The organism is Mycobacterium sp. NGS57 (genome assembly GCF_059812405.1).
On the sequence record NZ_JCALCP010000017.1, the window covers coordinates 1 to 57,671 of the forward strand.

43 protein-coding genes (1 of these 43 running past the window's edge) are annotated in these 57,671 nt (G+C 71.8%); 18 read left to right on the forward strand and 25 right to left on the reverse strand.

The features are described from left to right. The coding region (locus AC5Y43_RS23520; protein ID WP_499976714.1) for a hypothetical protein at positions 1-7,143 on the forward strand (7,143 nt) is incomplete at its 5' end. Positions 7,144-7,149: 6 nt separating this feature from the next. On the opposite strand, the gene AC5Y43_RS23525 is transcribed toward AC5Y43_RS23520, so the two are convergent. Genes AC5Y43_RS23525 through AC5Y43_RS23540 form a run of 4 tightly spaced genes read right to left on the reverse strand, consistent with a single transcriptional unit; the run spans position 7,150 to position 10,176 of the window. Next, the gene (locus tag AC5Y43_RS23525; protein WP_499976590.1) at positions 7,150-7,413 is read right to left on the reverse strand and encodes a hypothetical protein; all 264 of its coding nucleotides are present in this window, start codon (positions 7,411-7,413) and stop codon (positions 7,150-7,152) included. Continuing rightward, on the reverse strand, positions 7,386-8,531 hold the full coding sequence (locus tag AC5Y43_RS23530) for a phenylacetate--CoA ligase family protein (RefSeq protein ID WP_499976592.1): 1,146 nt from the start codon (positions 8,529-8,531) through the stop codon (positions 7,386-7,388). Before AC5Y43_RS23530 ends, AC5Y43_RS23525 begins: the two co-directional genes overlap by 28 nt. Beyond that, complete coding sequence (locus AC5Y43_RS23535) at positions 8,528-9,127, reverse strand: TetR/AcrR family transcriptional regulator (RefSeq protein ID WP_499976594.1); 600 nt, start codon at positions 9,125-9,127, stop codon at positions 8,528-8,530. The genes AC5Y43_RS23530 and AC5Y43_RS23535 overlap by 4 nt, the downstream gene beginning before the upstream one ends. 41 nt (positions 9,128-9,168) lie before the next feature. After that, positions 9,169-10,176 (reverse strand): MaoC family dehydratase, encoded by a 1,008-nt coding sequence (locus tag AC5Y43_RS23540; RefSeq protein ID WP_499976596.1) that lies wholly within the window; start codon positions 10,174-10,176, stop codon positions 9,169-9,171. Between the two features lie 9 nt (positions 10,177-10,185). On the opposite strand from AC5Y43_RS23540, the gene AC5Y43_RS23545 reads away from it, so the two are divergent. After that, the gene (locus AC5Y43_RS23545; RefSeq protein ID WP_499976598.1) at positions 10,186-11,352 is read left to right on the forward strand and encodes an acyl-CoA dehydrogenase family protein; all 1,167 of its coding nucleotides are present in this window, start codon (positions 10,186-10,188) and stop codon (positions 11,350-11,352) included. Between the two features lie 78 nt (positions 11,353-11,430). Then, entirely contained in the window at positions 11,431-11,844 is a 414-nt protein-coding gene (locus tag AC5Y43_RS23550; protein WP_499976601.1) for a CD225/dispanin family protein, read from the forward strand. Here the strand turns inward: AC5Y43_RS23550 and AC5Y43_RS23555 are convergent. Further along, positions 11,838-12,797 carry an enoyl-CoA hydratase/isomerase family protein gene (locus AC5Y43_RS23555; RefSeq protein WP_499976703.1) on the reverse strand — a complete coding sequence of 320 codons (960 nt, stop codon included), beginning with the start codon at positions 12,795-12,797 and terminating at the stop codon, positions 11,838-11,840. The genes AC5Y43_RS23550 and AC5Y43_RS23555 overlap by 7 nt on opposite strands. 2 nt (positions 12,798-12,799) lie before the next feature. Beyond that, a complete protein-coding gene (gene fadD4, locus AC5Y43_RS23560; RefSeq protein WP_499976603.1) occupies positions 12,800-14,323 on the reverse strand; it encodes a fatty-acid--CoA ligase FadD4 in 1,524 nt (507 codons plus the stop codon). Between the two features lie 94 nt (positions 14,324-14,417). Between fadD4 and AC5Y43_RS23565 the strand changes: the two genes are divergently transcribed. From AC5Y43_RS23565 to AC5Y43_RS23575, 3 genes are all read left to right on the forward strand, one after another. Beyond that, the gene (locus AC5Y43_RS23565; RefSeq protein ID WP_499976605.1) at positions 14,418-17,135 is read left to right on the forward strand and encodes an ATP-binding protein; all 2,718 of its coding nucleotides are present in this window, start codon (positions 14,418-14,420) and stop codon (positions 17,133-17,135) included. Between the two features lie 13 nt (positions 17,136-17,148). After that, on the forward strand, positions 17,149-19,740 hold the full coding sequence (locus AC5Y43_RS23570; protein WP_499976607.1) for a helix-turn-helix transcriptional regulator: 2,592 nt from the start codon (positions 17,149-17,151) through the stop codon (positions 19,738-19,740). 148 nt (positions 19,741-19,888) lie between these two features. Further along, entirely contained in the window at positions 19,889-20,086 is a 198-nt protein-coding gene (locus tag AC5Y43_RS23575; RefSeq protein ID WP_499976609.1) for a hypothetical protein, read from the forward strand. 119 nt (positions 20,087-20,205) lie between these two features. Here AC5Y43_RS23575 and AC5Y43_RS23580 read toward each other — a convergent pair whose 3' ends face one another. The 3 genes from AC5Y43_RS23580 to AC5Y43_RS23590 all read right to left on the reverse strand — a co-directional run bounded on the left by AC5Y43_RS23580 (position 20,206) and on the right by AC5Y43_RS23590 (position 24,839). Further along, the gene (locus AC5Y43_RS23580) at positions 20,206-22,035 is read right to left on the reverse strand and encodes a phosphoenolpyruvate carboxykinase (GTP) (protein ID WP_499976611.1); all 1,830 of its coding nucleotides are present in this window, start codon (positions 22,033-22,035) and stop codon (positions 20,206-20,208) included. A 225-nt stretch (positions 22,036-22,260) separates the two neighbouring features. Beyond that, a complete protein-coding gene (locus AC5Y43_RS23585; protein ID WP_499976613.1) occupies positions 22,261-23,796 on the reverse strand; it encodes a hypothetical protein in 1,536 nt (511 codons plus the stop codon). Beyond that, positions 23,793-24,839, reverse strand: a complete 1,047-nt coding sequence (locus AC5Y43_RS23590) for a hypothetical protein (protein WP_499976616.1) — start codon at positions 24,837-24,839, stop codon at positions 23,793-23,795. Before AC5Y43_RS23590 ends, AC5Y43_RS23585 begins: the two co-directional genes overlap by 4 nt. Before the next feature lie 185 nt (positions 24,840-25,024). Here AC5Y43_RS23590 and trmB point away from each other — a divergent pair, with 185 nt between their 5' ends. The 3 genes from trmB (at position 25,025) to mmpL3 (ending at position 29,414) form a co-directional block, all read left to right on the forward strand. Next, positions 25,025-25,738, forward strand: a complete 714-nt coding sequence (trmB, locus tag AC5Y43_RS23595; protein ID WP_499976706.1) for a tRNA (guanosine(46)-N7)-methyltransferase TrmB — start codon at positions 25,025-25,027, stop codon at positions 25,736-25,738. Then, positions 25,735-26,439 carry an NYN domain-containing protein gene (locus AC5Y43_RS23600; RefSeq protein WP_499976621.1) on the forward strand — a complete coding sequence of 235 codons (705 nt, stop codon included), beginning with the start codon at positions 25,735-25,737 and terminating at the stop codon, positions 26,437-26,439. Before trmB ends, AC5Y43_RS23600 begins: the two co-directional genes overlap by 4 nt. Before the next feature lie 65 nt (positions 26,440-26,504). Then, positions 26,505-29,414: a trehalose monomycolate exporter MmpL3 gene (mmpL3, locus tag AC5Y43_RS23605; RefSeq protein ID WP_499976626.1), complete on the forward strand. Its 2,910-nt coding sequence runs from the start codon at positions 26,505-26,507 to the stop codon at positions 29,412-29,414. Between the two features lie 11 nt (positions 29,415-29,425). On the opposite strand, the gene AC5Y43_RS23610 is transcribed toward mmpL3, so the two are convergent. After that, the gene (locus tag AC5Y43_RS23610) at positions 29,426-30,601 is read right to left on the reverse strand and encodes an AI-2E family transporter (RefSeq protein WP_499976629.1); all 1,176 of its coding nucleotides are present in this window, start codon (positions 30,599-30,601) and stop codon (positions 29,426-29,428) included. 179 nt (positions 30,602-30,780) lie between these two features. Here AC5Y43_RS23610 and AC5Y43_RS23615 point away from each other — a divergent pair, with 179 nt between their 5' ends. Then, positions 30,781-31,938 carry a lysylphosphatidylglycerol synthase transmembrane domain-containing protein gene (locus AC5Y43_RS23615; protein WP_499976632.1) on the forward strand — a complete coding sequence of 386 codons (1,158 nt, stop codon included), beginning with the start codon at positions 30,781-30,783 and terminating at the stop codon, positions 31,936-31,938. Positions 31,939-32,086: 148 nt separating this feature from the next. Here the strand turns inward: AC5Y43_RS23615 and AC5Y43_RS23620 are convergent, their stop codons facing one another. Continuing rightward, entirely contained in the window at positions 32,087-32,632 is a 546-nt protein-coding gene (locus AC5Y43_RS23620; protein WP_499976635.1) for a hemophore, read from the reverse strand. 275 nt (positions 32,633-32,907) lie between these two features. On the opposite strand from AC5Y43_RS23620, the gene AC5Y43_RS23625 reads away from it, so the two are divergent. Together AC5Y43_RS23625 and AC5Y43_RS23630 are read left to right on the forward strand one after the other, a co-directional pair. Further along, positions 32,908-35,937, forward strand: coding sequence for an MMPL family transporter (locus tag AC5Y43_RS23625; protein ID WP_499976637.1), 3,030 nt, complete (start codon positions 32,908-32,910; stop codon positions 35,935-35,937). Beyond that, positions 35,934-36,467, forward strand: a complete 534-nt coding sequence (locus AC5Y43_RS23630; RefSeq protein WP_499976639.1) for an XRE family transcriptional regulator — start codon at positions 35,934-35,936, stop codon at positions 36,465-36,467. The genes AC5Y43_RS23625 and AC5Y43_RS23630 overlap by 4 nt, the downstream gene beginning before the upstream one ends. On the opposite strand, the gene AC5Y43_RS23635 is transcribed toward AC5Y43_RS23630, so the two are convergent. After that, positions 36,464-37,153 (reverse strand): hypothetical protein, encoded by a 690-nt coding sequence (locus AC5Y43_RS23635; RefSeq protein ID WP_499976641.1) that lies wholly within the window; start codon positions 37,151-37,153, stop codon positions 36,464-36,466. The two genes, AC5Y43_RS23630 and AC5Y43_RS23635, sit on opposite strands and share 4 nt — an antisense overlap. Further along, on the reverse strand, positions 37,150-37,752 hold the full coding sequence (locus tag AC5Y43_RS23640; RefSeq protein WP_499976643.1) for a hypothetical protein: 603 nt from the start codon (positions 37,750-37,752) through the stop codon (positions 37,150-37,152). The genes AC5Y43_RS23635 and AC5Y43_RS23640 overlap by 4 nt, the downstream gene beginning before the upstream one ends. A 42-nt stretch (positions 37,753-37,794) precedes the next feature. On the opposite strand from AC5Y43_RS23640, the gene AC5Y43_RS23645 reads away from it, so the two are divergent. Next, the gene (locus AC5Y43_RS23645; RefSeq protein WP_499976645.1) at positions 37,795-39,780 is read left to right on the forward strand and encodes a M13 family metallopeptidase; all 1,986 of its coding nucleotides are present in this window, start codon (positions 37,795-37,797) and stop codon (positions 39,778-39,780) included. Positions 39,781-39,826: 46 nt separating this feature from the next. Here AC5Y43_RS23645 and AC5Y43_RS23650 read toward each other — a convergent pair whose 3' ends face one another. From AC5Y43_RS23650 to ricR, 5 genes are all read right to left on the reverse strand, one after another. Next, on the reverse strand, positions 39,827-42,094 hold the full coding sequence (locus tag AC5Y43_RS23650) for a molybdopterin-dependent oxidoreductase (RefSeq protein ID WP_499976647.1): 2,268 nt from the start codon (positions 42,092-42,094) through the stop codon (positions 39,827-39,829). Beyond that, the gene (locus tag AC5Y43_RS23655) at positions 42,091-42,669 is read right to left on the reverse strand and encodes a TetR/AcrR family transcriptional regulator (RefSeq protein ID WP_499976652.1); all 579 of its coding nucleotides are present in this window, start codon (positions 42,667-42,669) and stop codon (positions 42,091-42,093) included. The genes AC5Y43_RS23650 and AC5Y43_RS23655 overlap by 4 nt, the downstream gene beginning before the upstream one ends. A 66-nt stretch (positions 42,670-42,735) precedes the next feature. Further along, on the reverse strand, positions 42,736-43,746 hold the full coding sequence (locus AC5Y43_RS23660; protein WP_499976656.1) for a L,D-transpeptidase: 1,011 nt from the start codon (positions 43,744-43,746) through the stop codon (positions 42,736-42,738). Positions 43,747-43,862: 116 nt separating this feature from the next. Further along, positions 43,863-45,122 (reverse strand): MFS transporter, encoded by a 1,260-nt coding sequence (locus AC5Y43_RS23665; protein ID WP_499976659.1) that lies wholly within the window; start codon positions 45,120-45,122, stop codon positions 43,863-43,865. Between the two features lie 119 nt (positions 45,123-45,241). Beyond that, positions 45,242-45,541 (reverse strand): copper-sensing transcriptional repressor RicR, encoded by a 300-nt coding sequence (ricR, locus tag AC5Y43_RS23670; protein WP_499976661.1) that lies wholly within the window; start codon positions 45,539-45,541, stop codon positions 45,242-45,244. A gap of 75 nt (positions 45,542-45,616) precedes the next feature. Here ricR and ilvD point away from each other — a divergent pair, with 75 nt between their 5' ends. Then, on the forward strand, positions 45,617-47,308 hold the full coding sequence (gene ilvD / locus AC5Y43_RS23675; RefSeq protein ID WP_499976664.1) for a dihydroxy-acid dehydratase: 1,692 nt from the start codon (positions 45,617-45,619) through the stop codon (positions 47,306-47,308). A 3-nt stretch (positions 47,309-47,311) separates the two neighbouring features. Here ilvD and AC5Y43_RS23680 read toward each other — a convergent pair whose 3' ends face one another. Next, the gene (locus AC5Y43_RS23680; RefSeq protein WP_499976666.1) at positions 47,312-47,752 is read right to left on the reverse strand and encodes an SPW repeat protein; all 441 of its coding nucleotides are present in this window, start codon (positions 47,750-47,752) and stop codon (positions 47,312-47,314) included. Between the two features lie 228 nt (positions 47,753-47,980). Here AC5Y43_RS23680 and AC5Y43_RS23685 point away from each other — a divergent pair, with 228 nt between their 5' ends. Next, positions 47,981-48,964, forward strand: coding sequence for a nitronate monooxygenase (locus tag AC5Y43_RS23685; RefSeq protein WP_499976668.1), 984 nt, complete (start codon positions 47,981-47,983; stop codon positions 48,962-48,964). 5 nt (positions 48,965-48,969) lie between these two features. On the opposite strand, the gene AC5Y43_RS23690 is transcribed toward AC5Y43_RS23685, so the two are convergent. After that, the gene (locus AC5Y43_RS23690; RefSeq protein WP_499976671.1) at positions 48,970-49,629 is read right to left on the reverse strand and encodes an O-methyltransferase; all 660 of its coding nucleotides are present in this window, start codon (positions 49,627-49,629) and stop codon (positions 48,970-48,972) included. An 89-nt stretch (positions 49,630-49,718) separates the two neighbouring features. On the opposite strand from AC5Y43_RS23690, the gene mymT reads away from it, so the two are divergent. Beyond that, complete coding sequence (gene mymT / locus AC5Y43_RS23695) at positions 49,719-49,865, forward strand: copper-binding metallothionein MymT (RefSeq protein ID WP_499976673.1); 147 nt, start codon at positions 49,719-49,721, stop codon at positions 49,863-49,865. A 32-nt stretch (positions 49,866-49,897) separates the two neighbouring features. Here mymT and AC5Y43_RS23700 read toward each other — a convergent pair whose 3' ends face one another. From AC5Y43_RS23700 to AC5Y43_RS23715, 4 genes are read right to left on the reverse strand one after another with little or no spacing between them, the layout of a single operon-like run. Next, on the reverse strand, positions 49,898-52,024 hold the full coding sequence (locus AC5Y43_RS23700) for a beta-glucosidase (RefSeq protein WP_499976675.1): 2,127 nt from the start codon (positions 52,022-52,024) through the stop codon (positions 49,898-49,900). Next, a complete protein-coding gene (locus tag AC5Y43_RS23705; RefSeq protein ID WP_499976677.1) occupies positions 52,021-52,521 on the reverse strand; it encodes a TIGR04338 family metallohydrolase in 501 nt (166 codons plus the stop codon). The genes AC5Y43_RS23700 and AC5Y43_RS23705 overlap by 4 nt, the downstream gene beginning before the upstream one ends. Further along, on the reverse strand, positions 52,518-53,267 hold the full coding sequence (locus AC5Y43_RS23710; protein ID WP_499976679.1) for a DUF2786 domain-containing protein: 750 nt from the start codon (positions 53,265-53,267) through the stop codon (positions 52,518-52,520). The genes AC5Y43_RS23705 and AC5Y43_RS23710 overlap by 4 nt, the downstream gene beginning before the upstream one ends. A 30-nt stretch (positions 53,268-53,297) precedes the next feature. Further along, positions 53,298-54,137 (reverse strand): alpha/beta hydrolase, encoded by an 840-nt coding sequence (locus tag AC5Y43_RS23715; protein ID WP_499976681.1) that lies wholly within the window; start codon positions 54,135-54,137, stop codon positions 53,298-53,300. On the opposite strand from AC5Y43_RS23715, the gene AC5Y43_RS23720 reads away from it, so the two are divergent. Then, positions 54,085-55,179 carry a sigma-70 family RNA polymerase sigma factor gene (locus tag AC5Y43_RS23720; protein WP_499976683.1) on the forward strand — a complete coding sequence of 365 codons (1,095 nt, stop codon included), beginning with the start codon at positions 54,085-54,087 and terminating at the stop codon, positions 55,177-55,179. The two genes, AC5Y43_RS23715 and AC5Y43_RS23720, sit on opposite strands and share 53 nt — an antisense overlap. Next, complete coding sequence (locus AC5Y43_RS23725; protein WP_499976685.1) at positions 55,176-56,576, forward strand: alpha/beta hydrolase domain-containing protein; 1,401 nt, start codon at positions 55,176-55,178, stop codon at positions 56,574-56,576. The genes AC5Y43_RS23720 and AC5Y43_RS23725 overlap by 4 nt, the downstream gene beginning before the upstream one ends. 70 nt (positions 56,577-56,646) lie before the next feature. Here AC5Y43_RS23725 and AC5Y43_RS23730 read toward each other — a convergent pair whose 3' ends face one another. Next, positions 56,647-57,671: the 3' portion of an NAD(P)H-dependent amine dehydrogenase family protein gene (locus AC5Y43_RS23730; RefSeq protein WP_499976687.1), read on the reverse strand. The gene runs 121 nt beyond the window's last position; the window shows 1,025 of its 1,146 coding nt (coding positions 122-1,146); its start codon lies beyond the right edge, outside the window; the stop codon is at positions 56,647-56,649.

The following is a 57,671-nucleotide window of genomic DNA, read 5'->3' on the forward strand; positions in this document are numbered from 1 at the left end:
GTCGGCGGCGCCGGTGGGGCCGGCGCCAACGGCGGCAACGGCGGCACCGGCGTCAACGGCAACACCGGCACCGCGGGCTCCACCGCCTACGGCACCGCCGGGCAGGGCCAGGCCGGTGGCAACGGCGGCGGCGGCGGGGCCGGCGGCTCCGGCGGCAACGGCGGCGTCGGCGGCAAGACCCTCGGCGGCACCGGCACCCAGGCCGCCAGCGGGGCCGGCGGCGCCGGTGGCAGCGGCGGCAACGCCGGAACACCCGGCAGCGGCGGCAACGGCGCGGCCGGCACCAGCACCAACCCGAACGGCGGCGCCGGCGGCAACGGCGGCAACCCCGGCCTCCGCGGCGCGGCCGGCAGCGGCGGCACCGGATCGACCACGGGCGCCAACGGCAGCATCGGCGCCGGCGTCACCGGCCCGGCCGGCAACGGCGGCAACGGCGGCGCCGGGTTCAACCCGACGGCGGCCGGCGCCAGCGGCGGCAACGGCGGCGCGGGCGGCAACGGCGGCCTGGTCGGCAACGGCGGTAGCGGCGGTAACGGCGGCAACGGCGTGGCCGGCAACAACGGCACCGACGGCGTCAACCCCGGCGACAACGGCGGCAACGCGCAGGCCGGCGGGTCCGGCGGCAGCGGTGGCGCCGGCGGCCGCGGCGGGGCGGTCTCGGGCAACGGCGGCGCCGGCGGTAGCGGGGGCACGGGCGGCGCCGGCGGCCACGGCGGCGCCGGCGTGACGGGCTCCAACGGCGTGGCGGGCGTGGACGACTACGGCACCGGCATCGGTGGCGGCCAGAATGGCGGCAGCGGCGGCAACGGCGCCACGGGCGGCAACGGCGGCAACGGCGGGGCCGGCGGCGCCTCGGCGCACGGCACCCGCGGCACCACCGGCGCCGGCGGCCAGGCCGGCAACGGCGGGAACGCCGGCACGCCGGGCGACGGCGGCAACGGCGCGACCGGCACCGCCGCGGACCCGACCGGCGGCGTCGGCGGCAACGGCGGCAACCCCGGCACCGCGGGCGGCGGCGGCACCGGCGGCCTCGGCTCCACCAACGGCGCCAACGGCGTCGACGGTGCGCTGCCCACCACCCCGGCCGGCAACGGCGGCAAGGGCGGCGCCGGGTTCACCTCGACGACCCCCGGCGCCAGCGGCGGCGATGGCGGCGCGGGCGGTTCCGGCGGCACCTACGGCAGCGGCGGCGACGGCGGCGCGGGCGGCAACGGCGTCGCCGGCGCGGCCGGTGCCCCCGGCCTCAACCCGGGCGACAGCGGCGCCACCGGCCAGAACGGCGGGTCGGGCGGCAACGGCGGCGCGGGCGGCAACGCCGGCGCCGACCTGGGCAACGGCGGCAACGGCGGCGCGGCCGGTAACGGCGCCGACGGCGGCACCGGCGGCACCGGCCAGGACGGCGCCAACGGAATCTCGGGCGTCAACGCCTACGGCAACGGCGTCAGCGCCGGCCAGAACGGCGGCGGCGGCGGAAACGGCGGGACCGGCGGCAACGGCGGCACCGGCGGTGTCGCCGGCACCTCCGGCCTGCACGGCAACCCCGGCATCGCGGGCGCCGGCGGCAACGCCGGCAACGGCGGCGCGGCCGGCACACCGGGCGACGGCGGCAACGGCGCGGACGGCATCGCCATCAGCAAGGCGGGCGGCTCCGGCGGCACCGGCGGCAACCCGGGCACCGGTGGCGCCGGCGGCACGGGCGGCGCCAGCGGCGACAACGTGAGCACCGGCAGCAACGGCACGGCCGGAGCGGACTTCACCGGCGTGGCCGGAAACGGCGGCAACGGCGGTGTCGGCTACACCCCGGTCCTGCCGGGCGCAAGCGGTGGCGCCGGCGGCGCCGGCGGTGACGGCGGCAGCCACGGCGACGGTGGCGCCGGCGGGGCCGGCGGGAACGGCGTCGACGGCAGGGACGGCGCGTTGTCCGGCGCCGGCGCCAACGGCGCCAACGGTCAGGCCGGCGGCGCCGGCGGGGCCGGTGGCGGCGGCGGCAAGGGCGGCTCGGTCGCCGGAAACGGCGGGGCCGGCGGCGCCGGCGGCGACGGCGGCAACGGCGGCAGCGGCGCGGCCGGCGGCGACGGCGCCGACGGCATCGCGAACCAGAACGCCTACGGCACCGGCATCGGCGGCGGCCAGAACGGCGGCAACGGCGGCAGCGGCGCGGTCGGTGGCAACGGCGGCGCCGGCGGGGCCGGCGGCACCGCGGCCAACGGCAGCACGGGCGCCGGCGGAGCGGGCGGCAACGCGGGCAACGGCGGCAGCGGCGGCACCGTCGGCAACGGCGGCAACGGCGCCGAGGGCACCACCCAGCATCCCGACGGCGGGGCCGGCGGCAACGGCGGCACCATCGCAGGCGCCGGCGCCAACGGCGGCAACGGCGGCACCGGCGGCAGCGGCTCGACCAAGGGCGCCGACGGCGCCGACGGCACCGCGGGCACCACCCCCACCGGCCTCGCCGGCAACGGCGGCAACGGCGGTGACGGCGCCAACGGCACCCCGCAGAACCCCGACGGCGGCAACGGCGGCGCGGGCGGCAACGGCGGACCGTACGGCAGCGGCGGCGCCGGCGGCGACGGCGGCAACGGCCTGCCCGGCACCAACGGCACCGACGGCACCAACGGCAGCCCCAACGGCACCGCGGGGACGCGCGGCGGCAACGGCGGCAACGGCGGCGCCGGCGGCAACAGCGGCCAGTACAACGGCTACGGCGGTGTGGGCGGCGACGCCGGCAACGGCGCCAACGGCGGCAGCGGCGGTAACGGATTCGCCGGCGGCACGGGTAACGGCGGCAGCGGCGGCCCGGGCGGCACCGGCGGCGCCGGCGGCAACGGCGGCAACGGCTTCCTCGGCGGCGGCGACGGCGGCGCCGGCGGGCTGGTCGGCAGCGGCGGCGCCGGCGGCACCGGAACCGGTGGCGGAACCAACGGCACTCCGGGCGCCACGCCCACCACGATGACCGGCAACGGCGGCAACGGCGGCAACGCCTTCGGCGTCCCGGGCGCGAGCCAGACCGGCTACGCCGGTGGCGACGGCGGCAACGCCGGGTCCTACGGCAACGGCGGCAACGGCGGCAACGGCTACACCGGCGGCATCGGCAGCACCGGCAGCACCGGGACCAACCCCGCCGGCACCGGCGGCGTCGGCAACACCGGCGGCCAGGGCGGCGCCGCGGGTAACGGCGGCAACGGCGGCACGATCCAGGGCAACAGCGGCAGCGGCGGCAATGGCGGCAACGGCGGCCAGGGCGGCACCGGCGGCACCGGCGGCACCGGCGACTTCAGCGTCAACGGCGGCACCGGCGGCACCGGCGGCCTCGGCGGTGCCGGTGGTGCCGGCGCGGCGGGCGGCAACGCCGGCAGCGTCACCAACGGCACCGTCGGCAACGGCGGCAACGGCGGCAACGGCGGCAACACCGGGCTCGGCGGGGTGGGCGGCACCGGCGCCTCGGGCACCGCCGCCCACCCCACGGGCGGGACCGGCGGCAACGGCGGCGACCCCGGCACCACCGTCGGTATCGGCGGCGCCGCGGGCACCGGCCTGAACCCCGGCACCCAGGGCCAGAACGGCGTCGTCAACACCACCTCCAACGTCGTCAACGGGGGCACCGGCGGGGCCGGCTGGAACTCCAACGACCCGACCCGGCCCGGTGGCAACGGCGGGACCGGCGGCAACGCCGGGCAGTACGGCATCGGCGGCACCGGCGGCCACGGCGGCAACGGTGCGGCGGGTCAGGCCGGCACCAACGCCGCCAGCCCGGGCGCCGACGGCGGTGCCGGCGGCAACGGCAGCGCCGGCGGCAACGGCGGCCAGGGCGGTTTGGGCGGCACGGTCGGCGGCGACGGCGGCGCGGGCGGCGCGGCCGGCAACGGCGGCAGCGGTGGCACCGGGGGCAACGGCGCCAACGGCGCGGCCGGCATCAACAGCGGCAACGGCGGCAACGGGGGCGCCGGCGGCAACGGCGCCGGCGGCGGCACCGGCGGCAACGGTGGCGCGCACTTCGGCGCGGGCTACCACGACGGCAACGGCGGCGCCGGCGGCAACGGCGGCAACTCCGGGCTCGGCGGCAACGGCGGCAACGGCGCCGCGGGCACCGCCGGCAACCCCAACGGCGGCAGCGGCGGCACTGGCGGCGACGCCGGTACCGCCGGCGGCGCCGGCGGCGGCGGCATCGGCAACACCAACGGCGGCGGCGGCACCGCCGGCAACGTGCCCACCACCCCGTCGGGCAACGGCGGCAACGGCGGCAACGGCTTCAGCCCCGTCGCCTCGGGCACCAGCGGCGGCGCCGGCGGCGCCGGCGGTAACGGCGGCAACTACGGCAGCGGTGGCAACGGCGGCAGCGGCGGCAACGGCACCGCGGGCCCGTCCGGCAGCAACGGCATCACACCGGGCGCCAGCGGCACCTCCGGCATCGCCGGCGGGGCGGGCGGCAACGGCGGGGCCGGCGGCAACGGCGGCAGCCAGCTCGGCAACGCCGGCAGCGGCGGCGCCGGCGGCGACGGCGCCAACGGCGGCAACGGCGGCAACGGCCGGATCGGCCAGTTCGGCGTCGCCGGGGTCAACAACGGCGCCGGCGGCAACGGCGGCAACGGCGGCGACGGCGGCGCGGGCGGTGTCGGCGGCAACGGCGGGGTCGCCGGCACGGCCACCAACGGCAGCGCGGGCAGCACCGGCACCGCCGGCAACGGGGGCAACGGCGGCAACGCCGGCAAGCCGGCCAACGGTGGGTCCGGGGCGGCCGGCACCGTCGCCAACCCCAACGGCGGCAACGGCGGCAACGGCGGCAACCCCGGCGCGGCGGGCAGCGGCGGCGCCGTCGGCACCGGCACCGGCACGCCGACCGGCGGCACCAACGGCGCTTCGGTCACCGGGCCGGCCGGCAACGGCGGCCAGGGCGGCACCGGCTACACCCCCACCACCCCGGACACCAGCGGCGGCAACGGCGGGGCCGGCGGCAACGGCGGCGCGATCGGCAACGGCGGCAACGGCGGCGCCGGCGGCAACGGTGTGTCGGCGGTCGTGTCCGGCACCAACGGGATCAACGCCGGCGACAGCGGCACCGCCGGTCATTCCGGCGGCAGCGGCGGCAACGGCGGCGCCGGCGGTCTGGGCGGGTCGACCTCCGGCGACGGCGGCAACGGCGGGGCCGGCGGCAACGGCGGCAACGGTACCAACGGCGGCAACGGCGTGAACGGCGCCAACGGCGTCGCCGACAGCGACGCCTTCGGCAACGGCGTCAACGGCGGCGAGAACGGCGGCAACGGCGGTGCCGGCGGCAACGGCGGCGCCGGCGGCAACGGCGGGGCCGCGGGCACGGCGCAGGGTGTCGGCGCCAATGGCACGGTCGGCGCCGGCGGCAACGGCGGCAACGCCGGCAACGCCGGCACGGCAGGCAACGGCGGCAACGGCGTCAACGGCACCGCCAACAACCCCAACGGCGGCAACGGCGGCAACGGCGGCACCGAAACGCCCGGGATCGGCGGCACCGCCGGCACCGGCTCCGGCACCCCCACCAACGGCACCAACGGCACCGCGGCCCAGGCCGGCAACGGCGGCACCGGCGGCACCGGCTACACCCCCACCGTCGCGGGCGCCAGCGGCGGCACGGGTGGCGCCGGCGGTGATGGCGGCAGCTACGGCAACGGCGGCGCCGGCGGCGCCGGCGGCAACGGCGTCGCGGGCACGGCGGGCGTCAACGGGTCCGGCAGCGGCGCAAGTGGCACCTCCGGTACCGCCGGCGGGGCCGGCGGCGCCGGCGGCGCCGGCGGCGCGGGTGGCACGGTCTCGGGCAATGGCGGCACCGGCGGGGCCGGCGGCAACGGTGCGGCCGGCGGGGTCGGCGGCAACGGTGTGACCGGCGCGGCCGGCACGGCCGGCTCGAGCGCGTTCGGCAACGGGCCCGGCGGCGGTCAGAACGGCGGCAGCGGCGGCAACGGCGGGGCCGGCGGGGCCGGCGGCAACGGCGGCGCCGGCGGTACGGTCACGTCCGGGATTGCGGGCGCTGCCGGCTCCGGTGGCAACGCCGGCAACGGCGGCAACGCCGGAACGGCCGGCGACGGCGGCGCGGGCGCGGCGGGCACCGCCGGCAACCCCAACGGCGGCAAGGGCGGCAACGGCGGCAACGCCGGGTCGGCGGGCCTGGCCGGCACCACCAGCACCGGTTCGCCGGCCGGCGCCCCCGGCACCAACGGCGCCGCCGCGAACGGCGGCAAGGGCGGGGCCGGCGGCAGCACCACCTTCGCCGGCGGCAACGGCGGCAACGGCGGCACCGGCGGTAGCGGCGGCAACCTGGGCAACGGCGGTGACGGCGGGGCCGGCGGCAACGGCGCCACCGGCACGACCGGCGCCAGCGGCAGCACCCCCGGCGCCAGCGGCGTCACCGGCGGTACCGGCGGGGCGGGCGGCTCCGGCGGCACCGGCGGTGCCGGCGGCACGATCTCCGGCAACGGCGGCAATGGCGGCGGCGGTGGCCAGGGCGGCACCGGCGGGACCGGCGGCAACGGCGCCGCCGGTGACTTCTCCGTGAACTCCGGCACCGGTGGAACCGGCGCCAACGGCGGCACCGGCGGGGCCGGCGGCGCAGCCGGTAGCGGCGGCAACGCGCTGGGTGCGGGCAACGGCGGGGCGGGCGGCACCGGTGGTGCCGCCGGCAACGGCGGGGCACCGGGCACCGGTGGCAACGGCGCGGCCGGCACCGCCACCAACCCCAACGGCGGCAACGGCGGCAACAGCGGCACCGGCGGCAACGGCGGTCTCGGCGGCGCGGGCGGGTCCGGCGGGGCCGGCGGCGCGACATCCGGTAATGGCGGCCTGGCCGGCAACGGCGGCAAGGGCGGCAACGGCGGCAACACCGGCGCCACCCAAACCGGCGGCGCGGGCGGTAGCGGCTTCAGTGGCGGCGGCAACGGCGGCAACGGCGGTACCGGCCCCAGTGGCGGCAACGGCGGCAACGGCGGCGCGGCCGGATCGGGCGGCGCGGCCGGCACCGGCGGCACCACGGGCGGCAGCGGCACCGGCGGCCTCGGCGGCGCCGGCGGCACCGTCGTGCTGCCCAACGGCGGGTCGGCCGGAAGCGGACAGGGCGGCGGCGCCAACGGCAACACCGGCGCGGACGGCACCGCCGGCACGCCCGGCAACCCCGGCTGAGCCGGCTCAGGCGTCCGGGAGCGGGACGAACCGGCGGAATTTGCCGCTGGCGGCGTTGCGGTCGAGGTGGTCGACCGCGCACGCGGTGACGCCGGCGCCTTCGAGCCCGGCTTCGGCCAGCGCGCTCGTCAGCCGGGAGAGGAAGGCGTGGGCGGCGAAATCGCCCGTCGCAACGACGGATACGTCGATCCCGTGCGACGTCTGGGTTACCTGGTAGTCGATGACCTCAGGGGTGGCCACCATCACCGAGCGAATCGCGATGGGGTGCACGGCCGTTCCGTCTGGTAATGGAAGACGTCGTCGGTGCGGCCCCGCACGCGGGCGCGCAGGTGTCCGTGGCCAGGGGCGTCGGCCACCCGGGTAAACGTGTCGGTGAGCTCGTAGCGGATCAACGGCTGGGTCAGGTTGTACAGGTTGGTGATCAACACCTTTGCCGCGGGCGCACCGGTCGGCACGGGACGGTTGTCGGCGTCGACGAGCTCGACCACGCACATGTCGGTGTTGAAGGCGAAGACGTCGTCGTCGGGGCCCGTCCTGCCGAACAGGCCCTCGGTGGACCCGAAGCCGTCGTAGACGGGTGCGCCGAAGGCCGCCCGGATCGCCGAACGCAGCTCCGGGAGCAGCGTTTCGCTGGTCGAGGACACCTGCTCCGGGCGGATCTGCAGGCGCCCGAGGCGCGCCTCGGCGGCCAGCCGGCCCAGCATCGAGGCATATCCGCCGAGAATGGTGGGCCGAATCCCGTTGAGCTGCGCCACGATCGCGGGCAACGGGCGGGTCGCAGGGATGAGGTGGAAGCGACCGAACGACCAGTCGCCGACCGTCAGCGACGTCACCAAACCGGTGGCGTGCACGGCCGACGGCGCCGCCACCAACACCCCGACATCGTCGGCCTGCGGCGGGCGCGAGAGCGTTCCGGGTGCGGCGGGCCGCAGCACCGCAACAGCGAAGGCGGCCAGGGCCTCTCGGTCCATCACGACGACGCCCCGCGCCCCCGAGCACCCGCCGGAGGCCAGCGCGACGTACCCGTCCAGCAGCGGGACGGGCTCGGCGCGGGTGTGGCTCAGCGCGGACTCGACGTCCGCGCGGCGCAGCCGGCGGTCGGTGAACACGTCGTCGAGGTCGGCCATCATGTCGGCCTTGGTCATCACCGGCAGCGCAGACATGTCGCGGGGATCGACCGCGTCCAGGTCGATCCCGCGTAGCCGTCGCGCGTGGAACGGGGAGTGCTCGGCCGCGTGGGCCAGCAGCCTGGCCAGGCCGCGACGCTGCTCGGAGTGGATCTGGTCGGCTTCCCACGACAGCCGCGCGAAATGCGCTGCGGCGCCGTCCAATAGGTCGGCCTGCACGGTGCGGCGCAGCTCGTCCCAGGTGGGCACGGTCGTCGTCATCGCGTGAATCCCAAAGCGGGCAACATGAACTCGACGATTTGCCGCTCGGGAACCGCGGCGGGATTGGCGCTGCGCTCCAAGGCGGCGCCGGTCGAGGTCGCGAAGATGAACTCGGCCAGCGACCGGGCCGGAATCGCCGGGACCAGATCGGCGCTGTCGAAGACGTGCGTGAGCACCGAGGCGAACTGGTCGACCGCGCGCGAATGCAGCGTCGCGTAGCGGCGGTTGAGGTCCGGGTTGCGCACGGCCTGCGCCCGGAACTCGGTCAGCACGAACTGCCAGCCGGGCGCGGATTGGTCGTCTTCGGCGCCCGCGCGAAGGAGCGCATTCAAAGCGTCCAGCCCGCTGAGGCCGGTCACCGCGCGCCGATGATTGGCCGCGCGCTGCTCGATGCGCTGCTCGAGCAGCGCGAAGAACAGGTCGGGCTTGCTGCCGAACTGGGAGTAGACGACGCCCTTGGAAAAGCCGGCCTCCTCGGCGATGGCCTCGAGGGTCGCCCCCGCGTAACCGCGCTCGATGAAGACCCGCTGAGCCGCGGCCAGCACGCGCCCGCGATTCTGTTCGACCTGCTCTGCACGCCGCAGCCGGGTGGGCATGCCGAAATTAAATACCGTCGGTATTCGGATGTCAACGGTATCTAGAAGTGCAGCGCGCGGAACCGCCAGTCCAGCACGGGGCGATCCGGCGCCTCCGGTGTGTCCGAGACGGCGTGGACCAGCGAGCGCAGCCCCAGCACTCCCCCGTGTGCGACCGGCTGCGCGGTTTCGACGTGCAGCTCGCTGTAGAGGGTGTCGCCCTCGTGCACCGGGCCGGTGTGGTCGCAGGACTGCCACCCCAGGACCGTCACCAGGTTGGGCAGCAGCCTGCTGGCCTGCGCGAGCGCCAGCCCGATGGTGTGCCCGCCGTAGACGAGGCGGCGCCCACCGGCCCGCGAATCATGGTGCACCGCAGCGATGTTCAGCGTGAGCCGGGCGAGCTCGGGCGCGCCGGTGACCACGTCCCCGGTGCTGCGCAGCACCGCACCCGCGAGGCCGGGGTCGAAATGCGGGCCCGGCACCTTGTTCCGGAACGCGTCGGCGTCCCACTGCTCGGTTGGGTCGTGGGCCGGGGCGGGCACGTCGGCGCCGATTACCGACAGGTCGTCGCCGGGCGCATCGCGGGGCCGCCAGTCCGGGCCGGCCGGCAGCATGGCACAGCGGTAGAAGTCGAGCACCAACCGGTCGGCCTGGTCGATCGTGATCATCCGCAGCGCCGCCAGCCCCGTCGGCGCCCGGCCGGACTTCACCGAATTCGCCCGCAGCCCAACCACTTCGGTGCGGGTGTACAGCGAGTCGCCGATGACCGGGAAGCGGTGAAACGTCAGGCCGCGATAGAACAGGTTGGCCTTGACCCGCTGGGTGGCCAGCGTCGACTGCCCGATCGCCACGTCGCACACCAGCGCCGGATGCGCCAGCGGCCCCGGCGATCCGGTCACCGCGGTGCACAGATCGGTGTCCAGGGACAGCCGCAGCCGGTCGCCCACGATGGCCTGATGCGCGGCGGCCATCCCCGCCGACAGCGTCATCGCCGGCGCCCAGTCGAAGACCTGTCCCGTCGACAGGTCGTCGAAGTAAGGACCGCCCTCGCGTACGCGCGCAAAAGTCACCGGGCCAATATGGCACACGTGAGCAGTGAGCTGAACGACGAAGAACACATGCTGGTCGCCACGGTGCGGGCGTTCATCGACCGCGACGTCAAACCCACCGTCCGCGAGGCCGAGCACGCCAACACCTACCCCGAGGCGTGGATCGACCAGATGAAGCGGATCGGCATCTACGGGCTGGCCATTCCCGAGGAGTACGGCGGGTCGCCGGTGTCGATGCCGTGTTATGTGCGCGTCACCGAGGAGCTGGCCCGCGGCTGGATGAGCCTGGCCGGCGCGATGGGCGGACACACCGTGGTGGCCAAGCTGCTGACGCTGTTCGGCACCGAGGAACAGAAGCGCGCCTACCTGCCGTCGATGGCGACGGGCGAGCTGCGCGCCACCATGGCGCTGACGGAGCCGGGCGGCGGATCGGACCTGCAGAACATGACGACCACTGCTTTGCCGGACGGCCCGGATGCGTTGCTGATCAATGGATCGAAGACCTGGATTTCCAACGCGCGCCGCTCGGGATTGATTGCGCTGCTGTGCAAAACGGACCCCGACGCCACACCGCGCCACCAGGGCATCTCGATCGTGCTCGTCGAACACGGGCCGGGGCTGACGGTGTCGCGGGACCTGCCCAAGCTGGGTTACAAGGGCGTCGAGGCGTGCGAGCTGTCGTTCGACAACTTGCGCGCCCCCGCGTCGGCCGTGCTGGGCGGGCGCACGGGCGAGGGCTTCGCGCAGATGATGAAGGGCCTCGAGACGGGCCGCATCCAGGTGGCGGCCCGCGCCCTGGGGGTGGCGACGGCCGCGCTCGAGGACGCGCTGGCCTACGCCCAGCAGCGGGAGAGCTTTGGAAAGCCCATCTGGAAACACCAATCCGTCGGCAACTACCTGGCCGACATGGCGACCAAGCTCACCGCCGCCCGCCAGCTCACCCGGTATGCCGCCGAGCGCTTCGACAGCGGCGAGCGCTGCGACATGGAGGCCGGGATGGCAAAGCTGTTCGCCTCCGAGACCGCGATGGAGATCGCGCTGAACGCCGTGCGCGTCCACGGCGGCTACGGCTACTCCACCGAATACGACGTCGAGCGCTACCTCCGTGACGCGCCGCTGATGATCGTCGGCGAGGGCACCAACGAAATTCAGCGCAACGTGATCGCCGGACAGCTGGTCGCGCGCGGCGGCATCTAGCGGCGAATCTGCCCGCCCGGCACGGTGCCCTACGCTATATTTGCCGGACCCAAGGGAACCGAAGAAGGGCAAACTGCCATGAGTTATCCCCCAGGGCCGTACGAAGGTTCCCCCGAATGGCAGCCCCAGCAGCCGCCATGGCAGCAGCCGCCGCCACCGCCCGGCTACCCGCCGCCGCAGCCGGGTTGGCCCGCACAGCGCGAGCCGGACAACTACCTCGTGTGGGCGATCCTGTGCACGGTCCTGTGCTGCCTGCCGTTCGGGATCGTCTCGATTGTCTACTCCACGAAGGTCTCCGGGCTGTGGGTCCAGGGGCGCTACGGCGAGGCACAGGCCGCGGCCAACAACGCCAAGAAGTGGGCCATCATCGGCGCGGTGGTGGGCGGTGTCTTGTGGGTGATCGTCGCGATGGTGTATCTCTTCCTCTTCATCCTGGGCATGGCCGCCTCGACCCTTCCGTCCACCACCACCACGACCTACTCGGGCTACTGAGCGTCCCGTTGGGCGCCAACGTAAGTCGCGTCCACCAGGCCCCAGGACCGCGCGGTGTCGGCGCCGACCGTGCGCCCGGACAGCACCAGGTACGCCGTGCGCCAGCGGCCGATCCGGCGGGTGACGCTGACGGTGCCGCCGGCGCCGGGGATCAGGCCCAGGCCCAATTCGGGTAGGCCGAACACCGAATCATCTTGCGCCACAACCCATCCGCAGAACGCCGCCATCTCCAGCCCGCTGCCCAGCACCCTGCCGTGCACCTCGGCGCGACACGACCGGCCCAGCCGGGAGGTAAGCGTGTCGAGCGCCAGCGCGGGGCTGTGTCGGGTGCGGGCCAGGTGCGCGCTCGCCGGGTCGGCGAAGGTGCCGAACTCCGCGAGGTCGCCGCCGCTGCAGAACGACGGGCCGTTGCCGCCCAACACGATCCCGGTCACCGACGGGTCCAGCTGCGCGACGGCCAGGGCCTCGAGCAGCGCGGCCCGCGCGTCGGTGGAGAACGCGTTGTGCCGTTGCGGCCGGTTGAATGCGATGCGCAACGTGTCGCCGTCGCGGCGGGCCAGCACCGGGTCGGCGATCTCGGGCATGCGCGCCGGGCCGCGTTCGTCGAGCCAGCGCGCGAACTCCGGGCCGCTCTGCAGCGTCGAGTAGGCCAGCGACTCGGTCACCACCCCGGACAGCGTCGGACCGTCGGGATCGATGGATCGCAGCACGTCGTCGCACACGGCGCTGGCGTGCGGCCAGCGCTCGAAGCGCCGCTGGAGCTCGGTCAGGGCCGCGGGAACCGAGTCGACCGTGATCGCCCGCCGGTCGTCAGCGGCGTCCTCGGTGAGCGTGAAAGTCGCTCGCTCCAGCCAGTATTCGGGTGCGTCGGCAACCGGACCCACCGCGATCACCACGCCGGGCGGCGTCGCACCGCCGGCCTCGGGCGGTTCTGTCAGGTCAACGACGCGCAGCGTCACACGGAGTACTTCTTCACCAGCTCGCCCTTGTAGAGCTTGCCGGTGTCGGTGCGCGGCAGTTGCGCCTCGAAGGAGATCGACCGCGGACACTTGTAGTGCGACAAGCGATCCCGCAGCCACGCCAGGAGTTCGTCGGCGAACTCGCCGGTCGCGTCGGCGGGGTCGACGGTCTGCACCACGGCCTTGACGCTCTGGCCCATCTCGTCGTCGGGGATGCCGAACACGGCCGCGTCCAACAGCTTCGGGTGGGTCACCAGCAGATTCTCGGCCTCCTGCGGGTAGATGTTCACCCCGCCGGAGATGATCATGTGGTGGCGCCGGTCGGTCAGGTAGAGGTAGCCCTCCTCGTCGAGGTAGCCGACGTCGCCGACGGTCGACCACCCGTGCGTGTCGCGTGAGGAGGCCGTCTTGTCCGGGTCGTTGAGGTACTCGAAGGCGTTGCCGCCCTCGAAGTAGATTTCCCCGGGCTGGCCGGGCGGCAGTTCGTTGCCGTTTTCGTCGAGGATGTGCACGACGCACGCCATCGGCTTGCCGACCGATCCCGGGTGGGCCAGCCATTCCTCGGCGCTGATCAGCGTCGAGCCGTGCGCCTCCGAGGAGGCGTAGTACTCGTCGACGATCGGCCCCCACCACTGGATCATCTGCTGCTTGATCTCCACCGGGCACGGCGCCGCCGCGTGCATCACGCGCTGCAGCGACGAGACGTCATACGAATCCCGCACGGCCGCAGGAAGTTTCAGCATACGAGTGAAGTGGGCCGGGACGAACTGGGCGTGGGTGACCCGGTAGCGTTGGATGGCGTCGAGGCAACCCTCGGCGTCGAACTTCTCCAGCACGACCGTGGTGATGCCGCCGGCCTGCGCGGTCATCGACCACACCGACGGCGCGGTGTGATACAGCGGGGCCGGGCTCAGGTAGATCGTCTCGGGGTTCATCCAGAACTGGACCAGCGCCGACATCATGCCCGGTGCCTCGGCGGGCGGGACGTGCGGCAGTTCGCGCTTGATGCCCTTGGGCCGGCCGGTGGTGCCCGACGAGTACTGCAACAGGTCGCCCTCGATCTCGTCGGCGATCGGCGTATCGGGTTGGTCCGCAACGCATTCCGGGTAGCGCGCCCAGCCGTCCAGATCGTCGTCCGCGATCAGCAGTAGCTCGGGCAGGCCGCCCGGGAGGTGCTCGCCGAGGTTCTCGCACGTCTTGCGCAGCGCCGCCGAGCCGATGATCGCCCTGGCGGCGCTGTTGTCGACGATGTAGGCGGCCTCGGCCGCGGTCAGGTGGGTGTTGATGGGCACGAAGTACAGGCCGCTGCGGCGCGCCGCCCACATCGCCGCGTGGATGTGCTCGTTGTTCTCCATCAGGATCGCGACGGCATCGCCCTCGACGAGGCCGGCCCGCCGGAAGTGGTGCGCCAGCCGGTTGGCGCGGGCCTCCATGTCGCCGAACGTCACCACCGTGCCCGACGGGTGCAGGATGACGACGGGCTTGTCGGGGTGCGCTTCGGCGTGCTCGCGAATCTGCATGGCTGAACTCTACGATGCGCGAAGTTGACGGGTGTCAAGGTGTCGGGTTCGCGCTTCTCTTTCGGTTGCCACGCACCTGCCTTACAGTGCGTCAATGCGCGTCGACGCAGGCCAAGGGACACCGGAGGCCCCGTCGGGTGTGGTGACCTTTCTCTTCACCGACGTCGAGGGGTCGACGCGCCGGTGGGAGACCGACCCCGACGCGATGCGGGAGGCCCTGGCCACCCATGACGACCTGCTGGCCCAAACGGTAGCGGCGCATCGGGGCTGGCTGTTCAAGCACACCGGGGACGGGGTTTGTGCGGCGTTCCGCTCTCCGACGGCCGCGGTGGACGCGGCGATCACCGCGCAGCGGGGGTTGGAGCTGCCGGCGCGGATGGGCATCGCCACCGGCGAGGCGGAACTGCGCGACGGCGATTATTTCGGCGCCGTGCTGAATCGCACCGCGCGGGTCATGTCGGCCGGACACGGTGGGCAGATCCTGCTCGATGGCGCGACAGCGGAACTGCTCGCCGGTGTCGACCTGGTCGACCTGGGTGCGCGCCGGCTGCGAGACATCGCCAAACCCGTTGCCATCCACCAGGTGCGGGCCTCCGGACTGGCAACAGACTTCCCGCCGCTTCGGGCGGTCGACGCGGTGCCGGGGAACCTGAGGGCGCCGGCAACCTCGATCGTCGGCCGGGAGTCGGACATCGACGAGGTGCAAAGGGCACTCAAAGCCCATCGCCTCGTCACGCTGACCGGCGTGGGGGGCGTCGGCAAGACCCGGCTGGCACTCGAGGTCGCCACGCGCCTCGCGAACGACTTCCCCGACGGCGTCTTCCTGATCGAGCTGGCAACCGTCGGCGATCCGGCCGCGGTGCCCGACGCCGCCGCCGCCGTGCTGGGGATCATCCAGCAGCCGGAACTGAGCCTGGCGGACAGCATCGCGATGGCCTTGGCGGGCCGGTCGCGGCTGTTGGTGTTCGACAACTGCGAACACGTCCTGGACGCGGCGGCCGAGCTGATCGACAACATCCTCGAGCACTCCGCGACCGTGACGATCCTCGCCACCAGCCGCGAGGGCCTGTCGCTGGGCGACGAACAGCTGTGGACGGTGCCCTCACTGGACCGCGGTCGCGGCGTCGAATCGCCCGCGGTGACGTTGTTCATCGAACGCGCACAGGGTTTCGCGCGCGGCGTGTCCTTCGCCCACCGCGACGACGCGGACGCCGTCGTCGAGATCTGTCGCCGCCTGGACGGGATACCCCTGGCCATCGAACTGGCCGCCTCGCGGATGGTGTCCATGACCCCGACCGAGCTGCGCGACCGGCTCGACGACCGGTTCCGGCTGCTGGTCGGATCCCGGCGCGGGCTGGAACGGCACCAGACGCTACGGCACATGGTGCAGTGGTCCTACGATTTGCTCGACGAATCGGAAAGGGCGCTGCTGCAACGCTGCTCGGTGTTCGCGGGTGGGTTCGACCTTCCGGCCGCCTGCGCGGTCACCGGATCCGGCGACGACCTGACCACACTGGACCTGCTCCACGCCCTGGTCCGCAAGTCGCTGCTGGTGGCCAACCGATCGGCGTCGCGAACGCGCTTCTCGATGCTGGAGACCGTCCGCCAGTTCGCCGAGGAACAGCTCGTGGCCGCGGGCGAAGCGGACGCCACCCGCACCGCGCACGCGCGCTACTTCGCAAGCCGGGAATCCGAAGTCATGGAGTTGTGGGACAGCGCCCGACAGGGCGAGTCCTACACCTGGTTCACCGACGAATTGCCGAACCTGCGCAGCGCGTTCCGGTGGGCCGCCGACGCCGACGATCTCGACACCGCCATCCCGATCGCCTGGTACGCAACGGTTCTGGGGTTGTGTGTCGAACAGTACGAGCCGGTCCCCTGGGCCGAGGAACTCATCGAACCGGCGGCGGCGGTCGACCACGGGCGGCTGGTGCACCTCTACCTGGCGGCGGTGCAGTGCTACGCGCAGGGCCGCATCGAGGACTACCTCCGCTATAGCGAGGCCGGCCAGGCGGCAATCCTGAGCGGGCGCTACCCCGACGCGCCGGAAGCACTCGAGCCGATGATCGGGGTCGGCCACATCGTCACCGGCCAGCCGCAGCGCTGGGTTGACTGGTGCCACAACATCATTGCGCGGCGCCCGAATCCGCACACCCTGGTGCACGCCTGCCTGGTCTACGCGCTGATCATCAGCGGGGACAGCGCCGCGGCGATCGCCGCCTCGCAAAGCCTGCCGGCCGCCGCGGAGACCGCGGACAACCCGAACGTGCGGTCGCAGGCGCTGCTGGCATACGGATTCGCCAACTCCGCGGCCGAACCGGCCAAGGCCTATCACGCCCTGTCCCGCGGTCTCGCTATCGCCCGCGAAAGCGGCAACAGACAACAGGAATCGCACCAGACGCTCATCCTGTCCCGGCTCGCGGTTTCGCAGGGCAACCGGAGCGAGGCCCTCGACCTGCTGACGGTGGCGATGCGAAACTTCTTCGATTCGGGCAGTTTTGCGCTGGTGCGCAGTCCGATGGCGATCCTTGCCGCGTTCCTGGTCCGGCTCGGCCAGCACGCGCCGGCGGCCATCATCAGCGGGTTCGGCGCAACGCCGCTGACGTCGAACGCGTTTCCGGAAATCAACTACGCGATCGCGGACCTGCGCGCCGCCCTCGGTGACCAGGAGTACCAGTCGTTGGCCCGAAAAGGGGCGGCCATGACCATCGCCGAAATTGTCAGCTATGCGCTCGACCAGATCGACCGGGTGCGGGCGGAGCTTGCCGGAGAGCCTCCGGAACATCTGCGAACACGAAAGCCGGATCGGTAGAGTTCTGCCTCTGGTGGATGCCGTCGATTGGCCGCTGGTGCGCCGCGAGCCGGAGTTCGCGGCGGTTCGCGCTGCCCTCACCGAGCAAACCGGTGTCGTGGTGGTCGGGGAGGCCGGCGTGGGAAAGACCACGCTGGCCCGCGACGTCACGGGGTCGCTGCCCAATAGCGTGCGGTGGGTGGCGGGCACGGTGTCGTCGCGCAGCATCCCGCTGGGTTCGTTCACCTATCTGGTCGGCGCGGCGACCCCCCGTGACCCGGCGGCGTATCTGGCGGCCGCCCGGGAGGCGCTGACCGCCGATCGCGACGCGGTACTCGGGGTGGACGACGCCCACCTGCTCGACGACCTGTCGGCCACGCTGGTGCACCAGCTGGCGCTGGAGCGATCGGTGCCGATGGTGGCCAACGTCAGGGCCGACCAGCCGGTGCCCGACGCGATCACGTCGCTGTGGAAGGACCGCTATCTGCGGCGCATCGAGTTGCGGCCGTTCAACCGGGAGCAGTGCCTGGGGCTGGTCGAACGGGTCCTGGGTGGGCCAGTCGAAGCGCTCAGCGCCGACGCGATGTGGCGAGACTCCGGCGGCAACGCGCTGTTTCTGCGCGAACTCGTCGAGGGAGCGGTGGAGGCCGGCACGTTGCGGCAGGTCCGCGGCATCTGGCAACTACGGGGACGTGCCATGGTGCGCGAGGAACTGGCCTCGCTGGTCGACGAGCGTATCGAGCAGCTGCCCGACGACGTCGCCCATGCGCTGGGACTACTGGCGTTTTGCGAACCGCTCGACCTGGGCATACTGATCGGCCTGGCCGGCGCCGACGCGGTAGAACGGGCGGAAAGGCAGGGCCTGATCCGGGTCACCGATGACCGCGAGGTCAGCGAGGCGAGGTTCAGTCAGCTGCTCCTGGGCGATGTGATGCGCCGGCGCCTCGGGCTGGCGGCCGCGCGCCGATTGCGCGGTGAACTTGTCCGGGCCTTGTCCGCCAAGCCGGTCCGGGGGCCGGGCGAGCGACTGCGGCTGGCCGAGCTGACGCTGGACAGCGACACGAACCCCGCCGTCGACATGCTGGTTGCCGCCGCCGACGACGCGATCGCGCTGACCAACGTGGCCTTGGGCGAGCGGCTGGCCCGTGCGGCCGTCGAGCGGGGGGCCGGCCCGGTCGCCGGCGAGCTGCTGGCCAGATCGTTGCTGTGGCAGGGCAGATCGGTGGAAGCCGACCTCGCCCTGGGCGTCTACGACCCGGACGCGATGGACGAAGCCGAACTGCTGGGCTGGGGCGTCGTACGCAGCGTCAACCTGCAGCTGTCGGCGGGCGATGTCGACGCCGCCCACGATGTGCTCGAGTTGCTGCGCCGGCGGGTCAAAGATCCCGGGCTCACGTTGGTGGTGGACGGACTGACGGCGGCCTCGTTGGCATTCGCGAACCGGTTGGCGGAGTCCGCCGAACTGTCGACGGGTGTGCTGGCCGATCCGGCGGCGTCACCGTCCGCGGTCGGGTGGGCGGTGTTCGGCGGCAGCCTCGCGCTGGCGTTGGCGGGGCGCGGCGATCAGGTCGCGGCCCTGGCCCGGCGCGGCCGCGAGATCGAGCACCAGGTCGACGGGGTGTTGCGACACCTGATGGCCCACACCGAGGTCCGGGCGCTGGTCCTGGTCGGGGAGTTCGACCAGGCCGAAGAGCGCCTGGCCGACAGCGGCCGGGTCCTCTCGACGCACCAGTACCTCGACTGGGGGCTGGGCAACATGTCGGCCGCGACCGTCGACATCGCCCGCGGGCATTTCGCCGCGGCGGCGTCGCGCATGGAACAGACCGTCGCGGCCCTGACCACCGAGTCGGCCGCCTGGTGGAGTGTGCCGAGAATGCTGCTGGCCCAGGCTTATTGCGGGCTCGGCCGGGTCGAGGCTGCCGCCTCGACCATCGCCGAACTGCACACCCGCGCCGGTGCACACAACGGGGCGTTTCGCCCGCAACTGCGCGTCGTCGACGCCTGGCTCGCCGCGGCGCAGGGCGACGTCAGCGGCGCCGTCGCGGCGGCGATCGACGCCGCCGAACTGGCCCGGCAATCCGGGCAACGCGCGACCGAAATGCTGGCGCTCCACGATGCGGCCCGGTTCGGGGACCGGACCTCACTGCCGCGTCTGGTCGACGTCGCCGGCACCGTCGATGGCCGGCTGGCCCAGGCGTACGCCGGCTACGCCGCGGCGCTACGCGACCGCGATCCGGTGGCCCTGTCCACGGCGAGCGAGCGGTTCGAGCGGATCGGGGCGCTGTTGTCGGCCGCCGACGCGGCCGCCCAGGCCGCGGAGATGTTTCGCGCCCGCGACCATCGCCGGGAGGCCACCGAGGCGGCCGTCAACGCCGACCGCATCGCCCGGGCGTGCGGCGGCATGCAGACCCCGGCGCTGATCGGGGCCGCCCGGCCGCTGCCGCTCAGCGCCCGGGAACGCGAAATCGCCAACCTGGTGGCGACGGGACTGAGCACCCGCGAGATCGCCGAACGGCTAATGGTCTCCACCCGAACCGTCGAGGGTCACATCCTGCACGCCTGCACCAAACTCGGCGTCGAGAACCGCAAAGCCCTGGCCGACTTCATGCGGCGCGCCACCACGTAGGACATCACCGGGACCACGTAGGTTTGCGCCCCGCCCGCGGCCCGGCCGGGGAGAAATCGAGTAGCCCACTACGGGTGCGGACCCGCCGGCCCTCGCCATAGCGTGGCAATTGCGCCGCAGCACAGCGGCCGAACCCCGAGGAGGTCCGGTGCCAAGACACAACCACAGTCGGCCGGACGACGCCGCGCCCGCGGTGGTGATCGACCTGTTCGCCGAAAAGCGCTGGCTGCTGCGCCAGCAATTCGACAGCATGCATCCCGCGCTTCGGCCCGAGGAAGCCCAGACCACGCTCGCGACGGTCACGCCGATCAGAGGCGGCCGACGGGGCGTCTCGCGCGGGGATTGACCCGGGTCCAGGTTTGATTGTGAATGGCTATGGGTGTGAACGCTGGGCGGTGAAAACGGCCAAAACGCCGTCACCAGCTCACATTCAAAGCCGTGAGCTCACAGCCGAAAGCCTGAGCGCTACTGCGCCTCGGACAGCCGCTGCTTGAGCGCCTCGAACTCGTCGCGCACGCCGGTGGGCAGCTTCTCGCCGACGAACTCGAACCACTCCTCGATCAACGGCAGCTCTTCGCGCCACTCGGCGGGGTTGACCGCCAGCGCCTTGTTGACGTCCTCGGCTTCGACGTCGAGCCCGTTCAAATCGAGGTCCGCGGCGGTGGGCACCACACCGATCGGGGTGTCCTGGCCGCCGGCCTGGTGCTCGATGCGGTCCACGATCCACTTGAGCACCCGGCTGTTCTCGCCGAAGCCCGGCCACAGGAACTCGCCCTTGTCGCCGCGGCGGAACCAGTTGACGAAGAACACCTTCGGCATCTTGGACTCGTCGGAGTTCTTGCCCAGGTCGAGCCAGTGCTGGAAGTAGTCACCGACGTGGTAGCCCAGGAACGGCAACATGGCCATCGGGTCGCGGCGCACGGTGCCGACCTTGCCCTCGGCGGCGGCGGTCTGCTCGCTGCCCATGGTGGCGCCCATGAACACGCCGTGCTGCCAGTCGCGGGCCTCGGTCACCAGCGGCACGGTCGTCTTGCGCCGCGCCCCGAACAGGATCCCCGAGATCGGCACGCCCTGCGGGTCGTCCCACTCCGGCGCCAGGATCGGGCATTGCGACATCGGGGTGCAGTACCGCGAGTTCGGGTGCGCCGCTTTGGTATCCGTCTCGCGCAGGATCCAGTCGTTGCCCTTCCAGTCGATCAAGTGGTCGGGCTCGCCCTCCAGGCCTTCCCACCACACGTCGTTGTCGTCGGTCAGCGCCACGTTGGTGAACACGGTGTTGCCGGCCTCGATGGTGCGCATCGCGTTGGGGTTGGACTTCCAGTTGGTGCCCGGCGCGACCCCGAAGAAACCGAACTCGGGGTTGACCGCGTACAGCCGGCCGTCCTTGCCGAACCGCATCCAGGCGATGTCGTCGCCGAGGGTCTCGGCGCGCCAGCCCGGGATGGTCGGCTGCAGCATCGCCAGGTTGGTCTTGCCGCAGGCCGACGGGAACGCGGCGGCGAAGTAGTACGCCTTGTTCTCCGGGGAGATCAGTTTGAGGATCAGCATGTGCTCGGCCAGCCAGCCCTCGTCGTGGGCCATCGCGGAGGCGATCCGCAGCGAGTAGCACTTCTTGCCGAGCAGCGCGTTGCCGCCGTAGCCGGAGCCGTAGCTCATGATCTCGCGGGTCTCGGGGAAGTGGGTGATGTATTTGGTGTCGTTGCACGGCCACGGCACGTCAGTTTGGCCGTCCCCGAGCGGCGCCCCCACCGAGTGCAGCGCCTTGACGAAGAACCCGTCGTCGCCCATCTTGTCCAGCGCGGCCTTGCCCATCCGGGTCATGGTGCGCATGGAGACGACGACGTAGGCGGAGTCGGTGATCTCCACACCCAGCTTCGGGTCCTCGGCGCCCAGCGGGCCCATGCAGAACGGCACCACGTACATCGTGCGGCCGCGCATGCAGCCGCGGTAGAGGTCGTTCAGGGTGGACCGCATCTCGGCGGGGTCCATCCAGTTGTTGGTGGGGCCGGCGTCGATCTCGCGCTCCGAGCAGATGAAGGTCCGCGACTCCACCCGCGCGACGTCGGACGGGTCGGACAGCGCCAGGTAGGAATTGGGGTGCTTCTTCTCGTTCAGCTTCGTGAACGTGCCCGCCTCGACCAGTTGCGTGCACAGCCGCTCGAATTCCTCGTCGGAACCGTCAGCGAAGACAACCCGGTCCGGCTGGGTGAGTTCGGCGACCTCCTCCACCCATGACAACAGCCCCTGGTGTTTCGTCGGCGCGGTGTCCAGACCCGGAACGGTCGCTGAAGTCATCGAACTCTCCTGGTTTCTTCTGCCTGCTAACTCGGCTCGTGGTTGCGGTGTATGGCTTGCGGTGTCTGCCTCGGGTACATCTCGGGTTTGCCTTGGTTATGGCTGCGCCCACACAACTGTTTACATGGTGGCGTTAACTACAGGTTATCGTGATCCCCTTGTCGGGGAGGTCTCGGGCGGGTATAAGCCTTCTCACAACAACGATTCAGAAGCCCCCGCCGAAACTCACTCGGCATCCCCATTCGCGCTCCTTGAAACCGGTTTCTCGGTCTCGTCCCCGCCGGCGTCGCCGACGGAGTCGTCGGGAGGGGGTATACCCGGTTCCCCCAGTTCTGCACGCACGGCGTCCAGCGCCGCCCGCACCGTCGGCATCTCCCGGTCGCGGGCGGCCGCGGCCCGCGCCGCGGCGATGGCGTGCTCGCGGAGTTCGCTGTCGATCGCGGACACCTGATCGGACACCCGGGTGTTCTCGGCCTCGTCGCGGGCGAGCAGCGCGGTGCTCAGCACCGACTCGGCGACCAGCACGCGGGTGGCGACCAGCTCCTCCACCGCCGAGCGCAGCGACGACGTCACCTCGCCCGCCCAGCGGTCCAGCAGCGCGCGGTCGTGCAGCAGGCCGCGGATGTGCACGACCACGAACGTGACCGCCAGCCCGATCGCGACGCATCCCACGGCCCCGGCGATCGCCAGCGCGGGGCTCAGCCTGGAGGTCAGCCCGCCGACCAGCCGGCTGAGCGTCAGGGCCACGCCGAGCCCGAACCCGGTGCCCAGCAGCAGCATCAGCCAGGTTTCGTGCCGCCGGGACTTCAGCGGCGGCGGGGGGACCTCCACCGTCGGCAACTTCTCGATATCGGGCAGCGTCACCGGCACGCCCAGCACCTGCGCGACGTCGGCGAGGTGGTCGGCGGTGCCCTCGCTGACCTCGGCCACCACCTCGTCGACGCGGCCGCGGGTGTGCTCGACGAAGCCGGCCATCTTCCGCCGCGACGACCCGCCGGCGTCCTCTTGCAGCTCGGTGCGCACCGAGGAGCACCGGTTGCGCGCGAAGTAGGACAGCTGGACCCTGGCCTGCTGGATCTGGCCGCGCAGCGTGATGGTGCGCTCGGTTTTCGATTGGCGCCGCTGCCGCAGGGCCGCGCTGCGCTCCTCGCGCAACGCGTCGACCCGCGCCCGCCGGCCGGCGCCCTCGGCGTCCCGGTCGAACCGGCGCGCGACGTTCTGCAATCGGGATTCCCACGCGCGCAATCGATTTCGCCGCGTAATGGCCGAGTCGGCGAGTTGCTCCGCGACGGTCTGCGCCAGGTCGTCGACGGCCGCCTCGCCGAGATCGGGCCGGGCCGCCGCGCCGACCCAGGGCACCCGGCCGTAGCGCGGCGCGTGCGCGGCCAGCGTGTCGCGGTTGGCGGCGAGGACGTCGCGCCAGTTAAGGTGCACGTCGATCTTGGACACCACGCCGACCACGACGTCGGTGCGGTCGGCGGCGGCGTCCAGCAGCGCGCAGTCGGATCCGGTCAGCGGCGACGCCGCGGACACCACGAACACCACCGCGCTCGGCGCGTCGCCCGGTCCCAGGTCGGGGGCCTCGACGAACTTGTGCTGCGGCAGCCGTTCGCGCAGCGCCGTGGCGACCGCGGTGACGCCGGCCAGCCACGGGCCGGTCACCAGCACCACGTCGCGGCGGTTGATGGCGGGCGCGTCCAGTCGGGGCCCGATCGCGGCGACCAGCGCGTCCACCTCGGCGACCGGATCCGCGCCGCTCATCGCGCCTCTCCCGGCACGCGCGCCCGCGACCACAGCCGCAGCGAGCCCCGGGTGATGTCCGCGGCGCAGGCCCGGTGCAGGTCGCTCAGCGGGCCCCGGCCGTAGCGCTGCCAGCGCCGCGCGCGGGGCAGGTGCGCGGCCGGATCGTCATCGCCGATCGGTTCGAGCCCCGCGGCCTCGGCGAGGTCGACGGCGGCCGCCATGCGGGCGACGACGGTGTCGTCGCGGGACAGGAAGCCGGAGATGCCCGGGTCGTGCGAGACGGCCAGAGCCTCCAGTTCCGCGACGGCCCGCAGCACCCGCCGGTAGCGCGCCTCCGCGCCGGCCGCCGCGATTCCCGCGACGACGGCATCGACGCCGCTCGTCCGGCGCAGCAGCGCCCGGACCTGCGCTTGTGTCGCCCCGCGCCGCAGCGCGGCCACGCACAGGGCGGTGCCGAACACGCCGAGGTGCTCCAGCAGACGCAGCCGCGCGTCGGCGGTGACCGGAAGGTCGGCCGCCAGGAACCCGGCGAAGGAACCGTCGAGGCAGGTGGCCCCGCCAGGGTCGGCGGCGACGGCCCGCAGCGCCGCCCACCGCCCGGCACCCAGGCCCCGCTGCGCGGCGGCCGCGAGCAGCCCGCTCATCGGCTCGACGGGCACGCCCACGCGCGCGGCGAACTCCGCGCACCGCGGCCGCGCCCCGGCCAGCGCGGCCAGGTCGGCCTTGTTCAGCACGGCCAGGACCGGGCGCACGGAGGCCCGGATGGCCGCGGCGTCCTCGGGCTTGACGACCTCGGTGAGGACGTAAACGACGACGTCGACGTCGGCGTCCTCCGACACCGTGATCCCGGCGGCGCGGCCCAAAGCGCGCGCCACCGTGGCGCGACCCACCCCGCGCCGCCCGCGCACGGCCACCCGCAACGGGGCGGCCGCGCGCTCGGCGACCGCCGTCACGCGCGGGTCGGCGCGGTCGGCGGCAAAGCGCGCCAGCTCGTCGGCGAAAATTCGGTGCCCTCCTGCAGTCGCTGTTGTCCGGACGCGAAACCTATCGAATGGTGGCATCTGCGCCACCGAGATGCGAGCCACCGGTGTCCGTTATCAGCCGAAGGCAACTGTTGGGTATCAATCTGGACCTGGGGCGGCTACATCGGCGATCCATGCGCCACGATGGACAAATGCATGCGCAGCCGGGGGTCGGGACGCGTCCCGACGCGCCGGCGGACGTCGCCCTGGACACTGGAGGGGCCATGGTCCCCACCCCCGAACCGCGCCACCTGCCGGCCTCGAGCTTCCGGTCGCGGCGTTCGGCGCTCTCCGGCACCCAGCGCGACACCTGGGAGCGGCTGTGGCCGGAGCTGGGCCTGACGGTGGCGACCGACCAGCGTCCGGAGCGCCTGGACACCGCCGCGTGGTTCGGTCGCCAGGCGCCGCTGGTTCTCGAAATCGGTTGCGGCAGTGGTACATCCACGCGCGCGATGGCGAAGGACGAGCCCGGCGTCGACGTCATCGCGGTGGAAATCTACCGGCGTGGCCTGGCGCAGCTGCTGAGCGCGATCGAGCGCGAACACGTCTCCAACATCCGCTTGATCCGGGGCAACGCGATCGACGTGCTGGACCTGATCGCGCCGGGCTCGCTGACCGGCGTCCGCGTCTTTTTTCCCGACCCCTGGCCCAAGGCCCGCCACCACAAGCGCCGCTTCCTGCAGCCGACCACGGTTGGTCTGCTCGCCGACCGGTTACTCCCGGGTGGTGTCCTGCACGCGGCGACGGACCATCCCGGTTACGCCGAGCACATCGGCGAGGTCGGCATGGGTGAGCCGCGGCTGCGCCGCGTCGGCCCCGGCGACCGGCTGCCGATCTCCGTCGCGCGCCCCGCCACCAAGTACGAGTCCAAGGCTCGCGACGCGGGCAGCGTGGTGCACGAATTCATCTGGCAAAAGCTGGAAAAGGCGACGGGATGAGCCTGACGGAAGAAACAGCAGCCCCCTCGGATTCTCCGGCGGTGCTCTCTGCCGAGGGCCTGGGTAGTTTTCAACCGCCGGGCGGGCGCGTCCTGCTGGTCTGGGACGCCCCCAACCTCGACATGGGGCTGGGATCCATCCTGGGCCGCCGTCCCACGGCCCTGGAACGCCCGCGGTTCGACGCGCTGGGCCGCTGGCTGCTGGCGCGCACGGCCGAGGTCAGCTCCGCCCGCCCGGGCGTGGTGATCGAACCGGAGGCCACCGTCTTCACCAACATCGCGCCGGGCAGCGCCGACGTCGTCCGCCCGTGGGTGGACGCCCTGCGCAACGTGGGCTTCGCGGTCTTTGCCAAGCCGAAGATCGACGAGGACAGCGACGTCGACCGCGACATGCTCGCCCACATCGCGCAGCGGCACTCCGAGGGGTTGGCGGCGCTGGTGGTGGCGTCGGCCGACGGTCAGGCCTTCCGCCAGCCGCTGGAAGAAATCGCACGCACCGGCGTGTCCGTTCAGGTGATCGGATTTCGCGAACATGCGAGTTGGGCGCTAGCGTCGGATACCTTGGATTTCGTCGACCTGGAAGACATCGCGGGTGTGTTCCGGGAGCCGTTGCCGCGGATCGGCCTAGATTCGCTGCCTGACCAGGGGGCATGGCTGCAGCCGTTCCGGCCGCTGTCCGCCCTGTTGACCACGCGTGTGTGAGATTGGCGCGCTGACAACCAAAAAGGCACTGCGCGGGTCGCTAGTGATCCAGTAAAGGAGCTTAGGTGTTCGCCTGGTGGGGTCGAACCGTGTACCGGTACCGGTACATCGTGATCGGGGTCATGGTGGCCCTGAGCCTCGGCGGCGGCGTCTTCGGAATGAGCCTGGGCAAGCACGTTACGCAGAGCGGCTTCTACGACGACGGCAGCCAGTCCGTGAAGGCCTCGATCCTCGGCGACAAGACCTACGGGCGGGACCGGACCGGCCACATCGTCGCCACCTTCACCGCGCCCGACGGCAAGACCGTCGACGATCCGGCGTGGCGGCAGAAGATCACCGGCGAGCTGAACAAGTTCAAGAACGACCACTCCGACAAGGTCCTCGGCTGGGCCGGCTACCTGGCCCTGGCCAACCCCGCCGACGCGCCCCCGCTGATCAAGGGGATGGCGACCGAGGACAAGAAGCACACCTTCGTCAGCATCCCGCTGAAGGGCAACGACGACGACACCATCCTGAACAACTACAAGGACATCGCGCCGGACCTGCAGAAGCTCGACGGCGGCACCGTCGAACTCGCCGGCCTCGAGCCGATCATGAGCTCGCTGACCGGGACCATCGCCACCGACCAGCGCCGCATGGAGGTGCTGGCGCTGCCCGCGGTGACGGTGGTGCTGTTCCTGGTGTTCGGCGGCGCGATCGCCGCCGGGCTGCCGGTCATGGTGGGCGGTCTGAGCATCGCGGGCGCGCTGGGGATCCTGCGGTTCGTCGCGCTCTTCGCGCCGGTGCACTTCTTCGCCCAGCCCGTGGTGTCACTGGTCGGCCTGGGCCTGGCCATCGACTACGGGCTTTTCGTGGTGAGCCGGTTCCGGGAGGAGATCGCCGAGGGCTACGACACCGAGGCCGCGGTGCGGCGGACGGTGATGACGGCCGGTCGCACCGTGACGTTCTCGGCGGTGCTGATCATCGCCTCCGGCTCGGCGCTGCTGTTGTTGCCGCAGGGCTTCGTGAAGTCGCTGACGTATGCGCTGATCGCGGCGGTGGGCCTGGCGGCGCTGCTGTCGATCACGCTGCTGCCCGCCTGCCTGGGCATCCTCGGTCGCCACGTCGACGCGCTGGGCGTGCGGACCGCGTTCCGCGTTCCCTTCCTGCGGAACTGGAAGTACTCGCGGGCCTTCCTCAATTGGCTCGCCGACCGGCTGCAGAAGACCAAGACCCGCGAAGAGGTCGAGGCCGGGTTCTGGGGCAAGCTCACCAACTTCGTGATGAAGCGCCCGCTGGCCTTCGCCATCCCGATCGTGGTCGGGATGATCCTGCTGGTCATCCCGCTGGGCAACCTGTCGCTCGGCGGGATCAGCGAAAAGTACCTGCCGCCGGGCAACCAGGCCCGCGAGGCGCAGGAGCACTTCGACAAGCTCTTCCCCGGCTACCGCACCGAGCAGCTGACGCTGGTGATCCAGAGCGACAACCACAGCCCGGTCACCGACCAGCAGGTCGCCGACATCCGCAGCAGGGTGGCGAACGTGAGCGGGTTCACCAGCAAGCAGTGGGACGAACGGCCCTGCCCGGTGATCGCCGGCAATCCGTGCGTCGCCGGGCCCAACGGGACGACTCGCCCCGAAGACGGCTCGATCCGGGTGATCGAGAACGGCTTGGTCAACCGCAACGATGCCGCCAAGAAGATCGACGAGCTACGGGCGATCAGCCCGCCCAAGGGCCTGACCGTCTCGGTGGGCGGCACGCCGGCGCTCGAACAGGACAGCATCCATGCCCTGTTCGACAAGGCCCCGCTGATGCTGGTGGTTCTCATCTCGACCACCATGCTGTTGATGTTCCTGGCCTTCGGGTCGATGGTGTTGCCGATCAAGGCCGCGGTGATGAGCGCGCTGACGCTGGGATCCACCATGGGCATCTTGACGTGGATCTTCGTCGACGGGCACTTCGCGACGTGGCTGAATTTCACCCCGACACCGCTGATGGTGATCATCATCGCGCTGGTCGTCGCGGTCGGCTACGGGCTGGCCACCGACTACGAGGTGTTCCTGGTGTCCCGCATGGTCGAGGCCCGCGAGCGTGGCATGTCCACGGCCGAGGCGATCCGCATCGGCACCGCGACCACCGGGCGCCTGATCACCGCCGCCGCATGCGTGCTGGCCGTGGTGGCCGCGTCGTTCGTGTTCTCCGACCTCGTGATGATGAAGTACCTCGCGTTCGGGTTGATGGCGGCGCTGCTGCTGGACGCGACCGTGGTCCGGATGTTCCTGGTTCCCGCCGTGATGAAGTTGCTCGGCGACGACTGCTGGTGGGCCCCGCGCTGGGCCAGGCGCCTGCAGAACAAGATCGGCCTGGGCGAGATCGATCTGCCCGACGAGCGCAAACGGCCCAACCTCAACGGCCGCCCCGCCAGGCCCGCCGTCTCCGCCGCCAGCCTGGTCGCCGCGCCGCCGCGCGCGGCGCACGACCCCACCCACCCGGGCGCGCTGGAACCGCCGCGGCCGGTGCGGGCGAGTCCGGCCGGCCCGCCGGAGCCCCGGCCCGCCCGCGAGCCGGCCAAGGGTGCGCCGTCGGGCGCCAACACCGCACGACTGCAGGCCCCCCCGCCGCCCCAGCCGACGGAAGCCGCGACGGCGCGCCTGTCGACACCGGGTCGCGAGCGGCCCGCCGACGCGCGCGGCCCGGGCAAGGCGGCGCCGCCGCCGGCGCCGCGGCCACCGGCGCCGTCCAGCGGCCAGACCCGGGCCATCCCGGTGCCCACCGAGCAGGCCGACCCGACCGCGGCCCTGCCGGTGATGCGATCCGACGCCAAGGATTCCGAGGCGGCCTCCCAGCAGCTCAACGCCCGCGGGCAGGGCGACAACGGCGACGAGGGCGACGGCAGCGACGACAACCCGCGTCAGCGCCGCCGCGGCGGCGGGGGCGGCGGGGCCGGCGCGACCGTCAGTGCGCAGGACCTGCTGCGCCGCGAGGGACGGATATAAGCGCCCAGCGCTCAGTCCCCCTGGGTTTCCGGACGGTCCGGTTTGGCCTCGACGACCACTCCGACGTCGTCGTCCTCATCCTCTTCGGCCTGCTTTTCGGCCTCCGCGGACGGATCCCGGGCGAGCAGCACCTGGATCGCGTTGTTGAGGAACGCGACCGTCGGGACGGCCAGCAGGGCGCCGACGATGCCGGCCAGCACGCCGCCGGTGGAGATGGCCAGCACCACCGCGAGCGGGTGGATCGACACCGCGCGGCCCATCACCAGCGGCTGCAGCAGATGCGCCTCGAGCTGGTTGACCGCGATCAGCAGGCCAAACGTGATCAGCGCGTAGACGACGCCCTTCGCCAGCAGGGCCACCACCACGGCCAGCAGGCCCGAGATCAGCGCACCGATCAGCGGGATGAACGCGCCCAGGAACACCAGCGAGGCCAGCGGCAGCGCCAGCGGCACGCCCATGATCGCCAGGCCCGTCCCGACGCCCGCGGCGTCGGTCAGGGCGACCAGGAAGGTGGCCCGCACATAGCCGATCAGCGACGCGTACCCCGCGGAGCCGGCCTCGCGCACCCGGTCCCGGGCGGCGGTGGGGAAGATCTTGGTGACGTATTGCCAGATGTTGCGCCCGCCGTAGAGGAAGAAGATCAGGGTGAACAGCGCCAGCACCGCGGCGGTGACCACCTCGGTGATGGTGGCCGCCGTGGACAGCGCGCCGCTGGTCAGCTTGGACTGGTTGTTGTGCAGCGCCTGGATCGCGGCGTTGCCCGCGTTGGAGATCTGTTCGCCGCGCAGGTGCAGCGGCCCCTCGATCAGCCATCGGCGGGTGGAGTCGATGCTGTGGGTCACCTGGTCGGTCAGGTCGGGCAGGCCGTAGACGAACTGGATGATGACGAACGCCAGGATGCCGCCCAGGATCGCGAACCCGCTCAGCAGCACCAGGGTCACCGCGGCGCCGCGCGGCAGGCCGCGTTTGTCTATCCAGTCGACCGCCGGGACCAGCAAAGCGCTGATCATCAGGGCCAGTAATACCGGAACGACGATGACCTCAAGCTTCTTGACGACCCACAGCAGGGCAACCGCCGCCCCCAAAATAACCAGCAAACGCCATGACCACGCGGCGGCCTTCCGGACCAGGGGTTCGACTGATGCGGCCTCGGAGGCCGCAGAGGTGGGGCCAAGGTTTGCCGGCATCTGGTCAGCCTATCCGGCGGCGGTGCGCCGGGACGGCCGCGGCGAAGCCGTTTCAGGGCTGTTTCAGGCCGTTTCAGGCTCGTCGGGCGGCACGATCCGGTTACGACCCCAGAACGTCCCAGACACGGTCGGCGCAGCGCCCCACTGACCGCGCCACCTGCGCGGTTACCCTGATGCACGTGTCGCACGCCGCACCCGTCCGCAAGCTGGACCTGACGCACGGGCAAACCCCGCGCGGCAAGTACTGGTGGGTGCGCTGGGTGATTCTCGGCTTTGTCGCGATCGTGCTTGCTGTCGAGATCGCGCTCGGCTGGGACCAGCTGGCCAAGGCCTGGATGAGTCTGAACTCGGCCAACTGGTGGTGGCTGATCGCATCGGTGCTGGCGGCGGCCGCGTCGATGCACAGCTTCGCCCAGATCCAGCGCACCCTGCTGAAGTCCGCCGGTGTGCACGTCAAGCAGCTGCGGTCGGAGGCCGCGTTCTACGCCGCCAACTCGCTGAGCACCACGCTGCCAGGCGGGCCGGTGCTGTCGGCGACGTTCCTGTTCCGCCAGCAGCGGCTGTGGGGCGCCTCCGCGGTGGTGGCGTCGTGGCAGTTGGTGATGTCGGGTGTGCTGCAGGCGGTCGGGCTGGCGCTGCTCGGCCTGGGCGGCGCCTTCTTCCTGGGCGCCAAGAACAACCCGTTCTCCTTGCTGTTCACGCTCGGCGGCTTCGTCGCGTTGCTGCTGCTGGCCCAGGCGGTGGCGTCGCGGCCGGAGCTGATCGAAGGCATCGGCAGCCGAGTTCTGGCCTGGGCCAACTCAATTCGCGGCAAGCCGACCGACACCGGCCTGGACAAGTGGCGCGAGACGCTCATGCAGCTCGAATCGGTGAGCCTGGGCCGCCGCGACCTGGGGGTGGCGTTCAGCTGGTCGATGTTCAACTGGATCGCCGACGTGGCCTGTCTCGGGTTCGCCGCCTACGCCGCCGGCGACCACGCCTCGGTCGCCGGGCTGACCGTCGCGTATGCCGCAGCCCGCGCGGTCGGCACGATACCGCTGATGCCGGGCGGCCTGCTGGTCGTCGAGGCGGTGCTGGTGCCCGGCCTCGTCTCGAGCGGGATGTCGTTGCCCAGCGCCATCTCGGCCATGCTCATCTACCGGCTGATCAGCTGGCTGTTCATCGCCGCGGTCGGCTGGGTGGTGTTCTTCTTCGTGTTTCGCACCGAGAAGATCGATGACTCCGACGACGACCCCATCACCGGGCCGCTGCCCGTCGTGCGTGAGACCGGCCCGCCCGCCGACCCCGCGGAATCCGCCCTGCAGGGCCCGTTACCCCCGCCCGAGCCGAACCCGTAGCGCTGAGCCCGCCTCGGCCCCCGCCGTCGATTGTGAATGTACGGCTTCGACTGTGAGCCCAGGGCGGCCTCCCGCCCGTTTGACCGCCCACGCTTCACTCTGAACGCCCAGGCTTCACACTCGACGAGGAGAACGCCCGGGTGCCGGCTCAGCCGGCGTTGTTCGGCTTCGGCGCGCCACCCACGGTGACGCCCGGCAGCAGCGCGCCCCCGGTCGCCAGGCCACCCGCGGCCGGCGAAGTGCCCGCGGCCGGCGGGGTGCCCGCCGGTGACGCCGGGCCGCCCATCGGCAGCGCGCCCGCCGCGCCCTGCGCCTGCTGCATCATGCCCATCGCCTGCGGAATCGTGATCGGCAGCTTGCACTGCATCGACAGGTTGGTCAGCGGCTGCGCGATCGACGTCATGTCCCCGGCCACCTTGGGGTTGGCCTCGAAATAGGACTTCAAGCCGGTGAACGACTGCGGGCCCGCCTGCTGCTGCAGCATCGTCGTCATCGTCTGGTTGGTCTCCGGGTGCGAGTCCAGGTAGTCGCCCATCGACTTGGAGACCGACCCGATCGTGCGCGCGACCTCGCTGGCCGCGCACGGGTCGTTGGCGCCCGTCGCCGCCGGCCCGGCCAGAACCGCCAGGGCGGCCGGTGCCGCGGCGGCGATCAATCCCGCCATGAGTCGTCGGCGCATGGTGCCTGTCGTCATGGATCACTCCTTTGGTTCGCGAAAATGCACGGACGCCCGCAAACGGTTGCCATAGACGGCTCTTCGCGGCGAAATTCCCCCGCCCCGCGCCCGGCCATCCGCCATCCTGCCATAGATCCGCTTGATCACCGGTTCACAACGACTGCGCAGCTTCTTGGCAACATCGGTGTCTGTGCAGCTCAGGAACCAGATAAGCCGACATAATCCACAGGCTCCTGCGGTATTCTCGCCTGACCGCACTGCGCGAACCGGGGAGCGAAGAAATCCAGCAGTTCATGATGCGCCTCAGCCGCAGCCTGCGTAAGCACCGCTGGTTGGTCTGCACAGGCTGGCTGCTGGCATTGGTGCCCGCGGTCTATCTGGCGATGACGCAGTCGGGAAACCTCACCGGAGGCGGCTTCGAAGTGGCCGGCTCGCAGTCGCTGGCCGTCCACGACCAGCTCGAAAACCTCTACCACGACCAGAGCGCGTCGTCGCTGGCGCTGGTCGCCGCCCCCCGCCCCGACGCCAGCTACGCCGACATCACCGACGCCGTCGCGCTGCTGCGACACATCGCCGGCGAGTTCCCCAACGTGACCGAGGTCCCCAACCCCACCCAGCGGCCGCCGCAACCCGACCGGCCCTATGTGATATCGCTGCGGATGGACGCCCGCAACGCCGGCACCAGCGACCTCGCCAAGCAACTGCGCCACAAGGTCGGCGTCAAGGGTGACCAGCCCGGCCAGACCGCCAACGGCCGGGTGCGGTTCTACGTCATCGGGCAGGGCGCGCTGAGCGCCGCCGCGGCGGCCAACACCAAGCGCGATATCGCCGCCGCCGAAGAGTGGAACCTGCCGATCATCCTGATCGTGCTGCTGGCGGTGTTCGGCTCCCTGGCCGCCGCGACGATCCCACTGGCCCTGGGCATCTGCACCGTCGTCGTGACCATGGGCCTGGTCTACCTGTTGTCGGCGTACACCACCATGTCGGTGTTCGTGACGTCGACGGTCTCGATGTTCGGCATCGCGCTGGCCGTGGACTATTCGCTGTTCATCCTGATGCGCTTCCGGGAGGAACTGCGCACGGGCCGCCAGCCCACCGAGGCCGTCGACGCGGCGATGGCCACCTCCGGGCTGGCGGTGGTGCTGTCCGGGATGACCGTCATCGCATCGCTGACCGGCATCTACATCATCAACACGCCGGCGCTGAAGTCGATGGCCACCGGGGCGATCCTGGCCGTCGCGGTGGCGATGCTGACGTCGGCCACGCTGACCCCGGCGGCGTTGGCGACCTTCGGCAGGGCGGCGGCCAAGCGGTCGGCACTGCTGCACTGGTCCCGGCAACCCGAGAACACGCAGTCGCGGTTCTGGATCCGCTGGATCGGCTTCGTGATGCGCCGGCCGTGGGTGTCGGCGCTGGCGGCGACGCTGGTGCTGCTCGTCATGGCCGCGCCGGCGGCGTCGATGGTGCTCGGCAACAGCCTGCTGCGCCAGTTCGACTCGTCCCACGAGATCCGCGCCGGGGTCGGCGCGGCCGCCCAGACGCTCGGTCCCGGCGCGCTGGGCCCGATCCGGGTGCTGGTCAGCTTTCCCGACGGCGGGGCCGCCTCACCCGAGCACAGCCAGACCGTCGATGCCATCCGGCAGCGGATGACGCAGGCCCCCAACATCGTGTCGGTGTCACCGCCGCAATTCGCCGAGGACAACGGCGGCGCCCTGCTGTCCGCGGTCCTGACGGTCGACCCCGAGGACATGAAGGCCCGCGACACCGTTGCCTGGATGCGTGCGCAACTGCCCAAGGTTCCCGGCGCGGGGACCGCGCGCGTGGACGTCGGCGGCCCGACCGCGCTGATCAAGGACTTCGACGACCGGGTCTCGCAGACCGAGCCGCTGGTGCTGCTGTTCGTGGCGCTGATCGCGTTCGTGATGCTGCTGATCTCGGTGCACTCGGTGTTCCTGGCGTTCAAGGGCGTGCTGATGACGTTGCTGTCCGTCGCCGCCGCCTACGGGAGCCTCGTGATGGTCTTCCAGTGGGGCTGGTTGCAGGATCTCGGTTTCGCGCACATCACCTCGATCGACAGCACCGTTCCGCCGCTGGTCCTGGCGATGACCTTCGGGCTGTCGATGGACTACGAGATCTTTCTGCTCGCCCGCATCAGGGAGCGCTTCCTGCACTCCGGGAACACCCGCGACGCGGTCGCCTACGGCGTGAGCACCAGCGCCCGCACGATCACCAGCGCGGCGCTGATCATGATCGCGGTGTTCATCGGCTTCGCGTTCGCCGGCATGCCGCTGGTCGCCGAGATCGGGGTGGCCTGTGCCGTCGCGATCGCGGTCGACGCCACGGTGGTGCGGCTGGTGCTGGTCCCCGCGCTGATGGCGATGTTCGCGCAGTGGAACTGGTGGCTGCCGGGCTGGCTGCGCCGCGTGCTGCCGTCGGTCGACTTCGACCGGCCGCTGCCGGAGGTCGACCTCGGCGACGTCGTGGTGATCCCCGACGACATCTCGGCGCTGACGGCCCCCAGCGCCGACCTGCGGATGGTGCTCAAGTCGGCGGCCAAGCTCAAGCAGCTGGCGCCCGACGCCATCTGCGTGGCCGACCCGCTCGCCTTCACCGGTTGCGGGCGCAACGGCAAAGCGCCGCAAGGCATTTCGGAGAGTGTCGCCGAAACCCGCGGCCTCGGCCCGGGCCAGATCCCCCACCAGGTCAACATCGACGACGACACCGCGGGCATCCCCGTGGGCGTCAGGACCGCCACCAACGGCCACTCGGCCGCCAAGAAGCTGGTCGGCAACCTGGCGGCCCGCAACGGCATCGCCCGCGCGATCGCCGGGGACCGGCCGGTGCACCCGGTCACGCTGTGGCGGGGGCGGCTGTCGGTGGCCCTCGACGCCCTGCAGGCGGGTGCGTCGAACACCGGGACGGGGCCCGCCTACGAACGGCGCAGCCCGGTGGAGACGACCCACGTGCAGCTGCCGACGGGCGATCGGCTGCTCGTCCCCACGGGCGCCGAGGCGCTGCGCCTGAAGGGCTACCTGATCATGTGCCGTAACAGCAGCCGCGATTACGCCGACTTTGCAGACATGGTGGAAACGGTGGAGCCGGAGACCGCCGCGGTGGTGCTGGCCGGCATGGACAGGTATTACTGTTGTCAAACACCCAGGCGGGAATGGATGACCACCCAGTTGGTCCGGCAGCTCGCGGACCCGCATCCTTCCGATTTCGGTGACGACCCGTCGTCGGAGGCCGACGACACGGCGGACTGGGATGAGGTCAGACAGCGCTGCCTGTCGGTGGCCGTGGCAATGCTGGAGGAGGCGAGGTGACGTTGGCATCCGACCGGCGCCCCGCACCGCCGCCCCAGCGCCCCGCCGGCGAACAGCGCGGGCCCGGCGGGGGATCCCCCGGTCCGTTCCCGGACCCCGACCAGCCGGTGGAGTTCTGGCCGACGGCCGCGATCCGCTCGGCTCTGCAGGGGGGCGACATCGCCACCTGGAAGCGCATCGCCGCCGCGCTGAAACGCGACCCCTACGGGCGGACGGCCCGCCAGGTCGAAGAGGTGCTCGACGGCACCCGGCCCTACGGCATCTCCAAGGCCCTGTGGGAGGTGCTCGAGCGCGCCCGCACCCACCTGGAGGCGAACGAACGCGCCGAGGTGGCCCGCCACATCCGGCTGCTGATCGACCGCTCGGGGCTGGGCGAAGCCGAATTCGCGTCGCGCATCGGGGTCTCGCCCGAGGACCTGGGCACCTACCTCGACGGCAGCGTCAGCCCCACGTCGGCGCTGATGATCCGGATGCGCCGCCTGTCGGACCGGTTCGTCAAGGTGAAGTCCGTGCGTCCCGACTCCAACTAGCGGGAGTTGATCGGCGCCACGTCGGCCACCAGCCAGGTGTCGCCGCGCTTGTTCAGCGCCACCCGCAGCGCGGGCGCGGCGTGGCTGGGCGGCTGGCCGGGCTCGTTCTGGGTCACCCGCAGGATGACGGCCACGCTGGCAGCGGCCGGCCCGATGGCCTCGACCCCGGCCGACAGCGTGGCGGCCTGCGCGGTCACGTTGTGCTGGGCCAGCTCGGCGCTGGACTTCGCGTATTGCTCCTTGAACGCGCCCACCTGCTCGGGCACCATCAGCGCCGCGGCCCGGTCGATGGAGCTGGCCGGGGCGCTCGGGGTGAACGACGCCATCGCCTCGGCCATCCCCGTCGCGACCCGCACCGCCTCCCGCGAGTCGTCGGTGAAGTCGCGGTCCGGCCTCGTCCAGTGGGTGTATCCGGTCAGCACCGCCGCGCACAGGGCCGCGGCGCACAGGAACGCCACGGCCAGGCGCAGCCCCGGGGCGTCGTCGTCGGTGCCGACGCTGACCGAATCGCGGCGCAGCAAAAAGAAGTCCACCGCCATGCCCTCGGCGATGAGCAGCACCAAGACCGAACACGCCGACACCCACCACAGCGGCCAGCCCAGCACCACCCCGATCGCCAGCAGCGCGGCGACGGCGGCCAGCGGCGCCGCGATGTCGAAGGCCAGCAGCCGCCAGATGTTTCTCATCGGATCGATCCCAGCCCGGAGATCATCAGCTTGCCGTCCACGTCGGCGACGTCGAGCCGCAGGTTCCAGTGCACCGTCTGCGGCTTGGCACCGGCGTTCTCGCTGATCGAGGTCGCCACCACCATCACCGAGTCCGACCGGCTGGCGAACGGCGGCAGCTTGGTGGTGACCACCGGACGGGACGCCCCGGGCTGCGTGTCCAGGTCGCGGCGCACCGTCTCGATCGCCACCGCCTCGATGCGCCCGGCGCTCTTGGACTGCAGCTTTTGCACCACCTGCCGGTAGGGGTCGATGGCCGCGTCGAAGTCGGTGTTGAGCTCCCCCACCGTCCCGTCGTGCAGCTTTTGCAGGCTGGCGTCGACGTTGGCGCTGTTCATGTTGATCAACACGCCCGTCCACTCGGCGGCGGTCTGCATGACGCGGGTCAGGTAGGCGCGTTCGCCCACCTCGTCGCGGTGCCCGGACCAGATCAGGTAGCCGAGCACGACGGCGGCGACGCCGAGCAGGCCCAGCGCGGTCGAGGCGGCGCCGTAGGGGGAAAAGATCCGGCCGCCCGCCGGTTCGGCCTCGGGCTCGGGGTCGTCGGCACCGTCTGACATGGCCCGATCGTCGCATCCAAACGCGGATGGAAGGATGGCGGGGTGACTGTAGAGGCCATCCGATCGGGCGTCGACCTGAGCTTCGTCGACGCGAATTCCCGCCCCCAAGACGACCTTTTCGGCCATGTCAACGGCCGTTGGCTCACCGAGTACGAGATTCCGCCGGACCGGGCGACCGACGGCGCCTTCCGCGACCTCTACGACCGTGCCGAGGAGCAGGTGCGCGACTTGATCACCGAGGCCAGCGAGCAGGGCGCCGCCGCGGGCACCGACCAGCAACGCATCGGTGACCTCTACGCCAGCTTCCTCGACGAGGACGCCGTCGAGCGCCGGGGCCTGCAGCCGCTGCTCGACGAGCTGGCGCTGATAGACAACTGTGCCGGCGCCTCCGATTTGGCCGCCGCAATGGGCGCCCTGCAGCGCACCGGGGTGGGCGGGGGCGTCGCGATGTACGTGGACACCGACGCCAAGAACTCGGCCCGCTACCTGGTGCACTTCACCCAGTCGGGCATCGGCCTGCCCGACGAATCGTATTTCCGCGAGGAGCGCCACGCCGCGGTGCTGGCCGCCTACCCCGGACACATCGCGACGATGTTCGGCCTCGTCTATGGCGGCGGTGCCGAAGACCATGCCGACACCGCGGCCCGCATCGTGGCACTGGAGACCAAGCTGGCCGCCGCGCACTGGGATGTGGTCAAACGCCGCGACGCCGACCTCACCTACAATCTGCGCACCTTCGCCGGGCTGCGCGACGACGCGGCGGGCTTCGACTGGTCGGGCTGGGCGACGGCGCTGGGCAGCACGCCCGCAGCTCTCGCGGAAGTGGTTGTGCGGCAACCGGATTACCTGACCGCGTTCGCCGCGCTGTGGCAGAGCGAGGACTTCGAGGACTGGAAGCGCTGGGCGCGTTGGCGATTGATCCGCGCCCGCGCCCCCTGGCTGACCGAGGAGCTGGTCGCCGCGGACTTCGAGTTCTACGGCCGCCTGCTGACCGGCGCCGAGCAGATCCGGGAACGCTGGAAGCGCGCGGTGTCGGCGGTGGAGACCCTGATGGGCGACGCCGTCGGAAAGCTTTATGTGGCACAGCATTTCCCGCCGGGCGCCAAGGCGCGCATCGACACCCTGGTGGACAACCTGAGGGCGGCCTACCGGCAGTCGATCAGCGAGCTGGACTGGATGACGCCGCAGACCCGCGAGCGCGCGCTGAGGAAGCTGGAGAAGTTCACCGCCAAGGTGGGCTACCCGGCGAAGTGGCGCGACTACTCCGCGCTGGTGATCGACCGCGCCGACCTCTACGGCAACTACCGGCGCGGGTACGCCGTCAACCACGACCGCGAGCTGGCCAAGCTCGGCGGCCCGGTGGACCGCGACGAGTGGTTCATGACGCCGCAGACCGTCAACGCCTACTACAACCCGGGGATGAACGAAATCGTCTTCCCCGCAGCCATTCTGCAGCCCCCCTTCTTCGACGCCGCGGCCGACGACGCCGCCAACTACGGCGGCATCGGGGCGGTCATCGGTCACGAGATCGGCCACGGCTTCGACGACCAGGGCGCAAAATACGACGGCGACGGCAACCTGGTCGACTGGTGGACCGACGACGACCGCAGCGAGTTCGGCGCCCGCACCAGGGCGCTGATCGAGCAGTACGAGGCCTACACGCCGCGCGGGCTCGACGCGGGCCACCACGTGAACGGCGCGTTCACCGTCGGCGAGAACATCGGCGACCTGGGCGGGTTGTCCATCGCGCTGCTGGCCTATCAGCTGTCGCTCAACGGCGAGCCCGCGCCCATGATCGACGGCCTCACCGGCGTGCAGCGCGTGTTCTACGGCTGGGCCCAGGTGTGGCGCACCAAATCACGCGACGCGGAGGCGATCCGGCGGCTGGCGGTGGATCCGCATTCGCCGCCGGAGTTCCGGTGCAACGGCGTCATCCGCAACGTCGACGCCTTCTACGACGCCTTCGGCGTGGCCGAGGGCGACGAACTGTACCTCAAGCCGGACAGCCGCGTCAGGATCTGGAACTAGGGTCACCCTCCCCCGCGAGCAGACGCAAAAGCACCGCGACACGCCGTCAGACAGGTGCTTTTACGTCTGCTCGCGAGAGAGGAGTGCCCCCCGCCACCGCTTCGATGCGGGCCGGCACGTGCTTGTGCCAGGGCGTGCCGGCGTAGGGGTCGCGCCATTCGGTGGACGTCAGCGCGTTGGGGGCCACGCCCGGCACGACGGTGACCCCGTCGTCGCCGACGTAGTCGAGGCCAAAACCGTTGGGCAGCGCGGCATGTCCGGCGAGCATCGTCTCGGTGATCTCGACGCTCGCCTCCGCGGTGCCGGCCGCGGTGCTGACTCGGGCCCGTCCCCCGTCGACCAGGCCGAGTACCTGGGCGTCTTCGAGGCTGACGCGCAGCGCCCCGTCGGCGTCGCGCCTGCGCCAGGACGGGTCGCGGAAGATGTCGTTGGCGGTGTAGGCGCGCCGCTCGCCCACCGACAGCACGATGGGAAACTCCGGGGTGGTCAGCCGCGGTGGCGCGACGGCCAATGCCCTTAGGTCGTCGAGCATTTCGGGGATCTCCAGCGCGATTTTGTGGTCGGCGTGGCCGATCAGCGCGAAGTCGTCCTCGTAGCTGTGCCGGGTGAACGTGACCCCGGACGGGGTGTCGAGGATCGCGTCGAACAGGGCGTTGCCGTCGGCGTGGCCGGCGCGGCGGACCGCCTCGGGGTAGGTCATGGCGGTCTTCTGGGCCAGCGCCCACGCGGCGGCGGCGCCGGCCAGCCCGTCGGGCAGCGTCGGCCCCAGCGTTTCGTAGAGGACGTACGGAACCAGCCGCGCCACAGTCGGATTGGCGGCCACGGCACCCAGGAACGCCTCGGCGTAGGCCTGCCGGCCCCGCCGCGCGGCCTCGCGCAGCGGGCGCAGGTCGGCGTCGCCGAGCACGCCGAGCGCGCGCACCAGCCGCGCCCAGATCTCGGGTTCGGGCAGCGTGCCGGGAAGCGGCGGCAGCAGCGGGCGGCGCAATTGAAAAGCGTTGCCGGGGAACTCGAAGTTGAAGAAGGTGGCTTCCGGCTTCTCGAACTGGGATGCCGCGGGCAGCACGTAATGGGCCAGCCGGGCGGTCTCGGTCATCGCGACGTCGACGACCACCATCAGCTCCAGCGCTTTGAACGCCTCGCGGCAGGCCGCCGAGTTGGCCAGCGAGTGGGCGGGGTTGCTGCTCTCGACGATCATGGCCCGGAACCGGTCCGGGTGGTCGGTCAGGATCTCCTCGGGCACGGCATTGCTCGGCACCAGCCCGGCGATGATGGGCGCTCCGGTGACGGGTGTGCGCCCGGAGACCTGGCCGAACAGCGGCGCGAACGACGAATGCAGGTGCTGGCCACCCTTTTTCGCGAAGTTGCCGGTGAGGATCCACAGCAGCTTGTTCAGATACGAGCACAGGGTGCTGTTGGGCCCCTGCTGGACGCCGAGGTCCTCGAACACCGAGACGCTGGCGGCGGCGCCGATGCGCCGCGCCGCCGCGCGCAGCAACTCCTCGTCCACCCCGCAGCGCTGCGCGTAGTCGGCGATCGGCACCTCGCGCAGCGCTGTGCGGACGGCGTCGGCGCCGTGCACATGTTCGGTCAAAAATGCTTCGTCGCAAAGGCTTTCCTGCACCAGGACGGCTGCCAGCGCCGCCAGGCACCACGCGTCGGTCCCGGGCCGCACCCGCAGGTGGAAGTCGGACATCTTCGCGGTGTCGGTGACGACGGGGTCGAGCACGATCATCGACCGCGCCGGATCCTTGGCGATCTCGTTGAGCACCACCCGGGCCCGGGGGAAGCTCTGCGACATCCACGGGTTCTTGCCGACGAACACCGAGACCTCGGCGTGCTCGAACTCACCGCGCGTGTGACCGCCGTACAGGTGCCCGTCGACCCACGCCTCGCCGGTCTTCTCCTGCGCCAACGCGTTCGACCGATAGCGGGCCCCCAGGGCCTTCAGGAACGCGCCGCTGTACGCGCCGCCCAGGTGGTTGCCCTGCCCGCCGCCGCCGTAATAGAAGATCTTGTCCCCGCCGTAGGCGTCGCGGATGTGCTTGAACCCCTCGGCGATCTCGACGATCGCGGTGTCCCAGTCGATCTCCTCGAAGCTCCCGTCGGGGCGGCGGCGCAGCGGCGACGTCAGGCGCGCGCGGTTGTTCTGGTAATGGTCGAGCCGCAGCGCCTTGTTGCAGGTGTATCCCCGCGACGCCGGGTGCGCCTTGTCGCCGCGGATGCGGGCCAGCCGGCGGTCCTCGACCCGCACGACGATGCCGCAGTTGCATTCGCACAGGATGCATGCCGTGGACTGCCATTCGCCGGTCATCGCGATTTCCCTGCTGTCATAAGCAGATTGCGCAGCTGGCGGTGCACGAGGTCCAGCGGCGCGGGGTCGCGCCGCACCCGGGCCAGCAGGATGGCGCCCTCGAGCGCCGAGGTCAGCAGCACGGCCAGCTCGCCGGCCCGCTCGCGCGGTATGCCGTCGGCGACGAGGCGCTGCGCGATCAGGTCGGTCCAGCGGTCGAACACCGCGGCCGCGCGTTCGGTCACGGGCCCCATCCGCTCGCGGTCCTGCTGCTCGCCGGCTTCCACGGAGACCGCCGCGATGGGGCAGCCGGCGCGAAAGTCGCTGTCGAGCAACTGCCGGCGGAACTTGTCGATCAGCGTGTCCAGCAGTTCGAGCCCGCCCGCGGCGTCGGCGATGATGGCGCCGACGTGCTCGCCGGCGTAGTCGACCGCTTCGCACAAAAGCTGCGTGCGCCCGCCCGGAAAGTAGTGATAGGCCGACCCGCGCGGCGCGCCGCTGTGCTCGAGGACGTCCGAGATCGCGGTCGCGTGCGCGCCGCGCTCCCTGATCAGCAGCGCCGCGGAAACCACCATCCGCTCGCGGGGGCTAGCCATATGTATGATGCTATACATAACCCGCCGGCAAGCGAAAGCGTCCCTGGCAAATTGGGACGTTAGCCGCTACGACATCCAGTCGGCCGAGCCGTCGTTCTTCTTGTAGCTACCACCGCTGGAGTTCTTCACGATGATCGGATCGCCGGCGCCGAAGTTGTCGAAGAACCACTTCGCGTTGGCCGGGCTGATGTTGATGCAGCCGTGGCTGACGTCGCGCTTGCCCTGGTCGTCCACCGACCACGGGGCGCTATGCACGAAGTCGCCGACATTGTCGAACCGGACGGCGTCGGCGACGGTCAGCTTGTAACCGTTCGCGGAGTTGACCGGGACGCCGTACGTCGACGAGTCCATCACCACCGACGCCATCTTCTCCTGCACGTAATAGGTGCCGTTGGGGGTTTGGTGGTTGCCGTACGTCATCCCCATCGACATGGGGATGGTCTTCTCCACGGTGCCGTTGCGGGTGACGGTCAGCTGGTGGGTGGCGTCGTCGGCCGTCGCGATCAGCGTGTCCCCGGTCTGGAAGCTGGACACCGTGCCACCGGCGTCGACGGTCACCGCGGTGTGGGCGGGCCAGAAACTCAGCGGCCGCCAGCGCAGCTGGGTCGGGGTCATCCAGTAGAACTTGCCCGGGACCGGCGGAACGGACGACACGTGCACCGCGTTGATGGCCGCGCCCGCGTCGTCGACGCGCCCGGGGAAGTTGATGATGATCGGCTGGGCGACGCCCACCGTGGAGCCGTTCTTCGGGACGAACGCGGGCGGCCCGAACGGCGCCGCGCCCATGAACGGCGTCGGGTCCTGCCCCGCGGCCGGCCCGGCGGCCACCGGTTGCGCGCCGGGGAACGGCAGTGGCGGCGGCGCCAGCGGGTCGGCGGGCGGCGGGGGCGCGGCCAGCGGGTCGGGCGGCAGCGGCGCGGGCGGCGCGACGACGCCGGGGTCGCCGGGGTCGCCGGGGCCCGGCTCCGGGTCCGCCAGCGCGGGGACGGCGCTCAACACCGCCACGAAGGCCAGAATCGAGGCCAGCCCTGCCGCCTGCCCGGTCGCCTTCAAAGCCGCGAACTTCCCGCCCGACATATGCATCCCTCCAGTCGCTATCTGGAAATAGTCTGGCATAGCGGGCGCCCCAGCTACCTCTGCAACGGGCGGCGAGCACCCGAGAAACTCCCGAACGGCAGCGCTGACCTGCCCAGCTATGAATTGCGTGAACTTGGCGGAGCAACGCTGCTGTGAACGCCCACCAGCTGCCGGTTGGCCGCCATGCCGGCCAGCGCGGCCGCCATCAACCCCGCCGAGGCGGTCAGCATCAGCGCGACGCTGCGCTCGTACAAAAGCCCACCCGCCAGCGACCCGGCCATGATGCCGACCTGGAACGCCGTCACGTACAGCCCCGATGCCCCGTCCGGATCGTCGGCGCCGTTGCGCATCGCCGCGGATTGCAGCATCGGCGACACGGCGGTGGCCATCGCGCCCCACAACACGATCGCGGCCGTCCCGATCAGGGCCGTCACCGCGGCGGGGCCGACGCCGAACGCGAGCGCGGCGAGCACCAGGAACGCCGTCGTGAGCCCCGCCATGCACAGCACGACGGCGCTCTTCGGCCGGCGGTCCATGGACCGGGCCACCAGACCCACGGCGAGCACCCCGGCGGCGCCGTAGGCCGCCAGCACCCAGGCCAGGGTCGGCCCGCGCACGCCGACGACGTCGCGGATGACCACCACGATGTAGGTGTACGACACGAAATGGCCGGTGACCCCGATCATGGTGATGACGCTGACGACGATCAGCGCGCGATTGCGGTGGTGGCGCGCCCGCGGACCCACCCACTTGAGCTGGTCGGCGGACAGCACCATCTCGGGCAGCAGCAGCCGGGCCGCCACCGTGACCACGGCCGCGGCGACGGTGACGCAGACCGCCGCCAGCCGCCATCCCCACATCAGGCTCATCGCGGCGGTCAGCGGGCTGCCGATCACCAGCGCGAGGCTGGTTCCGATATAGATCGACATCGTGGCGCGCCCGGCGTGGCTCGGCGGCACCAGGCGGGTGGCGATCGGGGCGATCACCGACCACAGCAGCCCGTGGGTGATCGCGCACAGCACCCGCCCGGCGGCCAGCACCGCGAAGTTGGGCGCCAGCGCCGAGATGAGTTGCGAGACGGTCAGGCAGACCAGGCTGACCACCAGCGCGCGCCGGCGCGGCCAGTGCGCGGTCCAGCGCACCAGCGGGAACGTCGAGAGGGCGGCCACCAGCGCGTACCACGACAGCAGGGTGCCGACGGCGACCACGCTGACGTGCAGGTTGCGGGCAATCGCGGACAGCGCGCCCACCGGCAGGATCTCGGCGGTGACATAGGTGAAGGCCGCCGCCGCCAGCACAGCCAGCTGCGCGGCGATCCGTGGGGTCCACGTTCGCGCAGCGGTGGTGGTGGCGGTATCCACAGTCATGGCGGTCATCGGTCGGGTACGCAATCAGCCGGTCAATGCTGCTGGCTATACGCGCTGCACCTAACCGTACGCACCGCAACAATAAGTTCCCGCAGGTTTGCGGTTCAACACGCCCATCTTCTGGGCGGTCAGGAACGCACCAGGCGCGCGATGGCGGCGGAGGCCTCGGCGAGCTTGTTGTCGGCGTCGCTGCCGCCCTCGGCCACCGCGCGGGTGACGCAGTGGCTCAGGTGCTCGTCGAGCAGATTCAGCGCCACCGAACGCAACGCGCTGTTGGCGGCGCTGATCTGCGTCAGGACGTCGATGCAGTACTTGTCGTCCTCGATCATCCGGGCGATGCCCCGGACCTGTCCCTCGATGCGCCGCAGCCGCTTGGCATAGTTGTCCTTCTGCTCCGAGTATCCGTGTGGCTCCGACGTCCCAGTCATATCCCCATGGTACTAGGTACCCCGACGGGGTATACCCGCAAATATTGGCTTGGTGGCGCCGCGCATACTTGCACGATGGCCCCCGACATCAAACCCCGTAGTCGTGACGTCACCGACGGCCTGGAGAAGGCCGCCGCCCGTGGCATGTTGCGGGCCGTAGGCATGGGCGACGAGGACTTCGCCAAGCCACAGATCGGGGTCGCCTCGTCCTGGAACGAGATCACGCCGTGCAACCTGTCCCTGGACCGGCTGGCCAAGGCGGTCAAGGAAGGGGTGTTCTCGGCCGGCGGCTACCCGCTGGAGTTCGGGACCATCTCGGTGTCCGACGGCATCTCGATGGGCCACGAGGGAATGCACTTCTCGCTGGTGTCGCGCGAGGTGATAGCCGACAGCGTCGAGACGGTCATGCAGGCCGAGCGCCTCGACGGCTCGGTGCTGCTGGCCGGGTGCGACAAGTCGCTGCCGGGGATGCTGATGGCCGCCGCGCGGCTGGATTTGGCGGCGGTGTTCCTCTACGCCGGCTCGATCCTGCCGGGGGTGGCCAAGCTGTCCGACGGCACCGAGCGCGAGGTCACCATCATCGACGCGTTCGAGGCGGTGGGCGCGTGCGCGCGCGGGCTGATGCCGCGTGAGGACGTCGACGCCATCGAGCGCGCCATCTGCCCCGGCGAGGGCGCCTGCGGCGGCATGTACACGGCCAACACCATGGCCAGCGCCGCCGAGGCCCTGGGCATGTCCCTGCCGGGCAGCGCGGCGCCGCCGGCCACCGACCGCCGCCGCGACGGGTTCGCGCGCCGCAGCGGCCAGGCCGTCATCGAGCTGCTGCGCCGCGGCATCACCGCCCGCGACATCCTCACCAAGGAGGCGTTCGAGAACGCGATCGCGGTGGTGATGGCGTTCGGCGGGTCGACCAACGCGGTGCTGCACCTGCTGGCCATCGCCCACGAGGCCGACGTCATGCTCTCCCTCGACGACTTCAGCCGGATCGGGTCCAAGGTGCCCCACCTGGCCGACGTCAAGCCGTTCGGGCGCCACGTCATGTCGCACGTCGACCACATCGGCGGCGTCCCGGTGATGATGAAGGCGCTGCTGGACGCGGGCCTGTTGCACGGCGACTGCCTGACCGTGACCGGAGCGACGCTCGCCGAGAACCTGTCCGCCATCGACCCGCCGGACCCGGACGGCAAGGTGCTGCGCGCGCTGGACAACCCGATCCACCCGACCGGGGGCATCACCATCCTGCGCGGGTCGCTGGCCCCCGAGGGCGCGGTGGTCAAGTCGGCCGGCTTCGACTCCGACGTGTTCGAGGGCACCGCAAGGGTTTTCGACGGCGAGCGGGCCGCGCTGGACGCCCTCGAGGACGGCACGATCACCGGCGGCGACGCCGTGGTGATCCGCTACGAAGGCCCCAAGGGCGGGCCCGGGATGCGCGAAATGCTCGCGATCACCGGCGCGATCAAGGGCGCCGGCCTCGGCAAGGACGTCCTGCTGCTCACCGACGGCCGGTTCTCCGGCGGGACGACCGGCCTGTGCGTGGGACACATCGCGCCCGAGGCGGTCGACGGCGGGCCGATCGCCCTGCTGCGCGACGGCGACCGCATCCGGCTCGACGTGGCCGGCCACACCCTCGACGTGCTGGCCGACCCGGCCGAATTCGAATCTCGGCGAAGGGATTTCAGCCCTCCCCCGCCGCGCTACAAGACCGGTGTGCTGGCCAAGTACGTCAAGCTGGTCGGCTCGGCCGCGGTCGGCGCGGTCTGCGGCTAGAAATCAGGCGTGCGTGGCCGCCTCGCGCGTGCGCATGCCGAAGTAGGTGGCGTTGAGGCCCAGGAACGTCAGCAACGCGCCGGCCACGACGTTCGACCAGACCATGCCGCCCGTCAGCGCCACGTCCGGCAGGATCCACAGCGACACGATCACCCACACGCCGAGCACCGGCAGCGTCCAGGTCATGCCGTGCGCGCGGTCGAGCGTCGTCGCAAACCCGTATGCCAAGAACGCCACCGCGATACCGACGATGAGGTTCGACGTGGCGAGCGACCCGGTACCGCTGAATCCCACGATCCACGGTGACGCGGCCACGTACAGGCCCGTCAGCAGCGCCAGCCCGAAGGTGACGTGCGCACTCATCGACTCGGCGACGCGCTCGTAGCGCGCGCGCAGAGCCAACAAATCCGGGTGGTGATCGATTGATGAGTGGACTGTAGTCATTTTGTGACCTTTCTGTTATGCGGCAAGCCTTTTGAGCCGGCCGCAACCCATCATCTGCTGCCCAGATTACGCTCGATCGCCGTGTGCCAGCAACGAAAACGCGGGCCGCGCGCAGTTCCCCGAACGGGCGCCGAATGTGGGCCCCAGGTAGGCGATCTGCCCCGACTTCGTCCATCGGCCCCACACTCGCGAAACTGGTTTCGCGAGTGTGGCGTAACGTGACAGGACATGGACCTCGCGGACCGGCTGCGGCTGGATGTTCCCGTAGGACAAGCCGGAATGGGCGGCGGGCTGGCCGGCGCATCGCTGGCCGCCGCGGTCGCCAACGCCGGCGGCCTCGGAACGCTGGGCATCACCACACCGCGGCAGCTGCGCGCATCGATAGACCAGGTGCGCGAGCGGGCGCCGGGCCGCGCCGTCGCGGTAAACCTGTTGCTGCCGTTCGTGACTCGCCGGCACGTCGCGGTCTGCGTCGACACCCGCGTCGACGCCGTCGTGCTGGCGTTCGGCGACAAGCGCGGGCTGGCGCGGCACCTGCGCGACGCCGGGATCTTCGTGTTCGCGATGGTCGGTACCGAGGCGCAGGCGCGCGCCGCGATCGCTTCGGGGGCAGACGGTTTGATCGCCCAGGGACGCCAGGCCGGCGGCCACCTCGTCGGGACGATGCCCGCCCTGGAGTTCTTGCCGCACGCGCTGGCGGCGGCCGGTGGGCGTCCGGTGTTTCTGGCGGGTGGCATCGCCACCGCCGCCGACACCCGCGCCGCGCTGGACGCCGGAGCCGACGGCGTCATCGCCGGCACGCGGTTCCTGCTGACCCACGAGGCCGACGCCAACCGGGAGTATCAGCAACGAATCATGCGGGCGGACAAGACCCTCGAGACAAACCTGTTCGGCCTGAGCTGGCCGCTACGCCACCGGGTGGTGCCCAACGCCGCCACCGACCGGTGGTGCCGCCGCGACGGGCGGGCCCGCGCGCTCCCTGCCGCCCTCAACGCGGCCAGCCGCCCACTGTCGGCGCTGGGCTATTTCGACGCGGGCGCGCTGATGCGCCTGCAGTCGCCGTCGCTGCCGTTCTTCACGCCGCTGGCGCCGGTCGCCGGCGTGCCCGATTCCTGGCTGGACAGCGCCGCCCTGTATGCCGGCGACACGGCGCTGCGGATCGGCGAGGTCACCTCCGCCGGGCGGGCCGTGGCCGACCTCACCCCGCGCTGAAACCGCTACCGCACCAACGCCATTGCGAACCCGTCCCAGTGCTTGGCCCCGACGGTCTGGATGGCCGCCGTGTCCAGCCGCGGGTGCTCGCCCATCGCCTGCAGGGCCTCGCGCGTCGCGCGCACCCGGATGTCGTCGGACTCCGGCTCGAGAATCCGGCCGTCCCGAATCACGTTGTCCAGCACCACGACCGCGCCGGGGCGGGCCAGCCGCACCGCCCACTCGAGGTAGGCGATGTTGTTCTCCTTGTCGGCGTCGATGAACACCAGATCGAACGGCGCGCCGGTCAGCGTCGGCAACGTGTCCAGCGCGGCCCCGACCAGCACCTCGACCCGGTCGGCCACGCCGGCCCGGTGCAGGTTGGCCCGCGCGACCTCGGCGTGGCCTGGCTCGTATTCCAGCGTGACCACGCGCCCCTGCGGACCCACACCCCGGGCCAGCCAGATGGTGCTGTAGCCGCCCAGCGTGCCGATCTCGAGGACGCGGCGCGCCTGGATCGCACCCGCGAGCAGGCAGAGGAACTTGCCCTGCTGCGCCGAGACGGCGATCTGGGGCAGCCCGGCCGCGTCGCTGGCCTGCACCGCCGCGGCCAGGGCCGGGTCGTCGCCGAGCAGGGTGCCGTCCAGAAATGCGTCGACGTCCGGGGGAGTCGGTTTCTGGGTCATGCCGCCAAGATTAGCCGCCGCCCTTTACGGCATACCCGTATGGGGTATATAGTTCGGGGTGTCCACGAAACCGGGAAGGGTGATTCGACATGACGAACTACGAAGCGGGGACCGAGCTCACCTGTGGCCACGAGGGCTGCGGGTGTCGCGTTCGCATCGAGGTTCCCTGCCATTGCTCGGGCGCGGGTGAGCCCTACCGCTGCACGTGCGGCGACGAGCTGACCCCGGTCAGGTAGCCACCGCGGCCGGTCGCGCGTTCGGGCCTCGTTCAGCGCCCGAACGCGCGGCCGGCAAGCTCTAATTCGGCCGTGAGCCGGAACGCGACCGCCGAGACTCCCACCGCCAGCGCGTAACCGCCCGGCTCGATGCGCCAGCATCCCGCGGCGCCGTCGTAGCCGGCGAGCAGGCGCGGATCGGCCTCGATGGTGACATGCCGGGTAGCGCCCGGTTCCAGCTCGACCCGCTCGAATCCCAGCAGCCTCAGGCATTTACCGCCCGGGCCCGCCGTCAGGTACAGCTGCGGCACGTCGGCGCCGGCCCGATCGCCGGTATTGGTGACGCTGAAACCGACGCCGACGGTGTCACCCCCGCTGACCACCAGGTCGCGGTATTCAAAGCCGGTGTAGGACAAGCCGTGCCCGAACGCGAACATCGGCGCATGGCCGCGTCGCGCGAACCAGCGGTAGCCGACGTCAGCGCCCTCGAAGTAGTCGATCGTGGTGGGTGTCCCCCACGGCACGCCGGGCTCGGGTAGCTGCGGACGCGGCGTCTGGCCGAGATCGGCGGGGAAGGTCATCGGCAGCCGCCCCGACGGATTCACCCGTCCGGCAAGGATTTCCGCGATCGCCCGGGCGCCGGCCTGGCCCGGGTACCACGCCTGCACGACGGCGGCCACCGAGTCCCGCCAGGGCATGGCCACCGGGTTGCCGGTCTGCAGCACCACGACGGTGTTCGGGTTGGCCGCCGCCGCGGCGGCGATCACCGCGTCCTGGCCCCAGGGCAGCGCGAGGTCGGCGCCGTCGAAGCCCTCGCCTTCGGCGCGGACCGCGAACACGATCGCGACGTCGGCCGACCGGGCCGCTCGCGCCGCCTCCGCCGGCACCGCGCCGGGGTCGAAGTCGATGTGCGCCTGGGGCAACTGTTTTCGCAATTCGTCGAGCGGGCTCGACGGCAGCAGGTACAGGCTGCGCAGCCCGGCCTCCAGGCCCGTGCCGCCGATCGGGATCACCGCGGCGTAGCCGCCCGGCGGGACGACGGTGCTCGACCCGAAGCCGGCCGCGACCCCCAGCTGCGCGTAACCGCCGATGACGGCGACGCGCGCGGTCGACCCGGGCGCCAGGGGCAGTATCCCGCGGTTGGTCAGCAGCACGATGCCCTGCCGGGCGACCCGCAACGCAATCTCGTTGTGCGCGTTCATGTCCGGTTCGGGCGCGGTGTTGGCGCGGTCGACTCCGACCGCGAACATCGACCGCAGGATCCGGCGGACCATGTCCGACAGGCGCGCCCCGGGCAGCCGCCCGTCGGCGTGGGCGGCGCGCAGGCCTTCGCCGAACGCCTCGGCCTGCCACAGCAGCGCGTCGAGCTGCGCGCCGCACTCCTGGTCGAGGCCGGCCAGCGCGCACTCCCAGCGCGGCGTCGCTCCCCAGTCGGACATCACCCAGCCGCGGTAGCCCCAGGCGCCTTTCAGCACCTCGTTGATCAGGGCGCCGTTTGCGGCGGCGTAGTCGCCGTTGACCTTGTTGTAGGCGGTCATCACGGCGCCGGGTTGCGAGCGCTCGATGGCGATCTCGAAGGCCAGCAGGTCGGATTCGCGGTGCGCGCCGGGGTCGATGACCGCGTCCACGAAGTGCCGGTTGGTCTCGTTGCAGTTCAGCGAGTAGTGCTTGACGGTCGAGATGACGCCGTGGCGCTGTATTCCGATCACCGTCTCGGCGGCCATCGTCGCGGTCAAAAGCGGGTCCTCGGAAAGGTATTCGAAGTTGCGGCCGTTGCGCGGGTCGCGCGCGAGGTTCATCGCCCCCGCGAGCTGCACGTTGAAGCCGCGGCTGCGCGCCTCGCGGCCGATCACGCCACCCGCCTCCCGTGCCAGCGCCGGGTCGAAGCCGGCGGCCAGCGCCAGGCCGGCCGGCAGCGCGGTGGCCGTGTCGCCCGGGCGGTAGCCGGGGTTGGTGACGCCGAGGCCGGCGTCGCTCATCCGCAACGCCGGGACACCCAGCCGCGGAATCCCGGGCACGTACCCGGCGCTCATCGGGACCCCGGGTGGGATGCGCTCGTCGCGCAGCGGCCACAGCTCCCCGGCCCCCATCACCCCGACGATCAGCGTGAACCGCTCGTCGTCGGTCATCCGGGACTCGACCTCGCGCGCCCGGGCTCCGGCATCGTCGGGGTCGCTCACCGCACACCCTCTTTGGCGAACACCACCCGCAGCACGTGCCCGAGTTCGGGTCCCATCACCCGCTGCGTCAGCTCACACAGCGTGGCGACGAACTCCGGGCCGTGCGCCGGCTCCGCGCGGCACAAATGATGGGCCACCTCGTGCAGCACCACCAGCTCGCGCAGCGCCCAGCCGGCGGTGCCGCGGTCGGGGACCGCGATAGTGCCCGCGCCGTCGCGGTTTTCGTAGTGCGCGGCGGTGGCGGCGCGCCGCGCCCGCACCCGCAGCGGCGCCACGCCCGGCCAGCGTTGCCGCACCGACGGCAGCGCGAGCACGTCGTCGACGTAGCGCTGCACCGAGGCGACCGACCCGAACCGCGCCTCCGGGGGCAGGGTCAGCTGCGTGCCGAAGAACTCCACGGCGGGGGACGCGTGCTCGGCGGCGCGGTCGAACAACGTCCGGACGAACTCCTCGGCCGCATAAACCTTGGCGCGCTGCGAGTCCCGGACGCCGTTCACCGGCCCAATGCGCTCCGCGCGCCGGGCAGCTCGGGGCTGTCCGAAAGCCGGGCCCGCCGGCCGGCCCGGTCACCCGCGCGGCGCGCCTTCGACGAGTACCCCGCCGACGCCCGATGGGCCTGCCAGGTGCCGCGCGCCTGCGAGGTGCTGCGGTAGTGGTCGCGCAGCTCGAGCTCCTTGTCCCGCAACGCGATCGCGGTACCCGGCGGGCGTCCGCGGTCCTCGGTGGCCTCACGGGTGGCCTCGTCGCGCGCCTCGGCCAGCCGCTGACCGACGCGGGCGCCGAAGGCGAGCTGGAAATTGAGCCGGGCGGTGATCGTCGGCGTGGGCCGGTGCTCACCCGAGGCGAGGTAGGTGTCCGACGCCCGCACCATCTGGACGACGAGGCTGGCGTACAGGGCGTGGGTGGCGTCGATGTCCTCGGCGAACCCGTAGGCATAGACGAACGTCGAATTGGACGCGATGTCACAGCGCACGTCGTTGGCGGCCGCGATCACCACGAAGAGCTGCACATAGGTGCGCAGGCCCTTGCTGCCCGCGGCGCCGATGGTGATGGTCCGCTGGGTCGGCGCCTGCGCCGCCGAGCGCTTGGCCGCGTGCGAGCGCGCCACCGCCAGGTCGATGGACGACGCCGTCGCCAGCCGCTGCGCGGCGCTCATGAACGCCTCCGCCTCGTGCGCGTTGTCGGTGCCCTCGGCCTGACGCAGCAGCGCCGCGATGCGGGACAGCATCTTGTCGTCGGTCATGGCGCCAAACCTACGGGAGGGTCACGACAGTCAGACCCGGTCGGTGATCCACGAGACCACGTCGCCCAGCACCTGATCCTGCTCCGGCTCGTTGAAGACCTCGTGGTAGAGCCCGGGGTATACCTTCAGCTCGACGTCGGTGGATCCCACGCACTGCACCAGGCGGCGACTGCCGTCGAGGGGGATGAGCCGGTCGTCGGAGCCGTGCACCACCAGCAGCGGCGCGGTCAGCGCCGGCGCCCGCCGCGGCATGGTCTCGCCGACCTGCAGCAGCGCGCGCCCGACGCCGGCCGGGACCTTCCCGTGGTACACCAGCGGGTCGGCGTTGTAGGCCGCCACCACGGCGTGATCGCGGGAGATGGCGTCGACGTCGAGTTCCTGCACCGGAAGGCCCGGCACGACGACACCGAGCACCTTGGCCGCGAGCACCATCAGCGGCGACACCAGGTCCTGGGCCGCCACCGCCGGCGCCGAGAGCACCATCAGGTCGTAGTTGTCCGGGCGTTCCACTCCGTAGGCGAACACGATCCCGCCGCCCATGCTGTGGCCGACCACGATGCACTTGAGGCCGTGATGCTCGCGGCCGGCGATGCCGACCAGGGTGTCGAAATCGCCGGTGTACTCGGAAATGTCCCGCACCAGCATCCGCTTGCCGCCGGAGCGGCCGTGCCCGCGGTGATCCAGCGCGTAGGTGACCAGCCCCGCGGCGCCGAAGCACCGCGCGACGTGGTCGTAGCGGCGGGCGTACTCGCCGAGGCCGTGGGAGAGCACGACCACCGCCCGCGGCGCGGTGTCGGGCGTCCAGACGTCGTAGACGATGCACACGCCGCCGACACCGTCGAAGCTCCGTTCAGTGCGCGTAGTCATCACGGGCAGAGTATCGGCTCGCCGGGCGCGGGTGTCAGAGGCGGTGCGTAGGCTCTTGCGGGTGAGCGTGCTGGCAGAAAGCTCCGATGCCGATTTCTCGGCCCATGCCGAGCCCTACCGGCGCGAACTGCTCGCGCACTGCTACCGGATGACCGGCTCGCTGCACGACGCCGAGGACCTGGTGCAGGAGACGCTGCTGCGGGCCTGGAAGGCCTACGACCGCTTCGAGGGCAAGTCCTCGATGCGGACCTGGCTGCACCGCATCGCCACCAACACCTGCCTGACCGCGCTGGAGGGCCGCGCGCGACGGCCGTTGCCGACCGGCCTGGGCGGGCCCAGCTCGGACCCGACGGCGGAGCTGGTCGAGCGCCGGGAGGTCCTTTGGCTAGAGCCATGGACGGACCGGCCCGACGGCACGGACGACCCGGCGGACCCGTCGGTGATCGTGGGGTCACGCGAGTCGGTGCGGTTGGCGTTTGTGGCCGCGCTGCAACACCTTTCGCCCCGCCAGCGCGCGGTCCTGCTGCTGCGCGACGTGCTGCAGTGGCAGGCCTCCGAGGTTGCCCACGCGCTCGGCACCACCACGACCGCCGTCAACAGCCTGCTGCAGCGGGCCCGCGCCCAGCTGGACACCGTGCGGCCCAGCTCCGGCGACCGGCTGACGCCGCCGGAATCGCCCGAGGCGCAGCACCTGCTGGGCCGCTACATCGCCGCGTTCGAGGCCTACGACATCGACCGGCTGGTGGACCTGTTCACCGCCGATGCGATCTGGGAAATGCCGCCCTTCACCGGCTGGTACCGCGGCGCCCGCGACATCGTCACCCTCATCCACCAGCAGTGCCCCGCCGAAGGCCCCGGCGACATGCGCCTGCTCCCGCTGGTCGCCAACGGCCAGCCCGGCGCGGCGATGTACATGCGCGCGGGCGACGTGCACGTGCCGTTCCAGCTGCACGTGCTCGACGTCGCCGACGGCCGGGTGTCGCACGTGGTGGCGTTTCTCGACGACACGCTGTTCGCGAAATTCGGCCTGCCGGAGGCACTATGAGCCCATCCCCCGTCGTCACGCCGGCGCCCGGCAAACCGCTGCTGCTGCTCGGCGCGTTCGACATCGGCGACCTCGGCTACGCCGCCGAGGAGTTCTTCGTTTCCGGCACGGCCACGTCCTTCGCCCCGGACGGCGACCTCGGCCCCGACGGCGCCTGGACCGTAACGCCAAGCGCCACGGCCGAATACACGACGCGGATGGTGGCGCTGGCACCGACCGACCCGACGCAGTTCAACGGGACCGTGCTCGTGGAATGGCTCAACGTGAGCGGCGGCATCGACGCCCCGGCCGTGTGGATGATGGCGCACCGCGAGATCCTGCGCGCCGGCTATGCCTACCTGGCGGTCTCGGCGCAGAAGGTCGGCGTCGACGGCGGCGCGAGCCTGCTCGGCATCGACATGTCCCTCAAGACCCAGGACCCGGCGCGATACGCGAGCCTGAACCACCCCGGCGACGCGTTCGCCTTCGACATCTTCTCCCAGATCGGCGACCTCGCCCGCACTGGTGTGCCCGGCGGGCCGCGGCCGCGGCGGGTCGTCGGCATCGGCGAATCGCAATCGGCGGCCATGCTCACCAGTTACGTCAACGCCGTCGATCCCCTCGCCCGGGTCTACGACGGCTTCCTGGTGCATTCCCGCTTCGGGCCGGCCGCCCCCCTGGACGGCACCTCGCTGATCGCCGACCTGGAATCCTCGAGCGGGTCGCAGGCCGCGGTCCGGTTCCGTCCGGACCTGCGCGTCCCGCTGCTCACGGTCATCACCGAGACGGACCTGTTCGGCCGCGTGCCGCTGGGCTATTACTACGCCCGGCAACCCGACACCGAATGCCTACGGGTGTGGGAGATCCCGGGCGCCGCGCACGCCGACAACTACACCATCCAGGTGGCGCCGATCGACGACGGCTCGGCGCCGCTCGACGCCATCGTGGCGGCCTACGCGCCGACCAACATGCTGATGGGCCAGGAGCTGGGGCACTTCATCAACTTTGCGCCGCAGCACCATTACGTGGTCCAGGCGGCGCTGGCCGCGCTGACCGACTGGGTCGAAACCGGCGAGCCGGCGCCGACGGGCCAACCGATCGCGGTGCGCGACACCGACCCGCCCCGGCCCGCTCTCGACGCCGACGGCGTCGCCGAGGGCGGCATCCGGACACCGTGGGTGGACGTGCCGGTCGCCCGGACGTCCGGGATCGTCGCCGAGGACAACATCATGGCGTCGATCTTCGGCTCCGGCGAGCCCTTCGACACCGCGACGCTGCGCCGGCTCTACCCCGGCGGCGCCGGGGAGTACCTCGAGCGGTTCACGGCGTCACTCGACCGCGCGATCGGCGCGGGTTTCATCCTGGCGGCCGATCGCGCCGAGATCCTCGAGCTCGCCGCGGCCACCTACCGGGCCTAACGGCCCCGCTGACTCTGCGCTCATGGCGCGACCCACTCGCACTTTCGCGCCATAGACGCAGAGTCAACGCCTACGAAAACAGCCGGCTGTCCGGCGACGGCCCGGGCACCGGGCGGACCAGGCCCGCCCCGGTGACCAGCGGCAGGTCCAGGGCGGATAGCAGGCCCGGTGCCGCCGCGCACACCGCGGGGATGGCGTTGACCATCCGCGACGCGCCGGCGATGCGCGCGCCGAGGTCGTGGTCACGGTCCTCGGCCATCTCGAACTCGCAGCGCATGGCCGGCGATCCCTCGATCTCGACGCGATAGAGCCCGCGCCCGGAGGCCGGGCCGTAGCCGAGGTCCTTCGGCGCGATGGAGATGTTGGGCTGCGGCCAGTCCGGCGCGATGTCGTCGCGCATCCGGGTCACGTGGTCGAGCACGAACGTGGGCTTCTCGCCGACATACCCGGTCAGCGTGGAGCGCATCGCCGCGATCGTCCCGGCCGCGATGTGGCCCGTGGGCGTGTCGAAGGACTCGGCGGCCGGGACGCGTTCGTTGCCCTCCTCGATCCGGTCGATCGTGACGCCCAGCCCGAGGGCGAGCTGGTGCAGCACCGGCCCCCAGCCGAAGGTGAAGATTCCGGGCTGGGCCGCGAACGCCGCGTAGTCCGGTGGCCGCCCGAACCCGAGGATCTCGTAGACCGCAGCCTTGTCCGGGTAGGTGGCGTAGTTGAACATCTCCGTGACCCGCACCGAGTCGATCACCCGGGCCACCCCCGAAAGCACCAGCGGCAGCACGTCGTTGGCGAACCCGGAGTCGATCCCGGTGGTGAAGAACGAGGCGTCTCCGTCCAGTGCGGCCCGCCGCAGCGGGTGGGTGAGCGCCGCGCCCGCCTCCCCCAACCCGTCGGGGAACACCAGCGGCACCACCGAGCACGACACCACGTTCTTGCCCGCCCGCAGGATCGACGCCATGTCCCCGACCGCCTCGAGCGGCCGCAGGTTGGCGCCGGCGGCGTACACCACGACGTCGGCGTCGCCGGCGAGCATCGCCGCCGGGTCCTGGGTGGCGATCACCCCCACCGGCGCGATCCCGCACAGTTCTCCGGCGTCGC

Bases quoted from the DNA above. Each gene is read 5' to 3' on its own strand.
- AC5Y43_RS23635 (WP_499976641.1), bottom strand. From the start codon at position 37,153: ATGAGAAACATCTGGCGGCTGCTGGCCTTCGACATCGCGGCGCCGCTG.
- AC5Y43_RS23585 (WP_499976613.1), bottom strand. From the start codon at position 23,796: ATGAGCGGCGCGGATCCGGTCGCCGAGGTGGACGCGCTGGTCGCCGCG.
- AC5Y43_RS23590 (WP_499976616.1), bottom strand. From the start codon at position 24,839: ATGCCACCATTCGATAGGTTTCGCGTCCGGACAACAGCGACTGCAGGA.
- AC5Y43_RS23620 (WP_499976635.1), bottom strand. From the start codon at position 32,632: ATGACGACAGGCACCATGCGCCGACGACTCATGGCGGGATTGATCGCC.
- trmB (WP_499976706.1), top strand. From the start codon at position 25,025: ATGGTCCCCACCCCCGAACCGCGCCACCTGCCGGCCTCGAGCTTCCGG.
- AC5Y43_RS23710 (WP_499976679.1), bottom strand. From the start codon at position 53,267: ATGACCGACGACAAGATGCTGTCCCGCATCGCGGCGCTGCTGCGTCAG.
- AC5Y43_RS23625 (WP_499976637.1), top strand. From the start codon at position 32,908: ATGATGCGCCTCAGCCGCAGCCTGCGTAAGCACCGCTGGTTGGTCTGC.
- ilvD (WP_499976664.1), top strand. From the start codon at position 45,617: ATGGCCCCCGACATCAAACCCCGTAGTCGTGACGTCACCGACGGCCTG.
- AC5Y43_RS23550 (WP_499976601.1), top strand. From the start codon at position 11,431: ATGAGTTATCCCCCAGGGCCGTACGAAGGTTCCCCCGAATGGCAGCCC.
- AC5Y43_RS23640 (WP_499976643.1), bottom strand. From the start codon at position 37,752: ATGTCAGACGGTGCCGACGACCCCGAGCCCGAGGCCGAACCGGCGGGC.
- AC5Y43_RS23685 (WP_499976668.1), top strand. From the start codon at position 47,981: ATGGACCTCGCGGACCGGCTGCGGCTGGATGTTCCCGTAGGACAAGCC.
- mymT (WP_499976673.1), top strand. From the start codon at position 49,719: ATGACGAACTACGAAGCGGGGACCGAGCTCACCTGTGGCCACGAGGGC.
- AC5Y43_RS23530 (WP_499976592.1), bottom strand. From the start codon at position 8,531: ATGACGACGACCGTGCCCACCTGGGACGAGCTGCGCCGCACCGTGCAG.
- AC5Y43_RS23580 (WP_499976611.1), bottom strand. From the start codon at position 22,035: ATGACTTCAGCGACCGTTCCGGGTCTGGACACCGCGCCGACGAAACAC.
- AC5Y43_RS23600 (WP_499976621.1), top strand. From the start codon at position 25,735: ATGAGCCTGACGGAAGAAACAGCAGCCCCCTCGGATTCTCCGGCGGTG.
- AC5Y43_RS23680 (WP_499976666.1), bottom strand. From the start codon at position 47,752: ATGACTACAGTCCACTCATCAATCGATCACCACCCGGATTTGTTGGCT.
- AC5Y43_RS23690 (WP_499976671.1), bottom strand. From the start codon at position 49,629: ATGACCCAGAAACCGACTCCCCCGGACGTCGACGCATTTCTGGACGGC.
- AC5Y43_RS23655 (WP_499976652.1), bottom strand. From the start codon at position 42,669: ATGGCTAGCCCCCGCGAGCGGATGGTGGTTTCCGCGGCGCTGCTGATC.
- AC5Y43_RS23610 (WP_499976629.1), bottom strand. From the start codon at position 30,601: ATGCCGGCAAACCTTGGCCCCACCTCTGCGGCCTCCGAGGCCGCATCA.
- AC5Y43_RS23720 (WP_499976683.1), top strand. From the start codon at position 54,085: ATGCACACGCCGCCGACACCGTCGAAGCTCCGTTCAGTGCGCGTAGTC.
- AC5Y43_RS23665 (WP_499976659.1), bottom strand. From the start codon at position 45,122: ATGACCGCCATGACTGTGGATACCGCCACCACCACCGCTGCGCGAACG.
- AC5Y43_RS23650 (WP_499976647.1), bottom strand. From the start codon at position 42,094: ATGACCGGCGAATGGCAGTCCACGGCATGCATCCTGTGCGAATGCAAC.
- fadD4 (WP_499976603.1), bottom strand. From the start codon at position 14,323: ATGCAGATTCGCGAGCACGCCGAAGCGCACCCCGACAAGCCCGTCGTC.
- AC5Y43_RS23660 (WP_499976656.1), bottom strand. From the start codon at position 43,746: ATGTCGGGCGGGAAGTTCGCGGCTTTGAAGGCGACCGGGCAGGCGGCA.
- AC5Y43_RS23725 (WP_499976685.1), top strand. From the start codon at position 55,176: ATGAGCCCATCCCCCGTCGTCACGCCGGCGCCCGGCAAACCGCTGCTG.
- AC5Y43_RS23565 (WP_499976605.1), top strand. From the start codon at position 14,418: ATGCGCGTCGACGCAGGCCAAGGGACACCGGAGGCCCCGTCGGGTGTG.
- AC5Y43_RS23535 (WP_499976594.1), bottom strand. From the start codon at position 9,127: ATGCCCACCCGGCTGCGGCGTGCAGAGCAGGTCGAACAGAATCGCGGG.
- ricR (WP_499976661.1), bottom strand. From the start codon at position 45,541: ATGACTGGGACGTCGGAGCCACACGGATACTCGGAGCAGAAGGACAAC.
- AC5Y43_RS23545 (WP_499976598.1), top strand. From the start codon at position 10,186: ATGGCACACGTGAGCAGTGAGCTGAACGACGAAGAACACATGCTGGTC.